Consider the following 56,458-nt stretch of genomic DNA (forward strand, 5'->3'; position numbering starts at 1 on the left):
CTCTTTCGGCTGCGGCGAATATACCAGTTAGATAATTCATCAATAAAATCCATGACTGGTTTCGTAGCATTTGGCAAATCATAAGCCAACATGTTTTCGTCAGCTGTTTTAATAAGTTTATGCAACTTTGATACAATCCATTTATCCAGCAAGCTTATTGTTTGAGGTCTCTCGCCTAAATTTTGAGGAGACCATTTATCTACATTGGCGTACATGACGAAAAAACCATAACTGTTCCACAAGGTGCCCAATTTTCTTTGAATATCAGAAACATCCTTATCAATTAAGGCAAAATCGTCACCATTGAGCAGTGGTGAACTTATCAAGAGGTATCTCAAGGCATCGGCACTATATTTCTCAAGCAAAACATTCGGATCCGTATAATTACCTAAAGATTTTGACATCTTTTTACCATCCGAACCCGCAATCGTACCAGTTACAATGACATTTTTAAAAGATTCCTTTCCAAAAAGACCCACTGATACGGCATGTAGGTAATAGAACCACGCACGAACTTGACCAACATATTCAGAAATAAAATCTCCCGGAAAATTTTCTTCAAACTTCTCCCTATTCTCAAACGGATAATGAAATTGAGCAAATGGCATTGACCCCGATTCAAACCAGCAGTCCATAACTTTTTCAATTCTTCTCATCCCAATACCATCTATTTCAAAAGTTATTTTGTCGACATAAGGCAAATGGTAATCTCCAAGTTCTACGCCCGAAAGTTCCTTTAATTCTGCATAACTACCCACGACTTTTGTTACTACTGTTCCGTCAGATTGTGTTCCGCGCCAAACCGGAATAGGCGTAGCCCAAAATCGATCACGACTTAAGTTCCAATCGGGAGCAGTTTCCACAGTATTCCTAAACCGCTTTTCCTTAAAATGATCCGGGAACCAGTTGATATTCTCATTTTCTTCCAACATCTCTTTTCTTTGCCCGTCAATATCCATAAACCAGCTTGGATGAGCTCGGTACATCAACTTCGTACCACACCTATGGCAATGTGGGTATTCATGCTGGACATAGTCAATTTTTAATACAACATCATCCACCAAAAAAGTTTTGGCTATTTCTTTATTTACTTCCCAAACATTTTTATCCTTCCATCTTCCATCGACATAGATTCCGTTTTCATCAACCGTATTTACGACTGGCAGTTTCTCTTTTTTAGCAACCACATAGTCATCTTCTCCGAAAGCCGGAGCGATATGCACAATACCTGTTCCATCTTCTGTTGTCACAAAATCCGCACCAATGATTCTGTGCGCTTTATCCCCATGATTTTTAAAAAGAGGCTTATACTTTTTATTGACTAATTCCGCACCACTAATTTCTCCGACTATCTTCGGTGGAGTAGGCGGAACATCCAAGGAATTCAATTCTTTAACGGCAACAAATAAAACTTCCTTCTTATTTTCATAAGTTTCTTTTGCTAAAATAAAAATTTCTTCCTCCCCTTTTTTGTTATTATATCTAACTTTTACATAGTCAATTTTTTCACCTATTGCTAAGGCTACATTGGCCGATAATGTCCAAGGTGTCGTTGTCCAGGCTAATAAATATGTATTTTCTTCGCCTTCAAGTTGAAATTTCACATAAACCGATGGATCAGTTACCACCTTATAGCTATTATCCATAGCTACTTCAGCTTTTGAAATCGGAGTCGCACACCGCGTGCAATACATTAGAACCTTTTCACCTTCATATATTTTTCCTTTTTCATACAATTGCTTAAATGCCCACCAAACACTTTCCATGTATTCTTTATCCATGGTCTTGTATGCATTTTTAAATTCTACCCAGCGGCCGATTCTCTCAATTGTATCTTCCCAAACACTACCACCTTGAACCATTTCTCTATGACAAGTTTGAATATATTTTTCTAATCCAATTTTTGGAATGTCACGTTTATCTTTAATGCCTAGTTTTTTTTCTACCAAATTTTCCGCAGGTAGACCATGACAATCCCAACCCCAACGCCTTTCTACTCGCTTACCTTTCATAGTCCAGTACCGTGGCACTACATCTTTCACGATCGAAGAAAGTAATGTCCCATAATGAGGAATTCCTGTTATGAAAGGAGGTCCGTCATAGAAAACATACGCATCTTTTTTATCTCTCATCTCCACAGACTTTTTAAAAGTATCATTTTCCTTCCAAAACTTAATCATCTCCTGTTCCATTTCTGAATATTTTTTTCTTAATTCTACCTTTTTAAACATAAAATTATCATTTTATAATATTTAACTAACATAAAAATAAAAATCCCTACACAAATAATGTATAAGGACGATTGAAAATCGTGGTACCACCTTAATTCCCCCAATATTTATATGGAGCTTGATTATGGCTATTACGGGCCACCCGGTGGATTCTACTTGCCTAATAGGCTTTCTTTTCACAGCATTGGGATTGATAGTCCCTCAAGCGCTTTATATATATAATACTTCTTTTTAAATATTAGGCAAATTACCAATCTTCTTAACTATTTTATCAAGACTCTCAAATAATGATTTCCTTTGACGGATCTACCGTTAAATCTGGATGTTTTGGAATTTCGTAATGCATATCCTTACCAATTTTTTCACTTCGTATATAAATCCAAAAGAGATTAATCAGTTTTGTAATCATATCCCGTATTGATTAAAAAGGTGCTATAACAGGAACGACCCTATTAAAACCTTGGCTATTAAGAACTTTTGTCAATCGCGCAACTCGCATATTGTGTTCCTTTCTATCTTCATTGCTAAATCCTAGATCTATTTAAATTGATACACGCGATTCATCTCCATCAAGAACTACAGCACTTAGTCGATCCTTTAGCAAATATGCGAGCAAGGTCTTACCTGAATTAACATTCCCAGTTTACTATATAATTCTTTTTTTGCTGTCTCATATCTTGGTTACTGAGATTTCTTCAATTTGCTTTTCCATTCTAATCCTCCTGATTCCCCAGCCAGCATCACGACTATAAAAAACTTCTTTATATCAGGAATAGCTACTAAACATTTTCATCACCCTCATACTCCTTTCTAATCCTCGCCATTCATTCTTCAACCAGATAAAGATAGATAAAATCTTAGAGTATCTCTAGCAGCGATGACGACGCTGCCACATTCATTTAGAACAACATTAATGGGAGCATTATGACCTCTGTGAAACGGTTGCTAACGACCTATACATAATGATTTACTCATGCATTTATGAATACGCTGAATTCATCCTTAATTAATTTAACGGTTTTATCAGTACTTTAAAATCTGATTTATCTTATTCGCTTTAGTTTTTGAGTTTATTTCATCCAAGAAAAGAGTAAATGATTCTCTTCGTGGAAGTAACCCTATCTCTCCCCTTTCTATTCCACGAGAATGACCAGGCAAATCAATATCACCTGTCACATTTTTAAAATCAGCGTAATTCAGGAAAAGATCGCTATAATTGATTCCAATGTGACCACAAATTTTTTTCATTTCTTGAATGGGATTATTACAGAAATTTTCATACTTAAATATCATCACTTCCTTTCCTACTAAGCTTGTTGTTAGCTCATATAAAAAATCAAGATTTTTATCATAAAATGTTCTTGGAGAAGCATTAAGAGAAAGCCAAACATCAATAGCGTTTCTAACAAAAGCAATCGGTATAACCGGAAAAAATTTGAATAGCGCATCAAGCGTAGCCAATGATTTAGATGGTTTAAAATTATTATATCGGGATGGTACGAAACTTCCGAATGTCCAATCGCGAACTACTAGAGTTAAATTTTTAGAAATACAATATTCATATATTTCAGTTATGTTTTCAATAAATCCTTCCGACTTCAATTCCAAACCGTACCATTCTTTAGATTGCTCTTTAATCGTGCTACAAGAACTAGGGCACAAAGCTTCAATACTTACCTCAGATAAAACAAAAGTATTGGGAATACTAGCAATGCATCTATTAAGCAAAGTCCCTCCGGACCGTGCATAAGCCATCATCACCACAATCGGTTTAGAATATTTATTTATCATCGTTTCTTTCGTTAGTTTTTAACTAAAGCTTCATCATATTTCTTTGATATAATTTCAACTTGTTTCTTCAAGTCTGTTATCGTTCCCTTCGCGGGAGATAATGAATAGGATGGCGTGAAAATATAATTATTATTATTGCCACCAACCCAGTATCTTCCATCCAGTAATATTTGTTCAGAAGTATTTGTCAAATTATTTTTAAAAGTTTCGTCTACGGGAGCAATCCTAAAAAAGAAATCTTTATCCAAATCATAAATAATCCCATATCTATTTTTTATTTTTGTCTCATCATAAGCAATTTTATTTAATTTAATCCAATCGGCTAATATTTTTTTGATTAATTCAACACTAACATGAGGAGAATCATCAAGCCTCAATTCTTCTATTAGCTTTAAATTTATCTTATTTTTATAGCAAAAATCAAATAAGCTAGGTAATGACGATATATTTATTTCAGTTACCGGAGTATTGAACTCTATTCTGCCCCCCCTTGATTTGATGAATAATGCTGAATCCAAAGTATTTTTTAGACCATCTTTATCAAATCTCGCTCTTGTCGTTTTTTCATATATGTCCTTATCTAAAGATGGCAAATGTATATGAACATCAGATAATCCATTTTTCAATAAATCATCAGCTAACTCAAGAGTCATTCTGGAACCATTAGTAGTCATCCCAACATCTTTCACATACTGATTCAATATGCTAAATATTTCCACCAGGTCTTTTCTTAACGTTGGTTCACCACCCGTTATCTGGATGTGAAGATTTTTCTCATTAATAATATTTTTTAGTTCACTAACAAATTCCCGGACTTGCTCTAATGGAATAAATCCATATCCTCGCGTATACTTTCCATCTACGAATGGTCCGCAATATATACAATTTTGATTACATGCTCCCGTTACCGATAATCTTATTTCATAAAATGGCATAGAAACATGAAAATCTTTTGTATTCTCTAATAGCATAAATATTTATATTTTTTCCCAAGTTATTACATCTCCGACTCGAATGTTAAGTTCTCTTGCACTATCCGTGCATCTGACTTTTCCTAGTTCAGGTAACCCCATGGAACTTCCGGGATAAAGTACCCAAGTTCCGGTATCATGATCCATCATTCGCGCTGAAGTTATGACCTCAATAGATTCATTTCCATTTACAAATATCCTCACTTTTGTTCCTTCTGGATAATCAGGGAATTGATCTTTTATTTTCATTAACCCAAAATTATCAATATGAACGACGACACCTTTTTTAACAGAAAAGTCGCACAATTCGTCTTTACTTAGTTCCTTTCCATATTCTTCAAATGAAATCCTTGATGCTATTTTGGCAACCATTGGAGAATGAACATACTTGCCTCCGAACGGATAAAATTTACTTTCTTTTATTTCATATAGAGATTTTATACCAAAATCATCAAATAACCAATTCAATGTTCCAGTATCCGCACCTTCAAAATATATACCATTCGCAAGTTCGCCAAAAATTCTTTTTGGTCTCTGTTGGGATGGGTTAAGAATTAACATAAAAATAACGTCCTCCTTATAATGTTCTGCCATCAGTCGTGTAAGAAATGCTCCATTCGTTATGGAAAATTCCTCGGCGGGAATAAGAGGCTCAATCTCTGTATAGCTATTGCCCAACTTTTCACACTCAGATAATATTTGTCTTCTAATTTCACAAAATGCAACATCTTTGCAATCTGTAATGACTACAACATGTTTAACTGGTTTTTTCTTGTTCACACTTAATGTTAAAATTAGGTAATTAAAGCACGCTAAGAATATTAGTATCACGCAATCTGGCTATTATATAACTCATCTAGGGTTATTCCTAGGAAAATGCCCCAATAGTTTTGTGATTTACAGTAACGTATTAACTAAGTTATACCTCTATTGTAATACTTTTCTATAAAAGACAAAAGTGAAAAATCCACAAAAAAGACCGATTTTCTTCAATCGGTCTCAAGAAAATCTAATTTCTCGTCTAGAGTTATTCGCAATATTCATTCATATTGGAATAATCAACTTCACTCCCCCGCAGAGGAAGACGTTTGAAAAGATTTTTATTCTTCAGAGGAGAATTATTTACCTCAAAAAACTTTTGAATATCACCTATTCCCACGAAATCAAAAAAATCTTGATAATAACCTTGAGAAAAAGGATATTCGCTAAAGTTTGTTTTTGCTATTTTGTTCATAATTCGAACATTTTTAGCATAAACCTCTTTGAAAGATCTCATCGAAAGAAAGGGATAGAGCTTCTGCGCATCTTCAAAAGGTAACTCTCGTTCTTGATAAAGCCTCCATTGATACGTACTCGCCACAATCTGAGGATAAAATCCATTATATTTCGTTATATCTTTGGCATACCCCACGGATTTGAGGAGTCTAAATTCAAAATCCCCACAATACAAACCCTGCGTTAGCAAAGAAGCATTTTCCAAGTATGTGAGAATGAGAACAGGATTCACCACAAAACCCAGTTCCGAAGAACTATTTTCTCTCACCGAATAATAAACAATTTCGGCAGGAGTTAAATTATGACTCGCATTTCCTCCTTGCAGTTGAGGTGTTTGTATCGCGCCAGGGCCATCTTGCCAGCTCGGCCTACTCCAAGTATTACAAGGATCCGCGCTTCGTAGTATTCGAGACCAGCATGTTCTCTGTGCATAGCACCAAAGATTAGTATCTTTCATTTCTTGATACAAAGAGATCTCTTCGTTTTCATTTTCCGCTTGTAAGGAAAACGCCATCAAGAAAAGAAATAACGCCAAAACAAGAAGTGTGTATTTTTTCACCAACTTTTCCTCTTTATGATTTGACAAAGTACCACCGATGTTCCAGCTCAAAAGTATCGACTAAATGTATTTCTGTCAATAAAAAATCGTGCACACTTCACTTATTTTTTTAATTTTTGTTATAAAAAAACCGCGCAAAAAGAAATATTATTTTCCTTTCTACACGGTTTTTGAGTAATCAGCTCCAGATAATTTGAGCTATTTCCTCAAATTTTTCTCTTTCACTTCTATCATCTCTATACCATTGGGCAAGTGAAAGATAAGAAGTAATAATGGCATCAAGTTCGTATTCCAAATAAGGAGAAGGTAAGCCCCTCTGAACATACCCAATGTCATAAAAAAACTTCATATTCTTCTTGGTTTCTCTCCAATCAAAAAGTATCTCGGAAGATATCTTGATAGGAGGAAATGTTCTTCGAAACCACAAAGGATCCAGACTATGATGTAATTGAATTTCATGACGAATCTCATGACTGGCAATTTGAATAGCCATTGATTCAAGAGCTTCCAAGCTCCCATCAGTAAATCTGAATTCTTCTACGATTTCTTTTGGGTGAAGAATGTATCCGAACTCGCATGGAAAATCTTTTTGTCTTCCGTTTACGAAAGCACTGGTAACCAAAGAGTTCGGATGGAAGCTACAATAAGCACTATCTTCGTGAGGAAAAAATTTCTTTCTCTCTTGAATCGCCCCATGAAAGAAATAGAAATTCACCTTTCCTTTTTCAGGAATGTTTTCTTCATGAATAGAAACATTACTCAGTTGTATGATCTTTTGAGACCCCGTAACTACCGAATGTAAGATAGAGAAACAATTTCTCATTCCTCTTAAAAGACTTTCACTGCCTATATTTGTCATCGCTGTGTTCCTCCCACTTATTTCTTTTTACAAGGTACGAAAATTTACAATGCTATCTTTTTCCACTTTTGTCAAAATCTGCACTCCTTCACCTGATATATAAACGATTCCAAACGTATTCAATCCTCTAAGAAAACCACATAAAGCAAAACTCAAACGGTATAAAAATAAGAAGGTATTATTTATTTATAAGGTCCGACTTTTTTCACAAAACAACACTCAATAAATGAGTGTTATACCTATTCTGCGCAAAAATTCTCTTCAAAATTTTTTATTAACCTATTTTTTCATTTCTCCTCTTTTTCTATTTTCTTTGATGAATTCGAAATAAGATTGAACAAAGGATAAAAAAACTCCAATTCCAGATATAATGTAAAAAATTGTAACAATAAAAACGATTACAGATCTCTGCGATCTCTAGGATCGATATAAGAAAATAATTGCAAAAGAAGATACCCAAAAAAGGCATACAAAACAAGCGCTACCAGCGTTGCAAAATCGACCAAAAATCCTCCGAGATTAAAATCGGGAAGGATTCTTACAAATGGGCTAACAAGGGACTCCGTCACACCGTAAACCCAAACTACAAATGGTGTACTCGAATTGGCTGCAAAAAAAATAAATACAAAACGAAACATCAGCAAAAATTCAATGATGCCAAAGACTATATTCACCAACGTTCTTATAATTCCTAACATAAACTTACTATGCATTATAAAATCAATATCCACCTTTGATACAAAGGAGAAAGTTTTATATTTCTTTTTGAAATAATCGTCAATTTCCGAACAAGAAAAAACTTTGAAGGTTATTAAGAATTGTGACATTTTTCACCATTCCAACAATAGTTCTCTTTTAAATTATTTCATTATTTTTTTACTAAACATATAAAATCTCCCTGAACAAAATAATTCAGCACGCTATCAGTATCGATCTTAATAGAAAATATAAAAAAGGAAATATAAATGCTTGAATACTGTATCATTAACATCTGCAGATATGTATGACTCAAAAAAATATCATCATAACAGCTAAATTTATAATCGTCATTCATTTGCTGCAAAGCTGTAAAATTTTATAATCCAAAACTGTGCCCCAGTTTTTATACTATGAAGTAAACTGTGGCGTAGAGTGTCAAAGAATATAGAAATGATTGTGAAGGCCGACACATTTTCTTTTTTATTTCTTCTATACACCTTTGATTAGTATAATCGCACTGCTCTCAATTGCACTTTTTTATTTCATTAGGGTAAGTAAAAATCTCTATAAAAAAATTTGTGCATCGTTCATAGAAATGTAAAAAATTATTAGAATCGTATGTCAAAGAAATTAACCGAATCAACAACTCTCAAATTAGCAGTAATGGGTGCAAGTCTTGCTGGAATTGCAGCAACCGCCTATTTCTTCTTTGGACCAAAGGGTAAAGAACATCGCCAGTACGCGAAAGCATGGGCCATTAAAATGAGAGGTGATGTCATCGAGAAACTTGAATTAGCCCACGAAATCACCGAACCCATTTATTTAGCCATTATTGACACTGTAGCCAAAGAATACAAACGAGATAATAAGGCTAGCCAAATCGAGATTGATGAATTGTCAGCTGATCTCAAGAAGCACTGGAAATCCATAAGCGAGCTCGCTATAGATGCCAAGAAGAAACTTTCTGAAAATACTTCTCAGGTGACCAAAGAAGTCAAAAAAGTTCTCAAATAAAATATTATTACACTTAAGACTTCATAAAAAACACCCTAAAGGGTGTTTTTTATCGTCACGAGCTAATATAAACATTAAAACTTTATTTGAGAAAAATAACCAAGATATCCATATTCCAATCTTTTCTACTATGCTGTTGGGTTTTATTAATTTATTTTCGCTCTCATTCCGATTAAATAACTTTTTCCTACTGTTATACCGATAACTGATCCAATAATTGCGCCCGCTACAAATTCGGAAAACCAATGAATACTCGTAACAAAGACTGCAATGCCGATATAGAAAGCATAAATGGGAGCTAAGAATCTAATAATTCTATTTTTAGGAAATAAAACAAAAATAGCAATTCCCATAGCAAAGGCGATGGTTGTATGAGAAGAAGGCCAACCCCAAAAAATTCCGTGTCGAAAAAAGCCAAATAAAAATTGATTACTATTATCTACTAGATTGCCAATATCAATAAGTGAATTATGTATATGTGCAGGTGGTTGAACTCTTCCAGTAAAGACTTTATAAAAACTGGAAATAATACTTCCTAAGATAGCAGCTTGTAAAACCGCCAATCCGACTGTCAATATTTTTACTTTCTTCAGAAAAACGCCCATTAAAATTAAAATGAGTGGAAATAGAAAAGGTGCTATAGTTCCAAGAACTAAAGCAATATAAAAATAACCACGCCAAAAAGTAGTAACTACGTGGGTAAAAATTTTCCAGTCAAAGCCAAAAACGACGAGAATATACGTCAAAATAATCGCCAAAAAATGCCAAGGCAAATTATATCCAGAAAATATATTCCAAACATTTTTAAACATTTGATCAAAGAAATTTCGCATAATATGGTATTAAAATTTTTTCATATTATAAATTATTCCTAAAAAATTGTATTGTCCTCTCCCAGGCAAGAGATGAATTCTGTCCTATGTTATGATCATCACCTTGATATTCTCTATATTCAACTTTTTTTTCTTTTTTTTGAAGTTCATCATGTAAATGCCTAGAAAGTTCAATTGGTACACTCTTATCGCCAGTAGCATGCTGAAGTTGAATAAGTGCAAAAATATCATCCAAATATGTATATGGATCTATTTTGTCCCAAAATTCTGGATTCTGACTTGGTAGATCATACTTCTCGACAAGCGGATTTGATCCACGCATAAAAGAGATTTTATCATTATACGTTTCCAGTTCGTCCACATAACTTCCTACAACCCCAGCCCAAAGAGAGTAAGCCTTAATATCTTTAGAAACGACCGCTACACGCAAACCCGTTTCACCACCATTGGAATGACCCCAATAACCAAGTTTATCTGGATCAACGTCTTTATAGTTTTTTAAATACGCTATAGCGTTAAGTGTATCAATTGTATATTTTTCTGAAAAATGCGCACCGATTGCTTCCCCTTCTGATTGCCCATGACCCCGAAGATCTGGCTTAAACGTAATAAAGCCAGCTTTAGCCAATGTGGCTTGATAACTGGGATAGCTTCCCGTCGTGGAATATTGCGCAGGAGGAATATACCCATGTACAAATACGATGGCTGGAAAACCGTCATTTGGCTTTAATGCTAATGGCACAGTCAAAAGCCCAAAAATTTTCAGCTCCTCAGATTTATAGGAGACTATATATTGCTTGTAATTAGCACCATTTGCAAGTGTTTTTTCAATAAAAAAATCACCACCTAAATATTCTTGTTTTCGCAGCGATTCAATTGCCATTGAGAAATACTCTTCTTTTTTCTCTTCTGGAGTATTAAGCAAGGCCTCTTCAACCTGTACATCCTCAACAGGGTCCTCCATTTTTGAATTATTAAAAATAAGGAGAAATACCACTCCAATGAGAACAATAAATAAAAATAGACCTCCCTTTTTCATTGTAAAAATATTTGAATGTATATTACAATTCTACCACAAAACAAAAATCAACCTAATATTAGTTGATTTTATTTAGCCGAACGGGTGGAGAGAATTTATCGCGTCACTCACTATATATCAAGCTTTTGCACTAATGAAGTTTTTTCGAATCCCCTTACTCTTTTTTCTTTTCAGTCTCGTACAAGCTGTTAGCTGATGTATTTATAATTTTTTACCATCCTTATTATTAATTTTTTTCGAACCGAATATTATATAAAGAACAATCTTGTAATAAATGACCATCACTATAAGAAAGCCAAGGACGATAAAAAATATTTGTTGCAAAACTGAAAGGACGGTTTTTATAATTGACACTTTCCATACAGCCATGTCATCCGCTTCAAGCCCCCATAATAATGCCTTTTTTACATTGCCATAGCGCTCAAATGAATCTAATTCAAGAACTTGAACGCATTGAGCATTGTTTTGCGACAAATATTTTTTAAATTCATTTAATTGGACGATATTAAGGTCGCCCTTGTAATAATTTACTCCTGTTTTGGCTGAAATTTCCTCAACCATGTTGGATATATTTTTTGCGCAATAATATTCCTGTTTAAGTAGCCAGCCACCATTTCCACTATAAAATGATTTTCCGTTATTTGTGCCATATAAATTATACTCATATACAGCGACCTTTTCATCTGGTTTTATCAAATCTCCAATTAAACGAATTTTATCGTCCATGCGTTCCGACAGCATTCCAACACTACTATACTTAGGAAGCTGAGCATCATCGACACTTTTTAAAATACTAACGCCCAGAAGGGCTATAAAACAAATAATGAATACGATAAATAGAAGTCTATGCCACCAACGACCTTTTAAATTCAAATCGGTTCGAAAAAAATTGTTTTTCATAAGAGTAAAAAATTATAATTATTTCACATAACGTTTCCGAATATCTGAAGTTGCGCCCGCATTTATTGGCAAAAACTTTCAATATTCTCTTATCTTGATTATATCACCAAACTTTGCTTTATCATAGCGCAATTTGGGTGGAACAGAAAAGAAAATCACAAATATTTTCCTTATTATAAGCCCTTTTTTGAAATTTTTTTAATCTACTATTGACATATTATCTATTTTCTGCTATGATAGTATGATGCTAAATTTTTGCATACAATAAACCTAAACAAGGGAGGTTCTTTCAATGAAAAATAGTCAACCCGTCGTATTGCTTACAGTCACAAAGGAAATGCAGGCCAAATGCCCATTCCCAGAGGAAATGAATTGTCTGGAGTGCCTCAGTCGAGCATGCAATTCAGACTCAACCGAAGACGGCGACATGAGCTGGATGACCGAAATGGCCAACGAGATAGATGAAGAACGGGACAAGGCTCAGTAAAAAAATTTCAAAAAAGGGCATTCTAATTATCAAATATTTGTGATTTTCTTTAAGGTCGTTGATATTATTCGCGACCTTTTTTCTTTGCCAAAAATCATTTCTACCGCACTAAATTATTTGGGCTATTTCATATAACGTTAGGGATATGAGAAGTCGTGCGTAGCACGATTTGGGTGAAGAAGTCTGCAAGACTTCGTAACCTCATATCCCTTGTTATATTCCCCGAAGGGCTGAAATTTAGTGCAACGTTCCGAAGGAAAATTTCAGAGTATTTTTCTGGGGCGTTAATCATTATTGCTTGGAATTTTCTTAAACACAAAATAAATCCATTTATTATTCTCGATTTGTGTAAATTGAGTTTTCAGTTTTTCATAAGCAGAGCTAAGAATTTGTTCTTGATTTTCTTTTGATACATTTTCAAAAAAAGTTGCAGTTGCTGGAATCTTGAAAAAATTGAAGAAGTCATCTAATTTTCTTGGCCCAATATTTAAGGTTTCAGTCTTTTCAAGAATATATCCTGCGTAAGAAAATAACTCTTCAATTTTTTCTTTACCAATTTTTGGCTTAAGTTTGTTGCTGGGCTTATAACCTCTTTTCTTCATTTCAGAAAAAATCGTATCAATTAAGAGTTTCTGATTTGGTTCCGGTTTTCCAAAATCAAAGAATTGTTGATTTAGATTGAAAATAATCTTTCCGTTATCTTTAAGAATATTGGATATCGCATGAAGAACTTGATTTTGATTTTGGAATTGCCAAAAGGCAGAATTGCAAATAACCACATCCACTTTTTCTGAAATGAATTTATCTAAATCTTGAGCATCAGCAACAATAAAAGCAACTTTTTTTGATTGAACAAATTCTTTAGCGACATTAATCATGTCTTCTGAAAAATCAATTGCATAAATTTTTTCAACATCAGGACAATTTTTCAAAACTTCTTTCGTAGTCAAACCAGTTCCACAAGCAAGATCAACGACTATTTGATTGGGCATAATATCTGCAATTTGAACAAGCTTTTCGTTGGTCTGCTTGTATTGTGGAAAGTTTAAGGCATATTCTTGATATTGCTTTCCACTTTTGTTCCAAAGTTTTGAAAAATTAATCATAAGAATAATAAATGGTGTAAAGTTAATAAATGTAGTGGAAAATTCCAAGCACTATCTTTTCTCTTAGCCCCAGAAAAATATTGAATATAACTCGTTATTATACGAATTGTTTTGCGTAAATTATTTAATATATTGTATATTATACGAAATTTTTATAAATTATTATTATATAAAAACTACATTAATTTTAATATTTTTCAAAAGATTATACAAACTGAACTTAATAAACTCGAGCGAGAACTAAAAATCAAAAACTACAGTTCAAAAACTATAAAAAGTTACCTTTACGGTTTGCGAGAATACTTTTCCTTCAAATTTAATAATTACCCCGAGCTTGACCAAGAAGATATTAAAAATTTTTTGCTCCACTGCGAATATAATAAAATCTCACCTCAAAGCAGAAATTTATTTTTAAATGCAATCAAGTTTTATTATCGAAATATTGCAAAAAATATACAGAAAATTGAAATTCAATCTGCAAAAAAAACCAAAGGGATTACCTATCGTTTTGTCACGAATTGAAATAAAAAAATCATTGTATCTTTGAAAAATCCAAAACATAAATTTCTTCATTCCCCAATAAAAAGATTACTATAACCTACAAAGAAGCGTTTTAGGATCCAACATTCTTCGATCATTGACGATTAAGCCATCGCGTAACTCCACAATACGATGGGTTGACTGAGCATATTCCAATTCATGAGTCACCATAATAATGGTTTGGCCTTTTTTATTTAAATCAATAAAAATATTCATAATTTCGCAGGCACGCTGAGTATCCAAATTAGCCGTTGGTTCATCAGCAAAAATTATCTTAGGATTATGCGCCACCGCTCTGGCAATACTAACACGTTGTTGTTCACCTCCCGAAAGCTGACTAGAAAAATTTTCAGCTTTATTTTCCAAACCCACTTGAATGAGTGATTCTTTGGCTATGGTATAAGCTTTATTTTTTCTCTCTCCACGCATAAGTAATGGCAAAGCAACATTTTCCAAAGCATTCAATTCTGGCAATAAAGCATATTCCTGAAAAACAAATCCGAAGTTATTCAGACGATAATTAACTGCCTTATCACTAGATAATAAAGTTATCTCTTCATTATCAATAAAAACTTTTCCTGAAGGAGTTTCATCTAATAAACTTAAAATATACAAGAGTGTACTCTTTCCCGCGCCTGACCTTCCCATGATGGAAACAAATTCACCACTCTCAACTTTTAAGTTAATCCCCTTTAGTACTTTCTGTTCAATTTCACCAGTGATGAAAGTTTTAATTATATTTTCTGCATTTAACATAAGCTATCTCCCTAAAATAGAATCCAAAGTATTTCTTCTTATAACAATCTGCGCAGGCAAAAATCCCGCTATCAAAGTAGCTATAAAAAGCAATCCTAATCGCCACAAGGTACCAGCAGTCGTAACCGCTAAAATACCATCACTGAATGGAAAATCAATCGGGTTTTTGTCAAAATAGGGCACCAAAAAACCATAAAGTATTACCAAACCAAGAGCTGATCCGATGGTGGCATAAAAAATAGATTGAAAAAGATATGAATAGCGTATAGTTCCCCCACTAACACCGATACCTTTCAAAATTCCTATAAATTTTTTGCGACTAATAGCATTGATAAAGATAACAATAAAGATAGTTATCGAAGCAACCACCAAACCAATAGTTCCAATAACATTTCCCAAAATAGTAAAGGTTGTAGAAAGATCTTTAAAAAATTTTCCTTGAGCTTCTTCCCATGTTTGCACTAAGACACTTTCGTCCATTTTACTATTTTGCAAGCTCTCCTTCACGAAAGATGATTCCACCTTTGGATTAATCGTGATAGCTATTTCACTGGCATCATTTTTATCTAAATTGGTCAGGTTTAGCATATGATTCTTATTCATGAATATGCGCTGACTCACATCGCCCACTTTTATTTTGATTATTCCCTTAACGATAACTTCATGAAAATTATTATCACCAACAGTCATCCTAAGCTTACTACCAATTTTCACATTTTTAATTGTATTTTGACTTAATGCATCAGAATATTGACTCAAAAGACTACTCCCAACCAATATTTTATTCGTGTCATTCTCTGATAAAAAATCACCTTCAACCAAAAAAGAGCTTAACTCAGTAACTTTATCCTCATTGGTGGGCGTGATACCAACCAGAACAGTTGAAGAAATATTTTTTGATTTATTCTCAGAAAGCTGTGTCTTATAGTCATTCTCGAGAGAGACTGGAAAAAGATAACGCGTACTAATATCAAAAACTTCTGGCAATCCCCCAGCCATACTCACAATTTTATTAGTATCTCTTATAACCTTATATTCTGTTTTTGGCTTAACAAAAACATCCCCGGAATAATGGCTTCGGAAATCATTACTAGAACCAGCAATAAGTCCAATTAATATTCCGCTAATAACCACAAGATTAAGAAACGTGACCATCATCACCAATATGATTAAGGATGTAATCCAAAAATTAGACCGTTTGATTTGACGATAGGCCAGAAAAAAACCTACTTTTAACTCGACAATATTCATGTTTTTATTATAGCACGAGTTCTCACTTAGCACTTCCCCATACAAAAATATTCTTATTAAAAAAATCTCTTTCTATTTTGCACGGGATGAGGGATTTTCGTTTCGTCCGTGTCGTCCGAAACGAACTCCTTCTTTGTCTTTACGTAGCATTAAACGCCCCCCTATTTGCGCTTATCAACACTCGAGGAGGATCATCATTCCTACCCCGTTCGATTCCCTTTCCAAAAGCAATATAAAAGAAAAGACGCCACAATGGCGTCTTTTCTTCTATTATCAGCACGGGATGAGGGAATCGAACCCCCAACCGCGGTTTTGGAGACCGCCATTATACCATTTAACTAATCCCGCAAAAAAAGAACTTCTTTACTGTATATGAAAATTCTTTTTTGTTCAAGAAAACACCCTCGACAAGAGGGTGATTTCTTTATTTGAGCTCTTTGTGAAGAATATTCTTGCGACAAAATTTGCAATACTTGGAAAGTTCCAATTTCTCTTTCAATTTCTTCTTGTTCCTTCTGGAATAATGAGTAATGTGCTCACATTCTGAGCAACGAAATTTTACTATTCGTTCTTTCAATTTAACGGCCATATGTTTTCTCTACATCAATAATTAATTGTGAGCCGTTGACCGGATTCGAACCGGTGACCTTCTCCTTACCATGGAGATGCTCTACCGACTGAGCTACAACGGCAAATGCTCGGTCAAAAACTCTTTTTTATTCAAAAATTCAAACTCTCTCTATCTTTTTCAGATAATAATGTACAAACTACTACATATTTCATTTTGAAATATGCTTTGTGGGCAGGGAGGGATTTTCGTGTCGTCCGGAAACGGACTCCTTTGTCCTCACGTAGCGTTAAACGCTCACACATTCGCGTTCATCGACATTCGAGGACTCACTCCTCCCCGTTCGAATCCTTTTTCTCCCTTCTTATTTCTCTCTAATGTACAAACTACTACATATTTCAAAATGAAATATGCTTTGTGGGCAGGGAGGGATTCGAACCCCCGTAGACCGAAGTCGACAGATTTACAGTCTGCTGCGATTGACCACTCCGCCACCTACCCAAGTCTTTTCTCTCTATAAAAACAAAAAACTCCCCTTTCTTCTATCATTTTTGAGCCACCTGTCGGACTCGGACCGACGACCCACGGTTTACAAAACCGTTGCTCTACCAACTGAGCTAAGGTGGCGGGAACATATTTTCCAAAACATTCCCTACCATATCAGAAACTTTTCTTTTTTGCAAAGAAATCTTACTTTTACCTTAATGTAAAAATTGATCATGCGCAAGGACTCTTTCTAATCTTCGTATCCGCACCTTAGTACCCCGATGCTGAGGATCTAATTTTATCACTTGTCTATAGCATTCCAAGGCATCTTCAAAATTTCTCTGATCAATATAAAAGTCTCCGAGAGATTCATAGGCGGATATATCACGAGGATTCAGCGCTATCCTTCCAATTAAAGCCTCTTCATAATCATTTTTCGAAAGTACACGTTTTTTGGAACTTGAAGGTTTCGTCATATCACTCACCATAGGACGAGAAACGATATCCTCTTCAGATTTTACAACGTCCATTGCTTCATCTTTCTTGCGATCAAGAAACATTTCCTTTTCTGACATCCCTTCTTTTACTTCCCTATTCAAATCTTTTGATTCTCCATAAAGTTCTTTCCGAGAAAAGACTTTTTTCATGCTATTGTCCGTCGTTTTCTGTTTCTTGAAAAATATATTCAAAAATACTTTAAAAACAAACTTCACACCTCGAAAAAGAATTGAAAAAAATGAAGTAATTTTTTTTTCAAATAAATCCAAAAATCCTCCACTCTTCCCAACTAATTGAGGTCCTAAACGACTCAATTTTTGAGAAACTGAACTAAAATTTCCAAAGGGTGCCCTACCTTGCAAAACCGTTTCCCTCTCAGTTTTTTTCTTTCTAAAAATTTTTATAAGAAAAAAAAGAGAAAGAAAGAAAATAATGGGCGGAATGATAAAATTCCAATAGGACATACGTTTTTGAAAAACCTCCTGTTATAACTCGTAACGAATAAAATCTCCAACTTGAATATTTTCTCCCATTCGAGAGATTTTTTCAGTTATTATTTGTTCGACCGTCATTTCGGGGTTTTTGATAAAAAATTGAGAAAGTAAAGCTCGCTCATTTCGAAACTTCTTTTCTTTTCCAAGAAGAATATTTTGAATAATCTCTTCTTTCTTTCCTTCATTCTTAAGTTGCTCTGTCCAAATCTCTCTTTCCTTAAGAACTTTTTCATTGGAAACATCTTCACTTCTAAGACACTCTGGATCCATTGCGGCAATATGCATAGCAATATCTCGAGAAAGACTTACGAACTCCTCATTTCTTGCAACAAAATCAGTCTCACACAAAAGCTTTACCAAGACACCAATTTTTCCATTAGAATGAACATATTGTCCGATAATTCCTTCAGAAGCATCTCTGTCGGCCTTTTTTATAGCTTTATCATGTCCCCGTTTTTTGAGAATTTCAAGCGCCTTAGCATCATCTCCATTCGCTTCATCTAAAGCCTTCTTTACATCTACTACACCGGCTCCAGTTCGTCCTCGCAAAGATTTAATTTGCTCCATCGTAATTGCCATATAATTTTTTTCTTATTTTTTATTGGTATTTTGAATATTCTTTGAAGATTCAGGGGATTTCGTACGACGAGCTTTTCCAGCTTTGATAGCCTTAACGACCTGATTCAAAATAAATCGAACAGAAGAAATGGCATCGTTATTTGCAGGAACAATACAAGAAACTCCCGCAGGATCGTCATTCGTATCAACAATAGCAACAACAGGAATTCGAGCTATTTTTGCTTCTTTTATAGCAAGACTGTCTTCTTTTACATCCGTAACAAATAAAACTCCTGGAGTTTCCGTCATAGTGCGAAGTCCTCCGAGTTTTTCATTCATTTTTTCCACTTCTTCTTGCTTTTTCAAACGTTCTAATTTTGTATAGCTAGCAAAATCATTTCGTGCAAGCTTCTCTTCCAAATCAATTAAATATCGTACTCGAGATCGAATAGCATCAAAGTTTGTAAAAGTTCCTCCTAACCAACGAGCGTTCACAAAAGGCATTTCAACTTCCGAAGCCTTCTCTTTTACTAAAGATTGAATATGTTTTTTGGTTCCTGAAAATAAAATCATTTTTCCAGAAGAAGCTGTTTCTTCGATAAAACGTAATGCGTCTTGTAGTTGATGCAATGTTTTTTTCAAATCAATAATAGCTACCCCTTCTCGATACATAAATACAAATTCATCCATCTTTGGATTTCTTCGAGATTTTTTATGTCCAAAATAAGCACCTGCCTTGAACAAGCTCTCCATAGAAAGCTCTTCTATTTTTTCCACTTCTTTACCCTTCTCATCACTTTTGGTGACAACGATATCTTTCTCTTCTTTCGTACTCATATGCTTTTTTCCTTTGGGCACCTTCTTCATTTCTTGTTATCACCGATAATCCGATTTTTCGGACAGGAAACGGTGTCGAAACAAAGAATGTACTATATAATTATATAAACCTCTCACACAAATTAATACACACTCTCTTTGAATAGAAAACAAGAGTGTCTGCAATCAACAAAGCCACTCTGTGTTTCAATATAAAGAATACATCTGCTCTTGTCAAACCAAAAAAGACATGTTATCCTCTTTCGGTAGTCCTATTAAATGAAAGTATGAAAGATAATATCCACCCAAATTATTTTACTAAGATTGAAGCAACTTGCTCTTGTGGCGCTGCTCTTTCTGTTGGTGCCACTCAAGAGAAAATTCAAACAGAAATATGTTCCAGTTGTCATCCGGTTTATACTGGAAAGAAGAAAACTCTTGATACCACAGGACGAGTAGATCGATTCAAAAGAATGGCTCAAAAGGCTCAAGAAAAGCAAGAAGAAGACATTCGACTTAAAGAAGAAAAGAAGAAACGCGAAGAAATTCGAAGCACAAAGATTGAAGAAGAGGCCAAAAAGCCATCTAAAAAAGTATCAAAGAAGAAGAGTCCCGCAACAAAGAAATAACTTCTTACAGAAATCAAAAAATCGGTCTTTTCGACCGTTTTTTTGTTGCTCTTTTTCTATTTGAGTCGTAAACTAAAAAATACATTTATTACTTTCTTAATTTTTACTTTTTACATTCTTTGCTTTTTACTCTAAATTTTTATTTCTTTTTTTATGAATTCAACCATCCAAAAACTTCGAGAAGAATACGAAAGTATCATAAAGCATCTTTCTTCTGGAGAATCTAGTCCTTCAGATCTAGCTAAATTTGGACGAAGACAATCTCGTTTGGAAGAAATACTTTCTCTCGCGGATGCACTTGAAAAACTTCGTCATCAAATGCGCGGAAATGCCGATATCATTAACTCTGGAGAAGATGCTGAACTTTCTAGCATGGCTATGGAAGAAAATGTTCTTCTTTCAGCAGAGATTGAAACATTAGAAACAAATCTCAACAAAGCACTTCTTCCCCCTGATCCCAATGACGAGAAGGACGTTATTATTGAAATACGTGCTGGTGCTGGCGGTGATGAATCTTCCCTTTTTTCTGCGGATCTTTTTCGCATGTACACACGTTATGGTGAGCGATTAGGATGGAAAACGTCTATAATCCATTCCAATGGAACAGAGCTAGGTGGTTTCAAAGAAATTGTTTTTGAAATCCACGGATCAAAGGAATCTCCTGTTTATGAAAAATTACGCTATGAATCTGGAGTTCATCGCGTACAAAGAATTCCTCAAACAGAAAAAGCTGGAAGAATACATACTTCTACAGCAACCGTTGCCGTTCTCCCTGAGGCAGAAGAAGTGGATATTGTTATAGAGGCCAAAGATCTTCGTATTGATACGTATTGTTCGTCTGGACCAGGAGGGCAAAGTGTCAACACCACATACAGTGCCGTGCGTATTACCCATATACCCACCAACACCGTCGTTACCTGTCAAGATGAAAAATCTCAAATTAAAAATAAAGAAAAAGCTATGCGAGTTTTGCGATCTCGTCTTCTTAGTCTAGAGGAAGAACGTCTCGCCAAAGAAAGAACGGATGAGCGTCGATCTCAAATAGGAACTGGTGATCGAAGTGAGAAAATACGAACATATAATTTTCCACAAGATCGCATCACTGATCATCGAATCAAAAAAAGTTGGAGTAATATTGAAATTATTCTTTCAGGATTTGTAGATGATATTTTTGATTCGCTTCGCGAAGAAGATACAAAAAGAAAGTGGGAAATACAAAACAAAAAGGACCGTCTCTAATTGTATGAAATCCCTTCGTCTTCAAGATATTCTTCTTCTCAACCCCCCTGTCAAAAGACACGAAAAAGAAATTCTCCTTGCTTTTATTTTGGGAGTTTCACGAGAGCATATAGTAGCGCACCCCGAAGAAATTCTTCCTCAACAATATTTTCAAAGAATTAAAACTCTTTTTTCAAAACGACAATCAGGCATTCCTTTAGCCTATCTTACAAAAATAAAAGAGTTTTTTAATTTAAATTTTTTTGTAAACAAGGATGTTCTCATACCGCGTCCAGAAACAGAACTTCTCGTAGAAGAATCTCTCAAAATTTTGAAAAAAAAGAAATTTGAAACAAACATTCTTATCGACATAGGAACCGGGAGTGGTTGTATTCCGATTGCAATATTACATCACATTTCTCCTTCTTTAAGACCAAAGACGTTTGCTCTTGATATATCAGAAAAGTCTCTCATTGTAGCCAAAAAAAATGCAAGAATTCATTCTTTTTCAAACTCAATTATTTTTAAAAAAAGTAATCTTTTAGAAGATTTCTTAGAAAAAATACCCTCCTTAGAAAAAAATTCACTTCTTATTCTTACTGCCAATCTTCCTTATATTCCAGATCATTTCTACAACAAAGCATCTTCCCACAAAGAAAGTATAGGTATTTTATTTGAGCCCAAAGAAGCTCTTATTTCAGGAAAAGACGGCCTTAAACACTATCGCCGACTCTTTCGGCAACTCTCGAAAAATAGAGAAAAACTTCCAGATCAAATTATACTTCTTTGCGAATTCTTCGGGGACACCACCCAAAAAGATTTTTTTGAATCCCAAACTCAAACATATTTTCCCAAAAGCACCATTTCCATACAAAATGATCTTTCCAGTCGTCCGCGAATGGCCACAATAAAGATTCAAAACACAAGAAAAATTCCTCTTGACGCTCTACGCAGTTAACAGTATTGCCCCCTAAGCATACCAAGTATTACCCGTTACTACTAACTCTACAACCGCTTTTCAAAAAACTAAAAAGAGAGTAACCTATAATTACTAAGTACTTTCATAAAAATGTAAGGAGGGTAAAAGCATGTCTCAAAATACTCATGTTTTCTCTTCCATCCTTTTCCTTATCGGAACTGTTCTTTACTTCTTGGCAATCTCCCTCATTCAAACAATACTCAAAAAAAGAAAAGAATCCAAAAGGATCGCGCTACGAAAAAGTAAAGAACCCCCTCCACGGAAATTGGGTGAAAGAATATCTCCCGAAATATAAGCTTCTTTGCGACGACTCATTCTTTCCTTTTTCGATTCGTCGCATTTTTTTCTCTTATTAACCCCCTATTTAAATTCTCAATTTTTCACGTGATATGTCCCCTTTCGAAACAATCAAAGAACAATTTCCGGTTTTCTCTCACCATCCGAATCTGTGCTATTTAGACAGTCCTGCATCCACACTTGTTCCCAAGAAAGTGATAGATAAACTTTGTGAATATTACGAGAACTATCCCGTTAACGTAGCCCGTGGACTTTACCCACTTTCTGAGCGAGCTACAAAAGAAATGGAATTGGTACGAGAAAAATCAGCTCGTTTTTTTAACGCACACTCTTTAGATGAAATTATATTCACGAGAAATACCACCGAATCCATAAATTTACTCGCTAGAGTCCTCCTTCCTAAACTCAAAAAAGGAGATGGCATAGCCATAACAGCAATGGAACATCATGCAAATTTTGTCCCATGGCAACAGCTTTGTAAAATGTATGGCCTTGAACTCCGTATTATTAATTTTGATTCGAATGGAACAATTTCCCCTGATTCTATTCGAGAAAATATTGATACAAATATAAAAATATTTTCCTTTGTTCATGTGTCGAATGTTTTTGGAACTATACTCGATGCAAAAAAATTCATTCAAATAGCCAAAGAAAAAAATCCAGATATTATAACCATTCTCGACACCGCACAGTCAGCTGGAAATAGCCTCATAGATGTCCAATCTTTGGATTGTGATTTTCTTGCGTGTTCCGGACACAAAATGTTTGGCCCCAAAGGAGTTGGTATTCTTTATGGAAAGAAAAAATATCTCGACACACTTGATCCTTTTCTTTATGGAGGAGAAATGGTTACTTCGGTAACAGACGATGAAAGCACTTTTCAAAAACCTCCCCATCGATTTGAAGCCGGAACGCCCTCCATAGCAGATATTATTGCTTTTGGATCAGCATTGGATTTTATTGATTTTCAAGAAAGAAATACCATAGCCCTTTATGAGAAACAATTAAGTGCTTTTGCTTGGAATGAGCTTGAAAAACATTTTGGCCAAGATATTATTCTTTATGGACCCGAACCTTCCAGTGGAATACATTCTGGAATTCTTTCTTTTACTCTTTCTGGAATTCATCCTCACGACACTGCTCAACTTTTAGGACAAGAAGGGATTTGTGTTCGCGCAGGATCTCATTGTGCCATGCCTCTTCACCAAAGGATGCACACCGAACACAAAGCGACTATTCGTATCGGACTTTCTATCTACAACAACGAAAGTGATATCGAACGACTTATCGATGGACTTGAAAAAATAAAAAAGTTTTTTCCTTCTCATTAAATAATTATGGATATTTACAAAGAAATTATTCTTGATCATTATCGAAATCCAAAAAATTTTGGTTCTTTTGAAAATGCCACTTCCACAGAAACTATTGAAAACTTATCTTGTGGCGATATCCTTACTATGTCTGTCAAAATTGAAAATGACGTAATCGAGGATATTCGATTTTCTGGAAAGGGTTGCGCTATCTCCGTAGCAGGAGCATCTCTCCTTACAGAGTATGTAAAAAAGAAACCTATTCAAGAAATTCAGAGACTCACAAAAGAAGATATGATCAAAATTTTAGGAACAGATGTTGGTATAGTACGAATCAAATGTGCTCTTCTTCCTTTGGAGACCCTTCACAAAGTCATAAAAAAAGTAGTATAAAGAATCTGTAATCAAATAAGAAAAAATCTTTATGAGCAATCTCAAAGACAGTGGAAAACCATTTGGTCCCGTAGAAAAGGATGATTGGACTGTATCCGTAGATAAAGAAAAATGTATTGGTGCTGGTATTTGTACAGCAATTGCAGCTCAATCCTTTGAGCTCGACGCAGAAGGAAAGGCTCTTATTTTAAATGGTATTGATCAAGAAAATAAAGAGGCTTTGCTTGATTCTGCAAAAGCATGCCCCGTTGCAGCTATTATTATCAAAAATAAAGACGGGAGTACTGTTTATCCTGAATAAATTTTTCCGAAGAAACGAATAAAGATTCAAAAAAATAAGGAGAATTTCATACTCAAAAAAAGATGATTTCCACACCAAGTGAGAATCATCTTTTTTGATTGAATTTTTTTCATAGGACTATTACCAATCTCCTTTCGTATATGAAATTTTCAAATTTTTATCGAATTTGTAGCGAAAATTTGAAGATTGTAAGAGAAAATATACTTTTATTTATAAATCAATTTCCATATCATTTTTGATTCTCCTTTAGATATTTGTCTCAATAAAAATAATAAACCTAGAAAGAGAACAGCCAACGCAATGAAAAAATTTATTGGACTTTCTGTCATTAATACGGAGATATTAAAAATACCATGCATGCTTATAGCAATAAAAAGACCTTTTATGATATTTTTCTGAGAATGTTCGGGGCTGAATTTTTTTCTTGCCAAATATAAACCACAAATACCCGTAGCCACTATATGAAGCAGAAGAGGCATAAAAGAACGTAAGAATGAAATACCTATCAAATCCCTCATGGTATATTCACCAAATAAAACATCAAAAAAATATCCAGTATTTTCAATAAAAGAAAAACCCAAAGCCAAACAAATTCCATAAAGAGCTCCATCGATAATCTGCGTAAAATGCTCTGAATAATATACTACTTTTTTAAGAATAAAAAATTTTACAATTTCTTCTATAGCAACAAATAGAATAAGTACTCCCAATGAGGCTATGGACATTATTTCAGTTCTATTAAGAAGATTAACGTCTGAATTATCTTCTCCATAAAAAATCTCACTCAAAAAAACTTCCAAAAGAAAAGCAATTATTGCAGCCAGGAATCCCCACAAAAACAATTGAAAAAGTAACTTTCTTGGTTCAGGTTCAGCTCTATCTCGTCGACCAAAAAACCAAAACCAAAAAAATACAGGAAGAATAACAAAAAATCCATATAAGAAAACAATGGGTATTGATTGCATAGCCTAAATCGATTTAAAAAATTGCAGAAATTGATCCACTTAAAAGTCCCTTTTCTTGAAGATTCGCTATTACAACTCCAAAAATAAAACCAGTAATCATGCCTATGACAGAAAGTATCATACCAATCAATCCTAATGTTTTTTTGTTTCTTTTTCTAGCCAAGGAACCAAGAAAAATCCCAATCGGACCTAAAAGAATAGGAAAGGAAAGCAAAGACAAAGCAGCGCAAATAAGAGAAAATATTCCATAGATATTTCCACTCTCTCTAGTGGGAATTTCCGCCGGTATTCCCTGTGCCACAAAAAATGGTTTTTTTCCTTCTTGTGACTCCTGCGTAGCATTCCCGTCTGAAAAAGAAAAATTCTCTACAGTCTGTCCTTGATTCTCATTTTGACTTTCCATTTTTTTACACTTAGAGATTACTTTTTTTAGAATATCACACTGAACAATAATTTTCTATTAAAATTTTCTTTTCGTCCTTTCAAAAAAACATTTCTCTATTATTTTCTATTGCTTTTTTAGCTTTTTTTTGATAAAGTTTAGATGTCTATTTTTTATTTTTCTATTCATTGTTTGTATGAAACTTATCATCAATATTCCAGCATTTAATGAAGAAATGGTTATAGCTAAAACCATTAAAGGACTTCCAAGGAAACTCCAGGGTTTAAGTGAAATCCTTATTCAAGTTATTGATGATGGAAGTCAAGATAATACAGCAGAAATTGCAAAAAAGGCCGGAGCAGACATTGTATATTCCCATTCAACCAACAGAGGAATTGGAAAAACATTCAAAACAGCTATAGAGATTGCATTAGAAAATGGAGCTGATTACTTTGTTAATATAGATGCTGACGGTCAGTTTGATGCTAAAGACATTCCCTTGCTTCTTGATCCCGTTCTGAAAGGAAAGGCTGACATGGTAGTAGCTGATCGATTTGGAGGAAAAGAAGCAAAAAATATTCCTTGGATAAAAGACGCTCTTAATCGCTTAGCAGCTCGCATCGTCGGTGGCTTTCTTCGAACAAAAATTAACGATCTCACTTGTGGATTTCGGGCTTTAAATCGTGAAACTATGCTCCGCCTCAATCTCCCAGGAGATTTTACCTACACACAAGAAACAATAATCGATGCTATTGGAAAAAATCTCAAAGTTGAATGGGTTCCTGTTCACGTTACCTATTTCGTCGATCGAAAATCTCGCGTCGTTCGAACGATTCGACAATTCGTTTCCAATAGTTTTAGTATTATTATAAAGGCTATTCGAGATGTTCGTCCTCTCAAGTTCTTTGGTATTCCTGGATTTATTATGATGCTTATAGCGGTAAGTATTTTCCTTGTTTTTCTCTTTTTCTATTTTCAAGAATTCAAAATAACTCCCTATAGAAATTGGCTTCTTTTTTCTTTTGCACTTTTTGTCGTAGGTCTTCAATTTACAGTTTTTGCCTTTATAGCAGACATGATCCGAAGCTCAAGACGGCTCACGGAAGATCTTCTCTATCGCATAAAAAAAGAACACTATAAAAAATAAAGAGAAAAAGAAATAAAAAAATTTACCATTCTATGCGAATACTCTTTCTTTCTAAATCATATCCTCCTACTATTGGCGGAATAGAAAATCAAAATTTTGAGCTTGCTGAGGCTCTCAAAAAACATGTTTCTGTAACTGTCATTGCCAATACCCGAGGGAAAAAATTTCTTCCATTTTTTTTGCCTTATGCATTTATTAAGTCTCTCTTTCTTCTTAGAAAACATGACGTTATTCTTTTAGGAGATGGCGTTTTAGCACCCCTTGGATTAGCACTTAGCGTTTTTTCTCCATCCAAAACATACGCCTCCGTTATTCACGGACTTGATATAACATTTGCCAAAAAAAAATCCATTTTGGGAATTCTTTATCGCTTTATCAATATTCCGTCACTTTCCCTTCTCGATCATATTCTTGCTGTGGGAAATGAAACTATCCAAGAAGCAGTAAGCGCTGGTATTCCACGGAAAATATGCACTTTTATACCCAATGGAATTAATCCTTCTACCGTCATTGCAAAAAGAACAAGAAAAGATTTAGAAAAACTTCTTGAAAGGAAACTTGAAAACACCTTTGTTATTCTTCGTGTTGGGCGATTTGTCGAGCATAAGGGCGTAGAATGGTTTATTCGAAATATTCTTCCTTATCTCCCTGAGGATGTTATTTTTATCGCGGCTGGAGGCTTAGTAAAAAGCAAAAATGCTGGTGATGCTAATTTTTTTCCGGAGTGTAAAAAAACTGTCCAAGAGCTCAAACTTCAAACTAAAGTTCATTTTTTTACAAATATTCCTTGGAAAGATATGCAAACGCTTTACAACACTGCTGATATTGTCGTATCTCCCAATATTCGAATACCAGGATCTATGGAGGGTTTTGGTATTAATGCTATCGAAGCAGGCGCTTGCTCTCGAGCTGTTATTGCTAGTGATTTAGATGGCCTTAAAGACGCTGTTCATAATGAAAAAAATGGAATTCTCTTAGAACCCGCCAATAAAGAACTTTGGATAAAAACTTTGAGAGAACTTCTTGATAATAAAGAAAGAAGAGAACTTCTTGGAAAAAATGCGCATGATTATGTTCTCAAAAACTTCACACGAGAAATAATGGCTGAAAAATATCTGAAAATACTCCGAACGAAAAGAAAGAAATAATAAAGAAGCTTAAAGATACTTGTATTTATTCGAGCCATTCTTTTACTTAAAAAATAGAATACTATTTCTACTATTTGAATAGCGTTAATTCTTGTAATACTAAAAACTTGTAAAAAATAGAAGATTTTGATTTATAAAACAAGCTCATTAATGTTCTTAAAAAATTCTATTTTCTTTTTTAATTCTTATGAACTTTGAATGATCTTGGAAATATGCTCTTCGTCCTTACATCCGAAATCTTTACTTGCACTATAATACCTTTCTTTTTCGCCATAACATCCCCCATTATTCTCTGGTAAGGCTGTCATTACTGGCAATAAAAAACCAATTTTTTGTTCTCTAAACTTATCATAAAGCGATTGTAATGTCTTAGCGCGATCTTTGCTATCCATACGAGCGAACGTGCTCATGTCATCTCCATGTTTCCCACTCCAATCAAGATGTACCAACACATTATGTGCATTCGTTACATATTGCTCATGCCAAAGAAGAGCCCAACACCAATCGCCCTCTTTTTTCCACCATCTTGAAAAGCAAGGTTTATTTTCAACTTTTCCATTAGCATATAAACCGACACCCCCCTCAATATAATCAAACATCTTTAAATATTCAGGGTCTGTAATATCATTCGTTTGGGCACCGATAACAATCTCTATATTTCGAGATTTTGCAGCATCTCGCATAAAGGTAATAATTTGGGGTATTCGAGTTTTCTTTGTGTCATCCTGAAGGAAAACTTGTCCAAACATAAAATTCTGGATTCCGATATCCATGGCTCGAGCGGTTATTTGCTCAAGATATAATCGATATTCTTTCTTTTCTAAAGAAGGAACGCATGTATGTTCTCCCCATTTATTTTTTGTATCTGGTGCGCACATATCATAAAAAGAAAAATTTCGATTTTCTTTTTCATAAAGATAATCAGATTTGAGATGTATAGCCTCAGCAAGAAACATTCCCCACACAACGTCAGTCTTTCCTATCTTTTCGATAAAAGACTGTGCTTGATCGAAATCTGGAGGCTCCAACCATGTTTCAAGAGCTCTGTGCATAGAGTAACATGGGAGACGTTTCGCCATTTCAATATTTGATTCATCATCTCCATAACCCGAGAGCAATCCATCTACGATACATCCTTCTTTTTTCATTCGATCTATCGATGGCGGTGGAATTTTTATAGTTTCCTTTTTTTCTTCTTTAGTATTTGCTTTTTCAATAGTAGTATCCGTTTGTGCCAACTGTATAGAAACTGTTTCTTGTGAAACTGAAAATGTTTCGTAAGCACCATATCCCATCCCCATTACCATTGCTAAAAGACAAAGAAAAAATCCATATAAAAATGTACGAAATTTTTTTATAAACATAAATCCTCTACAACATTATCTATCCCTTTTAAGATCCTTACATGAAATACAAAAAAGAACAAAAAAAATTCCTTTTATCGAAAATATATATCCATCAGACTCCTTATGCTATATCTCAGATCTTATTCTTTACTACTTGTAGATCTTCTTGGGAAAGCACTTTGAAATACAATAAAATTCCTACATATAAACTAAATATGATAGGTGAAATAACAAAAAGATAAAGAATAGAAATTGGAAATAAACAAGCTATACCATATATAACAACACCAGCAAAAACAGAAATTCCTATTTCACGAAATAAAAGATGTGCTCCAAAAACTCGATATATAAAAAAGAGTACAGCGAAAAAGACGAGAATAGCCACAAACAATTTTACTCCCACAAAACCCAAAGTACCATATTTTTCTGCACCCAAGAAAAGAAGGGCGCCATTAAGAACTAGAGCACTCGTAGCGATTCCTGCGGGAATATATCCCTTCCCCGCACCTATGAAAGCAAATCCACACACATACAAAACGGTTAAAAATCCCATAGCCGAACTTAAAATCATAAGAAAAGAAGAAGCTCCGCTAAATTGTGACCCGAACAATAAACGAATGACTGGCTCTGCATACACTGAAAGAATTACTACGAATGGAATGGTAAGGAAAAGCATAAAACGAAGAGCTAAAGTAATAAGCATTTTCGCTTTTTTAAAACTTTTAAAAACACGTGCTTCCGAAATTGTAGGAAGAAGAATAATAGTAAGGGCATAAAAAAGAAATGTTGGGATTCTAGCAATTGTAAGAGCGGAACTGTATTCTCCCACAAGAACATCGTCTCCTGTTGTATATTTCAAAACATACATATCAAAGGAAATAAGTATTTCAAAAATTACCAAAAATATCGTTGTAGCACCCGCAAGAGAAAGTACATCATGAAAAGAAAATGTTGCTATTTCTTTAGAATCTTTCTTTTCAAACTTCCTCTCTTTATCTAATTGCCATGCTAAAAGAAAAATAAAAAAAGGAACAATTAAATATCCTGCAATAATTCCTGCCAAATGAAACCAGTATGCCAAGCCGATAATTACAGTCATACGAAGAAGTGCTCGCACAAATTTGAGTATGGATTGAATATGAAAATATTTAAGTCCAGAATAATAATGAAAATAATAAAGATCTGCTCCATAAAGAGGAATAATAAAAGAAGCTATCCAAAAAAGTTCTGTAAGAGAAGAATCTCCCAAAAATGAAGCCAAAAGTGGTGCGCTTAAGAAAAAAATTCCTCCTGCCAAAAACATAAAAATAGATTGCCAAAGAGCGATCCGTCTTTTAATAAGAAAAACCATTTCTTGATCTCCTTTGGCATAAGATGCACTCAAAAATTTTCCCATAGCAATAGGCAGTCCCGCTCCGACAAGATTGGCTATTATAAGTGTTATCGTTATGACTAGGGAATATTTTCCATAATCCTCCACACCCAAAATTCTCCCCGCTCCCATATGGACAACATAGCCGGAAAGATAAAAAAGAAATTCTGCTCCAAAGAGCCAAAAAAAGGATTTTCCAAGAGTTGCCATAGAGTAATTTTAAAGGCTGATCTTTTTAATTTATACGATCATCCACCGAACGATAAATACTTCTTTTTTCTCCTGAACTATTTTTAACCTCCACAGTGCGGAGATCTGAATCACATTCAGAAAAATTTTTCTCTTCCTCTATATTTACAAATATTTTTTTATCAAAATCAACAGCTATTTCTCCTTGAAAAACAACTTTTCTTCCACAAAAAATTTCATATGTAAATGTTTGTTTTTTTCCTCGTTGATATACACTAAAATCCAAAGATTCTAATTTTTCTGGCTCAACAAAAGAAATTTCCCACATATTCGAACTTTTTTCTTGAGAAACGCTTCTTCCTCCAAAAACTATCAAGAAAAATCCAATAAAAAGCACGCCCCCCACACTTGAAAGCATTTGGAGTGGTGTCATCTTTTGAAGTGGATCTGGTATATTCATATGTTCTCTATTTACTTTCCAAAATATTCGTATACAGAAAAATTCTCTCCAGAATATACCCGAGAAAATTCTTCATTTTCGCGAAATTTTTTTCCATCAAGGGATTCATTGATGGCGATCGCTTTAATATTAAGATCCTGATAACATTTTCTAGCTTCTTTCGTTTCTGGATAACTTATTGCATCCAGAGTACAGCGTTCAGACTTATCAGATGATCGATCATATCGAAAAAGATGTGCTCGATAGAAAGGATAATTATAATCACGCATAAAATATGATTTTATCCACGATCCCCCATTAATATTAATATGATCATACATTATCGTTTCTTCAGAGTGAGAATATTTTTCTCCTAAAAAAGAAGCGAGTCGATGAAGTTCCCCTGCTTTTATGGGTGAATTTCCAGAATTTAAAAAACCTATATTATCTGCCCATCCAGAAAAAGCAAATCCAAGAAAAAACATAAAGACAAAACCTTGAAGAAAAATAGGAGGGAGCATTTTTTCTCTTTGAATCAAAGAAAATACTTCAATAACAAATAATGAAGTTAATAAAACAAAAGGAATAATAGTATAATTCGCTGTTCTTACAGTAGGAATGTCTATACCCACAAGCGATGGAAAAAACACAAGAGCCAAAAGTGGTACCGACCAACCCATAAGAATAGCCGGAGCAAACAAAGAAAAATCGTTTTTATTTTGAGAAGGATTTCGAAATCTTCGTATCACAAGAATGGAAAGAAAAATAATTCCAAAAACACCAAAATAAGCACGGTCTTCTCCTATAGTCAGTGCGTATTGCTCAAACGATATACCCATGTGTTCTTCTTTTTCTACAGGAGAACCTACTACAGTTTGAACAGCTTTATTCGTAATATACGATGGTGTCCATACGAAAAAAAATAAGAATAAGCCCATAACCAAGACAATCCAAATTGAAGGCCTCAAAAGAAGTGGCACAATATTCTGTATGCAATATTTTCTTCCAAAAATAAAAAGGAATGTTACAATACCCACAAGAGAAAGAGCAAAAAGAAGTGTTGAAAGATGATGTGTATAGGCCAAAACGAATAAGAAAAATATTCCCAAAGATAGAAAAATAGAATTTTTTTTCATTATTCCTACGAGAAAAACAAGGATACTCATTACAATAAATAAATTACCCAAAGTATTTCCCACTACTCCACCCACAATATATTTCATTTGAGGCGAATCTAATCCAAATAAAATCCCCACACCAAACAAAGAAAAAACAGCTAACGTTTCAGAATGGAAAGTTCCAGCAAATAAACGTCTTGCCAAAATATAAACACCCAGCAATGTCATAATATGTACAAAGAACAAAGTAAATATGGGGTATATAGAAATTAAACTTGTTCCAGTTAAAATCGCTATCACGGAAAAAATGACATGTTCTCCCACAATAACATCTGATATAGGTTCAGGTTCGGAAACGGAATGTTTTTCATTCTCAGAGTCCGCCATAAGAATTTCACGTTCTTGGTATTTTGGTAATTCACCAGAGAGAATAATTGATTGTGACCAGTACATATGATGTCCCAAGTCTGTCGAGATAGGAATTGGATTTTGAGAAAGAAATAAAGATTTAAGAAGAACTAAAAGTGTAAAAATAATAAGAAAACCAAAAGAAAAAGATTTTTTGTTATGGTTCTTTAAAAACTCTTTTGCGTTTCTACTCGAATTTCGAACAAATAAAACAAATAAAATAATCCACGTAATATACAAAATACTCAAAGAAACAGCATCGATCCGAATATTCAAAACATCCATCAAAATAGCAGAAAAAAGAGCAAGAGAAAGACTCAAAACAAAAGATATAACCAATGTTTCAACTGGATCAAAAAGATGTTTTTTATCGATATACCGCATTAAAACAACGCCGGGAAAAAACATTACTACGATAAAAACACCAAGGAAAAGAAGATTTTCAGCAACGAATTCGATCATGTCTTTATTATCATCGAAAAACTAATGAAAAGCAATTCTTATTTCAGAATTTTTAACCTTCACCGAAAATTTTCAAACGTAAAGATTCTTTTCCTTTTCCTGTTTTGGCACTCATCCAAAGAATGGAATCTTCAACGCCTTTCTCTCTAAATTTCTTTAATGCCTTATATTTCTCTTTTTGAGTAAGTTTGTCTGATTTATTCGCAATAATAACAAAAGGAGTTTTTCTTTCAAGAAAAGCTTGTAAAATTTCTTCGTCAAAAGATTTAAGTCCTACCTGAGCATCTACAATCAAAACAACGAGTTCCAATTCCACACCCGATTCAAAGAGAAACCACAAAAGATGTTTTCTTAATTTCTCTCTTGATTTTTCTGAAATTCTAGCATAACCATAACCAGGAAGATCTACAAAATATCGTTTTTTTCCTAATGAAAAGAAATTTATTTCTCGAGTTTTTCCAGGTTCAGAACTAGATCTCGCTATTTTTTTCCCCACGAGGAGATTAATAAGACTTGACTTTCCAACATTAGAACGCCCAACAAAAACAATCTTCTTTTTTTCATCAGTTACGATGGGATCGGTACCAATAATTCCTTTAATAAATTCAACGTCTATTATCATAATCAAAATGTAAGTATTTTTTCCAATGAATATATAAATCTCTCGTCGCTTCGATATCTCTAACATTATAACGAGCAATATCTTTATATTGCTTTTGTGCGAATAATCGGGAGACATCATTACCTGAAACCCCTTGAATTTTCGGACTTTCTATACCAAATGCTCGGCACCAGAGATGAAGTGATCCTTTTCGACGAAGGGCTCCATAAAAACTTAATTCTTCTTGAAGATCTACATGCTTAGCTTCAGATCGTTGCAAACTCATATAACGATTGGAAAGAAAGTTTTTCGTTGGTCTAATGCTATGCACAGCACTTCTTACCATAAGAAAAGGGACATCAAAACTTCTTCCATTAAAGGTAACCAGTGTTGAGTACTTTTGAACTCCTTTCCAAAAATGAAAAAGCATCTTCGCTTCATCCATCTGTTTGAACAGTACACCATTCTCTTGAAATTCGCCAAATACTTCTCCGGGAGCTTGAAAATAAACAACTGATTTATTCTTCTCTACATCCAAAAGTCCTAAAGCAATAATTTCTCCTGTAAGTGGAGAAAATCCCATACCCTCCTTTACATACGTGAGTAATTCTTCATGTTCCTTAGGGTCATTTGTCTCTCGATCAATCCAGCGAGTTAATGCTTCCCTGGTAGGTTCGTCCATTTCATCGTAGGACTCTCCTTTCGTCTCAATATCTAATACGAGAGTAGACATATTATTTACTATTCAAAGGAACATTATGATCCTTCTTTGAATCCTTAAGTAACGTATTAAAAATTAGACTTCCCAAAGAAAGTATCATTGCACCAAGAATAGCATACCCAAAACCTTCTACTTCAAATCCTTTAATAAAGGTTGAGAGAAACCAGAAAAGAAAACCATTTATCACAAAAAGGAATAATCCCAAAGTAACAATATTCAAAGGTAGGGTAAAAAATATCAATAACGGCTTCAAAAGAACATTTACCACTCCCCAAAAAAATGCCAAGATTAAAGCCGTAGAAAAACTCTGCACTTCTATACCAGGAATATAACGAGAAATAATAAGAAATAAACCAGCAGTGAATAACCAACGAAAAAGAATCATACGAATAGTATCTAAAAAATTAAGAATTTTTTCGTCTCGTTGCAAGAACTTTTATAGTTCTTAAACAAAGAAGAATATCAAGGGAAAGCGACCAATTTTCAATATAAAAAAGGTCTAATCTAAACTCGTCCTCAAAATCCAAATCACTTCTTCCTGAAACCTGTGCCATCCCCGTTATACCAGGTTTTATAGTAAGGAGTCTTCTGTGGTATTCTCGATACTTTTCAACTTCCCTATTTTGGTGAGGTCTGGGACCTACTAAACTCATACTTCCCAACCATACATTAAAAAATTGAGGGAGCTCATCAAGAGAAAGACGCTCGATAATTTTTCCTATACGTGTCTTTCTGGGATCATCTTTAATTTTATAAATAGGACCCTTTCTTGTATTTCTCTTTTTAATAAGTTCCTTTTCATAAGCAAGTGCTTCTTCATAATGAGGATTTTCCACTGATGTGCTATACCTCCATTTCATATAACGAAATTTAAAAAGTCGAAATATTTTTCCATCTGCACCGACTCTATCATTTTTAAAAACAATAGGTCCATCAGGATCTTCTAATTTGATAAGAATCGCGATAATCATCATGATAGGGAAAGAAAGTAAAATCAATAAAGAAGATGCCACGATATCAAAAATGCGTTTGAGAATTTTTCCCCAACCATCTAAAGGTGTATGTGTGACTTCAAAAACTGGTTCACCTTCAAATGTTCGTAGTCGTATTTTCGACGCTTGTATACTTGTGGGAACATATAAATAACCAATATTGTGAATAGAACAATAATCAATAAGTTTTTCCTGAAGATCATCAGGAACACTAGGATCACAAAGAATAATTTCATCTATACCCATTTTTTTTCGAACATCTTTAATTTGACGAAGATTAATACCCTCGACAATATCTACGACACGATATCCAAGTTTGGGAATACTTCCTAAAACACGAGAAAAAAATTTCGTTTTCTCACTTCCGTTTATAAGAAGAACTCTATGAACACCAATGCCTCTTCGCAAAAGAAGTTGTCTCTGTATAAAAAGAAGAATAAAACGAAAAATAACAACATAGAAAGTTGCTAAAATCCATGTAGCTAAAATAATAAAACGAGAAGCAAACCATTCATTCTGAAGAAATATCATTACAATCACAATAACCAATCCTATACTAAGAGCGCGAAAAACTCTTCCTATTTCAGAAATAAAAGATCTCGTAATTCGTATGCTATACAGCCCTTCAAATGCAAAAATTCCTAAAAGAAAAGGAATGATCAAAAGAACGACATTTATATAATCGCCATAAGAAAACTCATAAAGACGATTATTAAAAATAATAACCTCTGGAATATTTCGAATCCAGTATGCCGTAGTGGCAGCAAGGGCAATAGCTAAAAAGTCGATCGGAACCTGAATACCACTAAAAAAAAGTTCGGATCGTTTCATATTGTTATCGAAGTTCACGAATAATCGAAACAACGGATCAAAACAGGTATATAAGCCGGATTCTGTCGAGGACGACCATTTCTCTAGACGTATCGTTACCGATACGCTCTTCTCCGATTAAGGAGAAAGCGACTCTTCTCTCAATAAAGAGAGACACGGTCTTGCATTCGGGTAAGGATTTAACCGTTTCACTTCTATAGTTTCCTATAGAACTCATCCTATTCGAAAATAGGATGTTTTCTTTTTCGCAAAAGAAAACGTCTCTGTTCGCACCTCGCGCTTCACAGCGTGCGGGAGTTACCCGCTACCCAGTTCCTTTAAAAAAATAAAGGGAATGTCCGGACTTTCCTCTTTCTCTCTTTATAAAATAAAAAGAAAAAGCGATCGTCATACCTGTTCTGATTCGTTGTTACGCTTAAAAAGAAACCCCTCTAAAATAGCACATTTTATATTTTTTGTCAATAACATTCCCCTTTCTTTCTTTTTGTCTAAGCGTTTCTTAGGAAATCTCCTTCTCTTTACAAATCAGTACTTCGAGTATAGACGTTTTTTTGAAAAAATACCAATCTAAAAAAACTCTACTTTAAAAATAATTATTTTTCACAAACCTACCCTGGCAAGTATTTCTTTATTTCTATGCATTCCAAGAATAAGAATATTTCAATTAACTCTAAAGGGAAAAACTTCTGTAAGCTCTCCAGAATAATAAAACTCATAAGCCAATGATCCAAAAGTATATTGTATATTATTAACTTCAATAGAGCTTCCTCCCACCTTCGGATCAGGTTTTGGTTTTGATTGAGGAAATCCTACATTAAAAAGAGTACCTACAATTTCTGGACGATATTGCAAGTCATAACCTGCGTTTTTCCATTGAGACATTATCTGTTTCAAATAAATGGCACCATAAAGATAAGAATAATAATGTGTATCATCGGTTAATCGAGCATATCTACCACCCTCTTTATTTTCAAAGTCTAAAACATTTTGAAAGTCAACTCCCAAATAATAAGGAGAATTTGCATCTTTCAAATGTTTTTCTGTTTCAATAGCTGTATTTTCTTTAATTCCCATAATGCCAAGCGAAATCTTGTTAGCATTACCAAGAATTTTCAACGGTTCAAAAATTTTTTTGAAAAGCTCGCGATCGCTATTAAACAATCTCACTTGTTCCACAATTGCGCACGCCACAAGCAAACGCGATTCAATCCCCGCGATAGCTGCCGCCTTATCAATAACATCCTTATCTTTAACAATGGCTTCTTTAATAGCACGCCATTCTTCATTATCCATCCAAGGAAAAATCGCCGCGCCCTTAGCACCTACATATTTTTCATCAATCGCTTTATCATCTATTTCTATATTTTCAGCATCACAATACATAAATATTTCTTTTCCATTCTTTTCTTCGATTCTAATTTTTGCCGCCAAGATCATTTTTAGAATTAAAATATCAGCATCTGTTTGTTGATACGTTTCAATTATTTTCGACGCTGTTTCAGGAAAATACTGTCCGATTACATCAATCTCGCAATAATTTTTCATTTTTATACGTCTTTTTTCAGAAATTTTTTCCATTTTAGAATCTAGTGTGTATAGAGAGCCTATTTTTGCAGAAACTTCCCCACCTTCAATTCCCAAGTTTTTTCCCTCAGATAAAAAGTCTTTTCCCTGTGAAAATTGAGAGAAAAGCTCATTATTCAAATCAACTGCTCCTTGCACATCCGTCCAATGCCAACGTATAGCGAAAAATCCAAATACTAATATAAAGCCAATGATAGCAAAAATATAAAGAATAACTTTATAAGTATAATGAAAAAATGTCCGTATACGTTTATCCATATTACTGTAAACCACACAATCAAATCATCAACAAAAACACAATAGCAATTGAAATATTTTTAAATTTTCCTTGAAACTATTTTATATCAACAAATTCTTTCATTTGGATATTCTAATATTTTTTTCCTTTATTAACAAATACACTTAAAAATTTCACTTACCCAAATAAAAAAATAAACTCGCGAACTATCATTACAGCCTCTATAGACGTAGTGTATGTATCATCAAGAAAAAATAATCACGGAAGTATTACTTCTTCTTTTTTTAAAGAACATTTCCTATACACTCTAAAAATAAAAAATACAAAAATACTCAAACATACCACTAGGGTAACAATAATATTCAAATATTGTCCGCCAAAACCATCAGCTGAAAGATGTTTAAGAAATTAATCCGAGTTGCTTTCTAATTTCTTTGATTTTTTCTTCATCCTCTCTTTTTTGTAATTCTTCTCTTGATGGAGCTAATTTGTGCAAAGTTATTCCATGCCGACCAGCAGCTTTCTGCAAAATAATTTCATATGTTCCTGTCGCATTTATTTCTTTTATACTAGTTACCAGAGCCTCTTTACGAAAAATTCGATCTCCTTCTTCCCCGTTTCCACCCACTTCAAGGGGCCATATTCTTGCTGTTCCACCTTCAGTGAGAAGAGCGTCAATGTTTTGAATAAGTTGCTGGATTTCCCTTGGGTCTTCTAGGTATGCAGGAACTGAATATTCCGCCCAAATCTCATCAGCACCCACAATACCCTCCTCATTCATTCTATCAATAAAATTTTCATCTGAAGCACTCAATGCCACAACTCTGTCCGCTCCTTCTTCGACATTCTCAACAAATGGATCCACATTAATAATTTCGCGAGGAGTAATATCATTTTCGGTTAACTCTTCTTTTAATTGACTACGCCCTCCGCCTAGAAGAACTATTGTTTTATCATCAAGTATTTCTTTAGCAAATGATCGAGTCGCTTTTGTGTCATAAGGAAAAAATAAAGTATTCCAATACGTTTCTCTCTTAGCTGCTCCCTTACCAGGCTGAATCTCAAAAAACTTTCTATTGCGCTGAGTTGTATCAAAAGAATCACTATCCGTAAGTTTACCTCGATTATGATATTCGACATTTTCCGCTATATCACGTATCACCCCTTCATTTTTAAAAGAACTTGTAGAATTTTCTTTCGCTTTAAGCGCTTCAAGAGAGATATCTTCAATCAAGGTTATAATGTTTTGGGGTAAATCTTCTTCCTTCGAACGTCCTGGGTCAAAAAGCATTCCAAATTTTTCCTTTAATTTTTTTGTAACTGTCGTTCCTGCTCGCTGAAGATAAAAGGCTTGAGACTCCCCCGATTGCCTTTCTATGTTTTCATATTCTCGTAAAGATTGCTCTCTATCAAAACTGGATTTTTCTTTTTCTTTACTTTCATCAGGAGTATTTTGTGGCGTATATTCTTCTAATTTCATAATTTTTGAGATTAAAAATAAAAATTTTCACGATTAATTCGATGAGTAGGGCGAGAAGGATTTTCTATTATTTCTTTTTATATTCTGATTTTAATTTTGAAAAAACTAATGTATTACGAAAATTGTTAAAATGCTCACTAAAAGAATCTTCTCTATATTTACCCTCATATACATAACCACATTTTTTAGCTACTCCGGAAGAAGCTTCATTTTTTTCATCACACCTTATTTGAATTCTGTTTAATTCCATTTTTTCAAAAACTTCTTTTTCAAGTATCTTTACTGCTTCTGTCATATAACCATTTCTTGTATGAGAAGAAGATAACCAATAGCCAATTTCACCGGATTTTTCTTTTTCATTCATATCAAAAATAGAAATGTTTCCTATATGCTCATTATTTACAAAAAGACCATATTCAACTTTTTTTCCTTTTTTTGTTTCCTCCTCTTTATCAAATAAATATTTCAGACTATCCTCTACTTTCAAAGTTAGTGCGGTCCAAGAGAACCAAGGTTCTAAATGTTTACGATTTTCGTCTACTACTTTAAATATAGTTTCAGCCATTTCTAAAGTTGGCCTTGTTCTTTTTAAAAGTAATCTATCACCTCTAAGTTGATTTTTGAATTTTATTACCATACTTTTATTGTTATACTCATCAGAATATTTAAAGATTTACATGCAGATCTGGAAAAGTTATTTCATCTAACATCTAGACGTCGTCTGAAATTGCATAACAAGTTTAAGTATAACGTAATGAAACCAGACATGCCACATTACTATATTGCATGATGTAAATTTATAAAATATGGTCGGATTGAAACATTGAACGTAAATCAGATATATTTTTATCAAAATTTTTAGAACTAAATTTTTTATCACGGTTTTTACCCATTAACATAAAAGGACTTCGTTCTTCATTTTTAAATCGAGCGAATATATGGAAATGACAGTGTTTTATTTCTTGACCTGCTTTTTCACCATTGTTTGTAGAAAAATTATAACCGCAACAATTTTCTTTACTTTGTAGTTTCTTAAATATTGAATTTTGAATATGTGTAAGGTCTTTTGATTCATTATTGTTAAGCTCAAAGGAATATTGCAAATGCCTAATCGGGATAATAAGAAAATGTCTTGGAATTATTGGATTACGTGGATACAAAACTCTAAAAAATTTAGTTCTAAAAATTTCTTGTTTTGCAATTACATCTTGTGAACAAAAGTCGCAGACCATATTTTATAAAGTTATTTCATACAACGTCAGGGATATACGAAGTTTTTCTGGAACGAAGTGGAAGAAAAATTTGGGTGAGGGGCGAGCCGAGCCCCGAACCGTATATCCCTTGTTATACGACCCGACGACTGAAAGGAGGAGAGCGCAGCGTGGCTTGAGTTCAAAAAATATTTTTCGTTCTCATTCATTATGATAGGCTTTCCTTATTTATTATAAATTTGATTTTCCTATGAATCAAATGCAATTGCTTGTTTGATATAATATCTCAATATTTCATCTTTATAATCCTTAGCTTTACTTAACCTAAGATTCAGACTTTTGTTGCCTTCTCCTTCAAGTAGCGAATATTTATCTTCAAATTTTTTACCATCGGAAAAAGAAAAAGTGATGCCTCTTTTTGTTGGGCTAAGTGTTATAACTATTCGTTTATTTCTATAAACAGGAACACCATAATATTTCTCGGTTCCTCCACGCATTTCTTCTTTAAGATCAGAAAATTCTTTTTTTATGAGCGCCCTGAATTTAACAACAATGGATTGATATTCAGGTAAAACTTTTGATTCAATGAATAATTCAATAGGTGGTTTCATATTATTTCCCTCCTTATAATCTTTGAACCATTTTTTTGCACTCTCTCTGCGATGAGGACAACCAGGCCAGCAACAAGGTCTTTTCTTTCCCTCCATAATTTCGGCTGATAAGCGGTCAATATGTCCTTTGCGTGTTTCTGTGGTTTTTACAATAGTAACCCAGCAAATCCACTCATTACGAGCAAGAGGGGTGAGCTTGTTCCACTTAGAAAGCAAATCTAAATTGGAAACCAGACCTTTTTCCATATCTTCTGGTACTTCATGAACAACTCCTGTGGCAATTTCTATTTTTTTCATATTTTCAGCGTTCACAGATTTCTTTGAAATACTCAAGAGCTTTTGGCCAGGCAGTATCAAACATTTCTTGAAATGCTTCATCAACTTCCATGACTACTTCAAGTGTTGTTTTTTCATCTCCTTCATTTTTGAAGAAGTAATCTTCTCTTGAACCAATCCACTTTTTCATCATCTCATCAGTGAGTTCCACCTCTATATTCTGTGGATTGACCATAGCAATATGCTTGCATTTTATAGAATTGTTTGGATTTAATTCTTCGATCATAACCTTGGTTCCACCTTGGGTTTTGTCAAAGAAAGAGATGTGTCCGCCTTGCTTCCATTCTCCTTCATACGTCATGCCTTCTCCCCAGGCTTTGGCCCACTCTGGATAAACTGACTTGTCCATGATTTTGTTGAACACAAAATCGCATGGTTTATTGATTGTTATTGAATAGGTTAGTTTTTTCATATTATTCTCTACTAAATTTTATTACTCCATCGAGTGAAGACCGAACATGTTTCCTTCAGAGTCCAAGCAAAGTGAAATAAAACCGTATTCACCGATACTCATTTTAGGTTTGACAATTTTCCCACCAGCAGAGATTACTCTCGATTCTTCTGTTATGCAGTCTTCAGAGTGAAAGTATATGAGGGTGCTATTGCCACCTGCGTTAAACCCTTCCATTTTTACCAGTGCTCCCGCTGCACCATAAGTTTCCATGTCTCCAGGAAAGCTCATCATTATTGTGTTTTGGTCAGATGGATCTCCCAGTGGTTCTAGTTTGGTGTCAAACACCGCCTCATAGAACTTTGTGGCTTTGTCCATGTCATCTACATATATTTCAAACCAAGCTGCTTTTCTTATTTTCATATTGTTCTCCATTAAAAAGTAAAGTTATTAAGATTTTATAATCTAATATTTCCACCAGTGTTACACTGGTGGTTTAATTTAAGGGAAATATTAGGGTCTGAGAAAAACGACCGAACCGAAGGTGAGCATGCCACTGGTGTTTCACCAGTGGTGTCGTTTTTCTCTTGACATATTCTCTTTAAAATCAAATTTGTCCATCTTTGAAAGCCTATCATTCCTTATTTTCCGTTAGAAAAATATTTTTTGAATTGCGTATAACGTATCCAAATATCTGAAGTTTGCTGGAGTGAAACGAAAGCAAATTTGGGTCGAAAAAGTTTTGCGCTCCTTAATTTAAAATCTAATAAGGCAAAACTTTTGAGCCAGATATTTAGTGTTGTACGATGTTTAGTTTTTAAAAAGCCCCCACTCTGAAGCTTGGTATTTATCTTGCTTTGCTATTATATCAATTTGTTTTTGTATCTCCAAAATATCCTCCTTATTTAATGGCTCAAATTTATCGTAGAATCCAGATTCACGAGCTGGCAAATACACGGACTCCGGAAAAACCTGATCCTTAGCATCAAATGTGCGACCGAACACATGCACATGCAAAAAGGGCTTTTCGCCAGTTTTAAACGCCCAGTTGCCCATATCTTGATAATTTATTTTTACAACTTTAATTCCGCGATTATTCAAGCTCTTTTCCATTGCTTCACCGACAATCATTGTCAATCTCATTAATTCTATGGCAACAGCAGGCACAAGGTGTGTTCGGTCGGGAATCGACGCATCTTTAATACGAATACGAATATGCCCTCCATCGGTGCGACTGACGAAAGGTTTTTCATGTGATTCAACGATAAAATTTTCAGTTAGATAAATTTTAGCCATATTTTTAATAAAAGATATTTTGCCTTTTAGGGCTTTTTAAAAACTAAATTTCGTATAACGTATCCGAATAAACGAAGTTTTTCTGAAGCGTAGCGAAGAAAAATTTGCGAAAAGTCCGAGCTGAGGACTTTTCCGTTTATTCGGTGTTGTCCGAGGGTTCTTTTGCCCCTCATTAATGTAATTATATCAGATAAAAGGGCAAAAGAAAGCGCAGCGCCTCCTTGAGTTTCAAAAAATAAACTTTACCTTATTAAAAGAGTCCTTTTGGAATTTTTTTGGTCGTCCTATGGACAAGGATTGATAAATATGCTTATATAAAATATATTCAGCTAATAAAGGCTGAAAACTAACCAAAGGAGGGAATTATGTACTTTAATCTGCATGGTGTTCCGTGGCATATTGACAAAAAAGAAGTAGCAAGTCAGTCAGCCAACACTCCTGTGCCTCGGTCGTATTGGGTGGCCGGAATAATCATCGGCTTAGCTCCTTATGTCATCGTTGGGCTGGGAATATTATTTTCACGGTAGACGCTGCCTCGTGCCAGAAAGTTTTTCGGAACAATTTGGCACGGGGCTCTTTTTTTAAAAAAATTCCAAAAGGGCTCAAATATAAAAATAAAAAGTTTGTTTTTTTGAAATTTCGGACAACGTTTGCGTGTATCAGAAGTTTTTTCGAAATGAAATGAGAAAAAATTTGGGTGGAGAAAATTTGCTTTCCATATTATTTTATTTGAGCAAATTTTCGCAACCTGATACACGCTGTTAGGTGATGTATTTTTTAAAATTTTATAAACTCGTCGATTACAGATACCAATAATTAATAATACCCATCGCTGTTATAACGGTAAAAATTATTGTCGTAATCAAGATCCCAATTTGCCCAGCTTGTTTATAGGATTTCCATGACGAATACAACCAGAACGGTTGGGCAAGAAGATTGATAATAAGTCCAAACTGCGGATATTTTAACGAAGTCGCTATTTGAGCACCAATAGTTAAACCTGGCAGGGCAAATTGGGTTACCGAATTGAATAATTTTTCTTTGTTCATGGCAATGTTTATAAAATTTTTAAAAATATTTCATCTAACGTTAAGAATATCTGAAGTTCATTGTAGCATAGCGGAAATGAATTTGGGCCGAAAAAGTTTTGCTTTCCTTTATTCAAGTATCTAATAGGCAAAACTTTTGAGCCAGATATTCTTTGTTAAGTGATGTAATAAAAATTTTTCTTCCTTTTTGCATTTTAAACAGGACAATTTTATGATTCCAATTTCAGAGGGTTGAAGTTAGTTTCATAATCGTAATAATCTTCATTTTCAGCTTTCTTCAATTTCTCCACAACTTTGTAAGTAACGGGAGTCATAATAACTTCAACTACAACTTTCAGAAGCCAGCCAGACAATATCGAAGCCACAAGCAGGTTGGTCGGAATCACAGCATAAAGCGCAATCACATAAAATAAAATTGTGTTCACTCCTTCTCCGACAACAGTTGAGCCAATAGTCCTAGTCCATAAATATTTTCCTTTCGTCCATATTTTCATTTTTGCCAAAACATAGTCATTTAAAATTCCACCAGCCCAGACCGCGATCCAGCCACCAAACAAAATTCGAGGCACTTGTCCCAAAACACGAACATACGCACTGTTTGCATCAAATCCAGCGGCGGGCGGAAGTAAAACCACAATAGAATAAATCACACCAGCCAATACAGAGGCAAGCAAAACCATCCACACAACACTTCTTGCTTTGGCATAACCATAAACTTCCGTTAGCACGTCAGCAAAAATGTAAGTGAAAGGAAAATATAAAACTGTTGCGGATACTGTAAAAATTCCAAGTTGAACAATTTTGCCAGCCGTAATATCAGAAACAAGCTGAAAAGTAATATACAATGCTGTAATTAGCCCAAGGTATTTGTATTGCTTCATAAAATTGTCCTGTTTAAAATTCTTAATTAAAAAATTTTTATTATTTCACTTAACGTTTCGGCATCATCTGAAGTGCGAAGCATTTGGGTGCAGCGTAGCGAAACCAGATATGCCGTGTTGTGCGATGTTGCAAGACAACCACTCAATCTTATTCCGCGCTTTCTAGAAATATCCCATGCTTGAAACCTCCACGGTCTTCCATTTTTTTCTGGCGAACATCCTCCAGCGTTTTTAAATCCTCACCTTTCAGAGCGCAAATTGCATGCAAAACTTCTAAAATATCCGCAGCTTCTTCTACGCATGGATTTTCCAAAAACTCACTAACTTCTTCATGCAATTTTCGCGTCAAAGCCTCCTCGTACTCTTTACCTTCCACAATGCGAGTGACTGGCTCTTTACCATCTTTTTTAATAATGTCAGGAATATTGTCTCTCACTAGTTTTTCAAATTTCATAAGAAAAAAATGGAATTAAATTAATCTGGTTGTCTTGCAATTTCGCAGAACGTTTGCGTGTATCAGAAGTTTTTTCGAAATGAAATGAGAAAAAATTTGGGTGGAGAAAATCTGCTTTCCTTATTATTTCATTTGAGCAGATTTTCGCAACCTGATACACGCTGTTAGGCGATGTTTTATTCAGAAACAGAAACACGATTTTCAGCGAGCCAATTGTTGAATGCCTTATAGAATTCCCCGTTTATTTTCAGATCACTCAATATATCGTCATCGTTCTCGCCATTCATAATGTCTGCGCTTTTTTGTGGAGTGAATATATCAAGAGGCTTTACAGCCGTTTCCGTATTTGATTTGCCGTCCCATTCATTCACGTGAAGTATGTTTCGAACACTAATATCCCATGTCGCATCCACAATAATCCAATTGTCGTCAATTAACACCTCTAGCCAGACATGAGAACTTAAATCATCATGAGGAACATTCGAAATATCACTAGGCAAATCAAGCGAACTCCACAAAAAAGAGCAGACACGATATCTAACAGTAAGACCTTGCTCAACGAACAAATCTTTGAGTATTTTATGTTTACCACTACAGCAGACATCCTTTTCACCCAAGACGAGGGGAATTCTATAAGGCATATCTCGGACGCTTTTAAATGCTTCAATTATTGTCATAAAAGTTTCTGTTTCTGAATAAAATTTTGCCTAACGTTTGCGTGTATCAGAAGTTTTTTCGAAATGAAATGAGAAAAAATTTGGGTGGAGAAAATTTGCTTTCCATATTATTTTATTTGAGCAAATTTTCGCAACCTGATACACGCTGTTAGGTGATGTATTTTTTAAAATTTTATAAACTCGTCGATTACAGATACCAATAATTAATAATACCCATCGCTGTTATAACGGTAAAAATTATTGTCGTAATCAAGATCCCAATTTGCCCAGCTTGTTTATAGGATTTCCATGACGAATACAACCAGAACGGTTGGGCAAGAAGATTGATAATAAGTCCAAACTGCGGATATTTTAACGAAGTCGCTATTTGAGCACCAATAGTTAAACCTGGCAGGGCAAATTGGGTTACCGAATTGAATAATTTTTCTTTGTTCATGGCAATGTTTATAAAATTTTTAAAAATATTTCATCTAACGTTTGCGTGTATCAGAAGTTTTTTCGAAATGAAATGAGAAAAAATTTGGGTGGAGAAAATTTGCTTTCCATATTATTTTATTTGAGCAAATTTTCGCAACCTGATACACGCTGTTAGGTGATGTATTTTTTAAAATTTTATAAACTCGTCGATTACAGATACCAATAATTAATAATACCCATCGCTGTTATAACGGTAAAAATTATTGTCGTAATCAAGATCCCAATTTGCCCAGCTTGTTTATAGGATTTCCATGACGAATACAACCAGAACGGTTGGGCAAGAAGATTGATAATAAGTCCAAACTGCGGATATTTTAACGAAGTCGCTATTTGAGCACCAATAGTTAAACCTGGCAGGGCAAATTGGGTTACCGAATTGAATAATTTTTCTTTGTTCATGGCAATGTTTATAAAATTTTTAAAAATATTTCATCTAACGTTTGCGTGTATCAGAAGTTTTTTCGAAATGAAATGAGAAAAAATTTGGGTGGAGAAAATTTGCTTTCCATATTATTTTATTTGAGCAAATTTTCGCAACCTGATACACGCTGTTAGGTGATGTATTTTTTAAAATTTTATAAACTCGTCGATTACAGATACCAATAATTAATAATACCCATCGCTGTTATAACGGTAAAAATTATTGTCGTAATCAAGATCCCAATTTGCCCAGCTTGTTTATAGGATTTCCATGACGAATACAACCAGAACGGTTGGGCAAGAAGATTGATAATAAGTCCAAACTGCGGATATTTTAACGAAGTCGCTATTTGAGCACCAATAGTTAAACCTGGCAGGGCAAATTGGGTTACCGAATTGAATAATTTTTCTTTGTTCATGGCAATGTTTATAAAATTTTTAAAAATATTTCATCTAACTCGTTATTATACGAACCTTTATGTATAAACAATACACTATATTGCGTATTATGCGAAATAATGATAGTATAACAACATATTAAATATAACATTTTCAAAGAATTATGCAAACAGAGCTTCAAAAAACAGAGCGAGAATTAAAAATCAAGAATTATAGCCCCAAAACTATAAAAAGCTACCTTTATGGCTTGCGAGAATACTTTTCTTTTAAGGGTAGCGATTTTACAAAGATTGATCAGGAAGATGTTCGAAACTTTTTGCTCCAATGTGAGAGAAAGCACATTTCGCCTCAAAGCAGAAATCTATATTTGAATGCTATCAAGTTTTACTACCGTAATGTGCTGAAAGATAACAAAAAAATCGAAATTCCATCTGCTAAAAAACCAAAGAGCTTACCTACTGTTTTATCGAGAAACGAAGTAAGCAGGATTTTAGAATCAACTAAAAATGCAAAGTATAAACTTTTGTTGTCACTCGCCTATGGAGCAGGGTTACGGGTAAGTGAAGTTGTATCTCTAAAAGTACAAGATTTAGATTTTGAAGAACTAACTGTACATACTAAACAGGCAAAAGGACAAAAAGACCGGATAAGTGTAGTGCCGGAAAGTTTGGTTGATAGTTTGAAAAATATGGTTGCAGGAAAGGCAAGAAATGATTTTGTCTTTGCGAGTGAGCGAGGTGGAAAGCTAACTACAAGAACAGCACAGAAAGTTTTTGAAAATTCGCTCGCGGATTCGGGCGTAAAAAAAGACGCCACTTTTCATTCACTTAGACATTCCTTCGCCACGCATTTGCTGGAAAACGGAACTGATGTGCGTTATGTGCAAGAGCTTCTTGGACATCAAAATATCAGAACAACCCAAAGATATACGCAGGTTACTAATCCAATGCTAAAAAATATTAAAAGTCCACTATGATAAAAATGAGGGAAGCCCGCTTTTGGCCCAAAATGAAGTTCGAGCCGATATTTTTTCAGGTTCTTTGGTAGTTTCTCAATCCGAAAGGGGTCGCTTCTGCGGGCGGGCGGAAGGGGGGTCTGGGGAGAATTCCGCCACGCCCGAGCGAATACAAAAAGCGGACAGCCCCGCCGTCCTGCTCGTTCAGAGTAGAGCCCCGCACAAAAGTTTTCTTTTCCTTTTAAAAGAAAAAAATCGGCGTGCGCAAATCAAAAAATGTGAAGAAAACTTTTTTGCGGAGAGAGTGGGATTTTCGCCCTCCCTCGAAGACTCGGTCAGTTGTCCTGGGTAGCGACGAATGCTCATTTATTCGCATCCGTCGACACTCGAGGACTCGCTCCTACCCGTTCGAATCCCTTACTTACTTTTCACAAATTTCCCTAAAAATAGAGAGTAGCTCTATTTTTAGGGAAAAAATAGCGGAGAGGGTGGGACGAAGTGAGAACTTATTGTTTATCCACAATATAATTTCCCTCCCCATCCCCAATTCCTTTTTTTGCAATCCTGTAAGCCCATTTAGGTATTTGTGGACAAGCTTGATTCAGCTTATCTTTCTGCTCAGAAAAATACTTTAGTTTTTCTGTTAAAAGCTGCTCAGACTCATCGTGCCAACAGTCTATAGACCAAAACATCCGCACTTTATTCATTAGTGAATCATAGTTATTACCAGCATTCAAATGAGCACCCACTTTTTCATTTGGATTTAAGAAAGTCATTACCCCAGAAAGCATAACGACAAGAATTGATAGTGATCCTGAAAGAATATGGTTCGGGTCAAATTGAGAAAGTCCAGAGGCGCCCGCAATCGCCGACATGAGCACCATAGGGATACCTATCCAGAAATGAAAATTACCCCAAAAGTGTGATGCGGAAAAATGCCCCTTTGAAGAATACAAAAGTACTTCCTCAATGCGTTTAGCTTCCTTAATGATTTCTTCCTTGGTTTTTGATACCACCTTTTCGCCAGTTGTTGGTTGTTGGTTATCCATATGTAGGAAAGTAATCGCCAAAAATTTTAATCCACATATCAACGGCATCCTTCACATAGCCACGTGCTTCATAATCTTCAGCTTTAATCGCTCTATCATAAGCTAGTTGAAATTTAGTAACAGCTTCTTGAATCTTTTCATATGTATTTATGTAACTACCAACATCGCCACCATATCCAGCAGGATCAAGATTTTTTTGTGCAACAAGTGTTCGCCCTTTGTCAAAAAAATATCTTACTCCTGAAGGAAAATCAGAAATTCTAATACCCTCTAGAACCTCTAGGGCAATAACTTCGAGATGGAATGAACTAAAATATTTTCCATTATTTTTATTCCACGCTTTAATCATTTTTATTAGCGGGACAAAGTCGTTATTATGGGCTTTATTGGCAATAGACATTATCTCAACATGCTTTTTGGGGTCAGTTGAAATCCAGCTTTGATTTATAGAATTCGGTATAAGAAAACCACCACCTTTTCGCTTAAAACCTGGAACAACATCAACAACAAAATCATCAAATCTGATTGTGACAGCTTGTCCGTTCCTACTTATGTCCGGTGTTTTTGTGTACGTTTTTTTAAGTGTTCGTCTGACGTAATCAAGTAACCCCGCCTGATTTCCGTTTTGACCATTGAAATGATGATAGTGTTCAGAGTTTAGAACAAAAAATATATCAATATCAGCTTCTTTCAGTGGGGTAATAAGTGTTTGACGAGAGTATGAACCAGTTAAAAATGAAAATGGGTCAATTAAGTCTATTCCCACCTCCATAACTCTACGAACCCCTTTTTGACGAGCTGAAATTGTAGCCACCTGTGGACTAGTAATCTCAAGATTCTTTTTAAGTTCCAAAAATGACTGTGAAATTGTAGTCGCCATGGTAATTTACTTCAAAAAATATTCCACACTCTTTTTATATAACCCTGCAAAACGTTTCACTTCCAAAATATCAAGACGATATTCCCCCGATTCGACACGGGAAATATAGGATTGTGGACGTTTTAGCTTCTTGGCTACGTCAATCTGTCGAAGTCCCGCTTCTTTACGGGCTTTTTTGAGTTGTTCGATAAATCGGGCGTATTCTTTGGTGTGTATTGTTCTTCCCATATATATACTATCAGCGTATATGCGGAAAATCAATATCTAAACTTTGGATATTATGATATAGTGAAAAAGTAATCCTTAAGAAGTATTTTATGTCGGAATCTCTTTGGATTCTTCTTACTATGGGTATCATCGCTCTTGCTTTGCGCTTGGCGATATTTTTTTTCCAAAAGAAAAAAAAACAAGAAGGAATCTTGCCTTACAAGAAACGGGAATCATTACTCACTCCTACAGAGAAAGAGTTTTTTGTGGTTCTACTTGAAGTAGTCTCTGATACGTATTTTATTTTCCCCAAAGTCCGCATGTCCGATATTGTTTCTATTCCAAAGATGAGAAACAAAGAGTATTATCATTTCTTCAATAAGATCCAATCGAAACACGTCGATTTTTTGATTTGTGATAAAGAAACTATAGAGCCGATTCTTGCGATTGAGTTGGACGATTCTTCTCATCAAAAGCCCAGCCGTCAATCACGGGATTCGTTGGTAAATGCTATTTTCGAAAGTGCCAGTCTTCCAATTCTCCATATTCCTACGACACACTTGTATGAAAAAAATGTGCTTTCCGCCGAAATAGGGCGTGCGCTTTCTCCAAAGGAAACTCTTGAAAGTGCGTAAAAAGCGAAGAAAATTCTTATTTTCTTCGTAAGTGTCCGAAAGTATATTGTCGCCCGCAGTCAAGAGAGTCCGCGACCTTGACGGCGACAGGGCGACGATATACTAAAACCACACCTCTTTAATAAGACAATCTTCTACAATACGTCCATTTCTTGTGCAATCCATATATAATTTCTCACCCATCTCTTTTAATGGAAGTATTAAATCGTACGTATTTCCATTAGAACAAGAATAATCAAAACGTCTGTCAGCAACTACAATTGAAGTTCCTGTAATCATTCTACAAGTAGACCCATCATGCATTACTACATACCAAGGAACTTGATTTTTAAAATTCTCTCCATTCTGATTTCTATATTCCACATCTTTAACAGCTAAAATGATAGGGTTTTTATCTTCGGGATGGTTTGGGCAAGTGACTGTTGTAAAATTAGATGCATCTTCAAAGCAAGGATCATAAATATATTTATTAGAAAAACATCGCAAACTGTCCCCGCGAAGGCTTGCAATACTTCCCAAACATTCTACTTCCTCAAGAGATTCAAATTTGGCATTATCAATAAGTTCGGGAACGTAGAAGAAAGATTCTGACGTCTTTTTAAATTGAATACTTTGAATCGTTACAATTACAGAAGGAATTGCTATTAGGATGGCAATAATCCATTTATATTCTTTTGATATATACTTTTTCAAAGAAATAAAAAATTGAAATATTTTTTGAAACAATTTTCTCATAAAGTATTGACTTCTCTATTTTTTAGAATTACGCTTATCTGAAATATTGTCTATATGAATAGAATAGCATCCCTTCCTCAAAGAATATACCGCCACCTCCTACTTTTGCAAGCTCATGATGAATTTATGAGTGATGTTATAAAATTACGAGAAAAAGGAGGGAAATTGATAAAAATAATCGAAGAAGAAGAAGATGGGGACTTCCCCCTTTATTATGAAGAAACTCAAGATTTTGATAAAGAAGTTAGGGAATTACGAAATGTATACGGACTTTCAGAAGTCTATCATTTTCTTTTTAAGTCTTTTGTTAAGTGGGGACGGGTTCATGAAATTCTTACCAAAGAAAGTATTGTACGAGTAGAAACAATACCAAGTGACGAAGAAATGCGCGAATATATTCCCTTTGATCAGAAAATTGCCATTGAAATTTTTCCTGAAACAATGCTCAAAGATATCGTTAATAATTGGAAAAAAATTTCTCAAGAAAGAGATAGGCTTTATAAAATAAAAAAGAGAAAAATGGAACGATTCTCACAAAGAGATAATCTAGAACGAGATTTGGCAATTCTCCAATTTAGAAAAGAAGGAAAATCAGCAAAAGAGATTGTTCGACTTATTGCAAAAAATACTTCTTTTAAAAATCGAATTATAGGATACGAAGAAGTTCCAAAAATTATAAAGCGCCTTAAACAAAGAGCAAAAGATAGTCTTCCAAGTAAGGAAACCTAATTCACCTTATACACCACTTATATAAAGTCATACTCTCGCGGTATGACTTTTTTATTTTCTCTACAACTCAGAAATCGACTTATCGACTATTTTTTGCGAAAGCATAAGGTCGAGATTTCACATTCTCAAGCCGAAGAATTTCTCCATTCGATGGCGTGTTTATATTCGCAGTTTAAGACAAAGAATGCAAAAGTGTCGCCTTCGCCCGTCATTGGGCGAAAAGACGCGTTGCATTCTTTCTTGACTTGATTATATGCACACATCTACGGGAAAGTATACGGAATATATTACGAAACGAGTTTTCATTTCTGGGAATGAAATAGAATATTATCACTACAAAGAAAAGGGACTTCTTCGAAATTATAAACGAAAAAAGCGAAACGAAAAGAAAGCTCAAAAAGAAAAAGAAAGTCAAAAGCAAAAAGCACAATCCACTATTCAACGTACAAGAAAAGAAATTCGACGAAGGGTAAATGCTAATTCACAGCTTATAAAATTTCTCACACTTACTTTCAAAGAGAATGAAACGGATATTGAAAAAAGTAATAGAGTTTTCAACCTCTTTACTCAAAGAATGAAAGATCGCTTTCCCGAGTTTCAGTATCTAGCGGTTCTTGAATTTCAAAAGCGTGGAGCAATACATTATCATCTTCTTTGTAATCTTCGTTACATAAAAAAGAAAGAATTGGAAAAGATATGGGGACAGGGATTTATTGATATTAAGCGTATAAAGCACGTTTCCAATCTTGGAAGATATATTTGTAAATATCTTCAAAAAGATATGTTTGATGAAAGAATGTTTGGCAAAAAGAAATTTTTTTGTTCACAAAATCTCAAAAAGCCTATAGAACTTACAAATGAATTTGCACAAGCATTTCTTTCTGATTCCTCGCTTTGTTTAGAAAAAGAATGGGAGACACAATTTGAAAATGAATATATGGGTAAAGTTGATTATATTATTTATCGTTTATTTAAAGCTTGATTCTTTAATTTTTTTAGAGTACATTCTAAATATCTAAAAAATAGATATGGACTACATTCTTTACGCAAGGAAATCAACAGAAGATAAAGGACGACAAATTCTTTCTCTTGAATCGCAAATTGAAACCATGCAACGACTTGCTAAGGATTTGAATGTGTCGATTGTAAGAGTTATCACTGAATCAAAATCAGCAAAAATGCCCAATAATCGACCACAATTTGAAGAAATGCTTTCTCTTATAGAAAGAGGTGAAATAAAAGGGGTGTTTTGCTGGAAGCTTGATCGTCTTTCTCGCAATCCCATAGATAGCGGAAGGATTCAGTGGCTTTTGCAACAAGGGATTCTTCAAGAAATTCAAACGGCAGAAAGAAAATACCTTCCTGACGATAACGCTCTCATTTTTAATGTAGAAAGTGGAATGGCAAATCAATATATCCGTGATTTGAGTAAAAATATTCATCGGGGCATACGAACAAAACTTGAAAAAGGTGGGTATCCAAATTATGCCAAAATTGGATATGTTAATGATACAATTCAAAAAGCTGTCATTCCTGATAAGGATCGTTCTCAATATGTCAAACGAGCTTTTCAGCTTTATGCCAAAGGAAGTTATAGCATAAAAGAAATTTCCGATATTCTCTATGAAGAAGGTTTTCGCTCTCGTGGTGGATATAAATATAACAAAAGTAAGATTCACAGAATTCTTCGGGATCCATTTTACTACGGGACAATGTACGTTCATGGAAAATATTATATAGGGAATCACATTCCACTTATTAGCAAAAAACTTTTTGATGATGTGCAAGAAATCTTTTCGGGTAAAAATAGAAGTCGTTACAAAAAGCATTTCTTCCCACTTCGTGGATTTATGACGTGTAATGTTTGTGGTTGCCTTCTTACTGCTATTGAAAAGAAAGGTTTTACTTATTATTATTGCACGAATGGAAAAAAGAACTGCCAAGAACATAAAAAATATCTTCGAAGTGAACATGCTGAAAAACTTCTTGCTTCTACTCTGAGCACAATCCAATTTGATGAAGAATTTATTGATATTTGTTATCAAGCCGATAAAGAGAAGAATCAACAAGAGAAATGCTCTTTCGAGAATATTCGTGTAAATCTTCAAAAACGGCTTGAAAATATCGCCCTACAAGAAAGTCGCCTTCTTGATATACAATTAAGCGGAAACTATACCGAAAACGTTGTAAACGCGAAATTAAAGGCTATAAACAAAGAATCTATAGACATTCAAACCAAACTTAAAACACTTGAAAAAGAAACTTTCAAATCTTCCTTTCGGACTTTAGAACAGACAAAAAAAGTCTTTCTCACCGCTTGTTTAGCCCATAAAGAGTTTTTAGAAGCAGATGATCACAAAAAACATACTATCCTTCAAGAAGTACTTTTGAACGCTTCTATTCAAAATAAAAAAATTGCTTCGTATAAACTAAAACAGCCCTATCAGATACTTGCGAATGTATCCGATAAGACTGATTTTGCACAGATGCGGAGAGAGTGGGATTCGAACCCACGGACCGATTTTACTCAGTCAACACATTAGCAGTGTGCCCCTTTCGGCCACTCAGGCATCTCTCCTTGTTCTTTATTTCAAAGAGTATCATATATCTACCTACAAAATCAACTCTTTAGAAAATTGACAATTAAAAAGTAAAAAAGTTATAATTCTCCCTGCTAAAATGAGCAAGAATCAAAGGAGATACCTCCCATGCAAGAGAAAAACTTTCACGAAGAAAAAAATGTACATGAAGAACCTTTCAATCAATTTCTTGATCTTCTGGAAGA

General features: G+C 34.5%; 63 protein-coding genes, 5 tRNA genes, 1 other RNA gene and 1 pseudogene (2 of these 70 running past the window's edge). 17 read left to right on the plus strand and 53 right to left on the minus strand.

Features of this window, described 5'->3' with window-relative positions:
• The 8 genes from IPN70_00845 to IPN70_00880 all read right to left on the minus strand — a co-directional run.
• Positions 1-2,231 carry the 5' portion of an isoleucine--tRNA ligase gene (locus IPN70_00845; GenBank protein QQS61470.1) on the minus strand. Its footprint begins 676 nt before the window's first position, so 2,231 of the gene's 2,907 nt are visible here — the first part of the coding sequence; the start codon lies at positions 2,229-2,231; its stop codon lies beyond the left edge, outside the window.
• 421 nt (positions 2,232-2,652) lie between these two features.
• Positions 2,653-2,772 (minus strand): adenylyl-sulfate kinase, encoded by a 120-nt coding sequence (locus tag IPN70_00850; protein ID QQS61837.1) that lies wholly within the window; start codon positions 2,770-2,772, stop codon positions 2,653-2,655.
• Between the two features lie 482 nt (positions 2,773-3,254).
• Positions 3,255-4,022, minus strand: coding sequence for a hypothetical protein (locus IPN70_00855; GenBank protein ID QQS61471.1), 768 nt, complete (start codon positions 4,020-4,022; stop codon positions 3,255-3,257).
• Between the two features lie 11 nt (positions 4,023-4,033).
• Entirely contained in the window at positions 4,034-4,993 is a 960-nt protein-coding gene (locus IPN70_00860; protein ID QQS61472.1) for a radical SAM protein, read from the minus strand.
• A 6-nt stretch (positions 4,994-4,999) separates the two neighbouring features.
• Positions 5,000-5,773, minus strand: a complete 774-nt coding sequence (locus IPN70_00865; protein QQS61473.1) for an SAM-dependent chlorinase/fluorinase — start codon at positions 5,771-5,773, stop codon at positions 5,000-5,002.
• 247 nt (positions 5,774-6,020) lie between these two features.
• Positions 6,021-6,878: a hypothetical protein gene (locus IPN70_00870; protein QQS61474.1), complete on the minus strand. Its 858-nt coding sequence runs from the start codon at positions 6,876-6,878 to the stop codon at positions 6,021-6,023.
• 127 nt (positions 6,879-7,005) lie between these two features.
• Positions 7,006-7,686 (minus strand): hypothetical protein, encoded by a 681-nt coding sequence (locus tag IPN70_00875; protein QQS61475.1) that lies wholly within the window; start codon positions 7,684-7,686, stop codon positions 7,006-7,008.
• A 398-nt stretch (positions 7,687-8,084) separates the two neighbouring features.
• Positions 8,085-8,513 (minus strand): YggT family protein, encoded by a 429-nt coding sequence (locus IPN70_00880; protein ID QQS61476.1) that lies wholly within the window; start codon positions 8,511-8,513, stop codon positions 8,085-8,087.
• A gap of 490 nt (positions 8,514-9,003) precedes the next feature.
• Between IPN70_00880 and IPN70_00885 the strand changes: the two genes are divergently transcribed.
• Positions 9,004-9,399 carry a hypothetical protein gene (locus IPN70_00885; protein ID QQS61477.1) on the plus strand — a complete coding sequence of 132 codons (396 nt, stop codon included), beginning with the start codon at positions 9,004-9,006 and terminating at the stop codon, positions 9,397-9,399.
• A gap of 146 nt (positions 9,400-9,545) precedes the next feature.
• On the opposite strand, the gene IPN70_00890 is transcribed toward IPN70_00885, so the two are convergent.
• The 3 genes from IPN70_00890 to IPN70_00900 form a co-directional block, all read right to left on the minus strand.
• On the minus strand, positions 9,546-10,232 hold the full coding sequence (locus IPN70_00890) for a phosphatase PAP2 family protein (GenBank protein ID QQS61478.1): 687 nt from the start codon (positions 10,230-10,232) through the stop codon (positions 9,546-9,548).
• Positions 10,233-10,257: 25 nt separating this feature from the next.
• Positions 10,258-11,271 (minus strand): alpha/beta fold hydrolase, encoded by a 1,014-nt coding sequence (locus IPN70_00895; GenBank protein ID QQS61479.1) that lies wholly within the window; start codon positions 11,269-11,271, stop codon positions 10,258-10,260.
• Between the two features lie 201 nt (positions 11,272-11,472).
• Positions 11,473-12,171: a hypothetical protein gene (locus tag IPN70_00900; GenBank protein ID QQS61480.1), complete on the minus strand. Its 699-nt coding sequence runs from the start codon at positions 12,169-12,171 to the stop codon at positions 11,473-11,475.
• A gap of 292 nt (positions 12,172-12,463) precedes the next feature.
• On the opposite strand from IPN70_00900, the gene IPN70_00905 reads away from it, so the two are divergent.
• Positions 12,464-12,658, plus strand: a complete 195-nt coding sequence (locus IPN70_00905) for a hypothetical protein (protein QQS61481.1) — start codon at positions 12,464-12,466, stop codon at positions 12,656-12,658.
• Between the two features lie 284 nt (positions 12,659-12,942).
• On the opposite strand, the gene IPN70_00910 is transcribed toward IPN70_00905, so the two are convergent.
• Complete coding sequence (locus IPN70_00910) at positions 12,943-13,764, minus strand: class I SAM-dependent methyltransferase (GenBank protein QQS61482.1); 822 nt, start codon at positions 13,762-13,764, stop codon at positions 12,943-12,945.
• A 111-nt stretch (positions 13,765-13,875) separates the two neighbouring features.
• Between IPN70_00910 and IPN70_00915 the strand changes: the two genes are divergently transcribed.
• Complete coding sequence (locus tag IPN70_00915) at positions 13,876-14,286, plus strand: phage integrase N-terminal SAM-like domain-containing protein (GenBank protein QQS61483.1); 411 nt, start codon at positions 13,876-13,878, stop codon at positions 14,284-14,286.
• Between the two features lie 69 nt (positions 14,287-14,355).
• On the opposite strand, the gene IPN70_00920 is transcribed toward IPN70_00915, so the two are convergent.
• The 10 genes from IPN70_00920 to rpsB form a co-directional block, all read right to left on the minus strand.
• Positions 14,356-15,060: an ABC transporter ATP-binding protein gene (locus tag IPN70_00920; protein ID QQS61484.1), complete on the minus strand. Its 705-nt coding sequence runs from the start codon at positions 15,058-15,060 to the stop codon at positions 14,356-14,358.
• A 3-nt stretch (positions 15,061-15,063) separates the two neighbouring features.
• The gene (locus tag IPN70_00925) at positions 15,064-16,311 is read right to left on the minus strand and encodes a hypothetical protein (protein QQS61485.1); all 1,248 of its coding nucleotides are present in this window, start codon (positions 16,309-16,311) and stop codon (positions 15,064-15,066) included.
• A 277-nt stretch (positions 16,312-16,588) separates the two neighbouring features.
• Positions 16,589-16,659: transfer RNA gene (locus IPN70_00930), tRNA-Trp, on the minus strand.
• Between the two features lie 76 nt (positions 16,660-16,735).
• Positions 16,736-16,900 (minus strand): 50S ribosomal protein L33, encoded by a 165-nt coding sequence (gene rpmG, locus IPN70_00935; protein ID QQS61486.1) that lies wholly within the window; start codon positions 16,898-16,900, stop codon positions 16,736-16,738.
• A 30-nt stretch (positions 16,901-16,930) separates the two neighbouring features.
• Positions 16,931-17,003, minus strand: a tRNA-Thr gene (locus IPN70_00940).
• 294 nt (positions 17,004-17,297) lie between these two features.
• Positions 17,298-17,380, minus strand: a tRNA-Tyr gene (locus tag IPN70_00945).
• A 53-nt stretch (positions 17,381-17,433) separates the two neighbouring features.
• Positions 17,434-17,506: transfer RNA gene (locus IPN70_00950), tRNA-Thr, on the minus strand.
• Positions 17,507-17,580: 74 nt separating this feature from the next.
• Complete coding sequence (locus tag IPN70_00955; protein QQS61487.1) at positions 17,581-18,327, minus strand: tetratricopeptide repeat protein; 747 nt, start codon at positions 18,325-18,327, stop codon at positions 17,581-17,583.
• Positions 18,328-18,348: 21 nt separating this feature from the next.
• Positions 18,349-18,936 carry an elongation factor Ts gene (locus IPN70_00960; GenBank protein QQS61488.1) on the minus strand — a complete coding sequence of 196 codons (588 nt, stop codon included), beginning with the start codon at positions 18,934-18,936 and terminating at the stop codon, positions 18,349-18,351.
• A gap of 12 nt (positions 18,937-18,948) precedes the next feature.
• On the minus strand, positions 18,949-19,752 hold the full coding sequence (gene rpsB / locus IPN70_00965) for a 30S ribosomal protein S2 (GenBank protein ID QQS61489.1): 804 nt from the start codon (positions 19,750-19,752) through the stop codon (positions 18,949-18,951).
• A gap of 266 nt (positions 19,753-20,018) precedes the next feature.
• On the opposite strand from rpsB, the gene rpmE reads away from it, so the two are divergent.
• The 6 genes from rpmE (at position 20,019) to IPN70_00995 (ending at position 24,858) form a co-directional block, all read left to right on the plus strand.
• Complete coding sequence (gene rpmE / locus IPN70_00970) at positions 20,019-20,360, plus strand: 50S ribosomal protein L31 (protein ID QQS61490.1); 342 nt, start codon at positions 20,019-20,021, stop codon at positions 20,358-20,360.
• 153 nt (positions 20,361-20,513) lie between these two features.
• Positions 20,514-21,599, plus strand: a complete 1,086-nt coding sequence (gene prfA / locus IPN70_00975) for a peptide chain release factor 1 (GenBank protein QQS61491.1) — start codon at positions 20,514-20,516, stop codon at positions 21,597-21,599.
• 4 nt (positions 21,600-21,603) lie between these two features.
• Positions 21,604-22,536, plus strand: coding sequence for a peptide chain release factor N(5)-glutamine methyltransferase (locus IPN70_00980; protein QQS61492.1), 933 nt, complete (start codon positions 21,604-21,606; stop codon positions 22,534-22,536).
• Between the two features lie 410 nt (positions 22,537-22,946).
• Entirely contained in the window at positions 22,947-24,185 is a 1,239-nt protein-coding gene (locus IPN70_00985) for an aminotransferase class V-fold PLP-dependent enzyme (protein QQS61493.1), read from the plus strand.
• Between the two features lie 6 nt (positions 24,186-24,191).
• Positions 24,192-24,557: an SUF system NifU family Fe-S cluster assembly protein gene (locus IPN70_00990; protein QQS61494.1), complete on the plus strand. Its 366-nt coding sequence runs from the start codon at positions 24,192-24,194 to the stop codon at positions 24,555-24,557.
• Positions 24,558-24,588: 31 nt separating this feature from the next.
• Entirely contained in the window at positions 24,589-24,858 is a 270-nt protein-coding gene (locus IPN70_00995; protein QQS61495.1) for a ferredoxin, read from the plus strand.
• Between the two features lie 206 nt (positions 24,859-25,064).
• On the opposite strand, the gene IPN70_01000 is transcribed toward IPN70_00995, so the two are convergent.
• Together IPN70_01000 and IPN70_01005 are read right to left on the minus strand one after the other, a co-directional pair.
• Positions 25,065-25,823, minus strand: a complete 759-nt coding sequence (locus tag IPN70_01000; protein ID QQS61496.1) for a PrsW family intramembrane metalloprotease — start codon at positions 25,821-25,823, stop codon at positions 25,065-25,067.
• 13 nt (positions 25,824-25,836) lie between these two features.
• Positions 25,837-26,226, minus strand: a complete 390-nt coding sequence (locus tag IPN70_01005) for a hypothetical protein (protein QQS61497.1) — start codon at positions 26,224-26,226, stop codon at positions 25,837-25,839.
• A gap of 175 nt (positions 26,227-26,401) precedes the next feature.
• Between IPN70_01005 and IPN70_01010 the strand changes: the two genes are divergently transcribed.
• Positions 26,402-27,352, plus strand: a complete 951-nt coding sequence (locus IPN70_01010) for a glycosyltransferase family 2 protein (protein QQS61498.1) — start codon at positions 26,402-26,404, stop codon at positions 27,350-27,352.
• Positions 27,353-27,384: 32 nt separating this feature from the next.
• Positions 27,385-28,500 carry a glycosyltransferase family 4 protein gene (locus tag IPN70_01015; GenBank protein QQS61499.1) on the plus strand — a complete coding sequence of 372 codons (1,116 nt, stop codon included), beginning with the start codon at positions 27,385-27,387 and terminating at the stop codon, positions 28,498-28,500.
• Positions 28,501-28,685: 185 nt separating this feature from the next.
• On the opposite strand, the gene IPN70_01020 is transcribed toward IPN70_01015, so the two are convergent.
• From IPN70_01020 to IPN70_01135, 24 genes are all read right to left on the minus strand, one after another.
• On the minus strand, positions 28,686-29,864 hold the full coding sequence (locus IPN70_01020; GenBank protein QQS61500.1) for a hypothetical protein: 1,179 nt from the start codon (positions 29,862-29,864) through the stop codon (positions 28,686-28,688).
• 115 nt (positions 29,865-29,979) lie between these two features.
• The gene (locus IPN70_01025; protein QQS61501.1) at positions 29,980-31,428 is read right to left on the minus strand and encodes an oligosaccharide flippase family protein; all 1,449 of its coding nucleotides are present in this window, start codon (positions 31,426-31,428) and stop codon (positions 29,980-29,982) included.
• 25 nt (positions 31,429-31,453) lie between these two features.
• Positions 31,454-31,867: a hypothetical protein gene (locus IPN70_01030; protein QQS61502.1), complete on the minus strand. Its 414-nt coding sequence runs from the start codon at positions 31,865-31,867 to the stop codon at positions 31,454-31,456.
• Between the two features lie 11 nt (positions 31,868-31,878).
• Positions 31,879-33,834, minus strand: a complete 1,956-nt coding sequence (locus IPN70_01035) for a hypothetical protein (GenBank protein ID QQS61503.1) — start codon at positions 33,832-33,834, stop codon at positions 31,879-31,881.
• Between the two features lie 52 nt (positions 33,835-33,886).
• Complete coding sequence (locus IPN70_01040) at positions 33,887-34,456, minus strand: YihA family ribosome biogenesis GTP-binding protein (protein ID QQS61504.1); 570 nt, start codon at positions 34,454-34,456, stop codon at positions 33,887-33,889.
• Positions 34,440-35,168, minus strand: coding sequence for a ribonuclease H-like domain-containing protein (locus IPN70_01045; GenBank protein QQS61505.1), 729 nt, complete (start codon positions 35,166-35,168; stop codon positions 34,440-34,442). The genes IPN70_01040 and IPN70_01045 overlap by 17 nt, the downstream gene beginning before the upstream one ends.
• Before the next feature lies 1 nt (position 35,169).
• The gene (locus tag IPN70_01050; protein QQS61506.1) at positions 35,170-35,541 is read right to left on the minus strand and encodes a phage holin family protein; all 372 of its coding nucleotides are present in this window, start codon (positions 35,539-35,541) and stop codon (positions 35,170-35,172) included.
• Between the two features lie 19 nt (positions 35,542-35,560).
• The gene (locus IPN70_01055; protein ID QQS61507.1) at positions 35,561-36,979 is read right to left on the minus strand and encodes a sugar transferase; all 1,419 of its coding nucleotides are present in this window, start codon (positions 36,977-36,979) and stop codon (positions 35,561-35,563) included.
• Between the two features lie 35 nt (positions 36,980-37,014).
• Positions 37,015-37,379, minus strand: an RNA gene (gene rnpB / locus IPN70_01060) — RNase P RNA component class A.
• A gap of 260 nt (positions 37,380-37,639) precedes the next feature.
• On the minus strand, positions 37,640-38,821 hold the full coding sequence (locus IPN70_01065; protein QQS61508.1) for a hypothetical protein: 1,182 nt from the start codon (positions 38,819-38,821) through the stop codon (positions 37,640-37,642).
• 380 nt (positions 38,822-39,201) lie between these two features.
• Positions 39,202-40,281 (minus strand): hypothetical protein, encoded by a 1,080-nt coding sequence (locus IPN70_01070; protein ID QQS61509.1) that lies wholly within the window; start codon positions 40,279-40,281, stop codon positions 39,202-39,204.
• Positions 40,282-40,348: 67 nt separating this feature from the next.
• Positions 40,349-40,918, minus strand: coding sequence for a GNAT family N-acetyltransferase (locus IPN70_01075; protein QQS61510.1), 570 nt, complete (start codon positions 40,916-40,918; stop codon positions 40,349-40,351).
• Between the two features lie 160 nt (positions 40,919-41,078).
• The gene (locus tag IPN70_01080; protein ID QQS61511.1) at positions 41,079-41,513 is read right to left on the minus strand and encodes an HIT family protein; all 435 of its coding nucleotides are present in this window, start codon (positions 41,511-41,513) and stop codon (positions 41,079-41,081) included.
• 227 nt (positions 41,514-41,740) lie between these two features.
• Positions 41,741-42,400, minus strand: a complete 660-nt coding sequence (locus IPN70_01085; GenBank protein QQS61512.1) for a YdeI/OmpD-associated family protein — start codon at positions 42,398-42,400, stop codon at positions 41,741-41,743.
• A 4-nt stretch (positions 42,401-42,404) separates the two neighbouring features.
• Positions 42,405-42,851 (minus strand): hypothetical protein, encoded by a 447-nt coding sequence (locus IPN70_01090; protein QQS61513.1) that lies wholly within the window; start codon positions 42,849-42,851, stop codon positions 42,405-42,407.
• 21 nt (positions 42,852-42,872) lie between these two features.
• Entirely contained in the window at positions 42,873-43,253 is a 381-nt protein-coding gene (locus IPN70_01095; protein ID QQS61514.1) for a VOC family protein, read from the minus strand.
• A 387-nt stretch (positions 43,254-43,640) separates the two neighbouring features.
• Complete coding sequence (locus IPN70_01100; protein QQS61515.1) at positions 43,641-44,126, minus strand: hypothetical protein; 486 nt, start codon at positions 44,124-44,126, stop codon at positions 43,641-43,643.
• 800 nt (positions 44,127-44,926) lie between these two features.
• A complete protein-coding gene (locus IPN70_01105; protein ID QQS61516.1) occupies positions 44,927-45,175 on the minus strand; it encodes a hypothetical protein in 249 nt (82 codons plus the stop codon).
• A 209-nt stretch (positions 45,176-45,384) separates the two neighbouring features.
• Positions 45,385-46,056 carry a queuosine precursor transporter gene (locus IPN70_01110; GenBank protein QQS61517.1) on the minus strand — a complete coding sequence of 224 codons (672 nt, stop codon included), beginning with the start codon at positions 46,054-46,056 and terminating at the stop codon, positions 45,385-45,387.
• Positions 46,057-46,204: 148 nt separating this feature from the next.
• Positions 46,205-46,510 carry a nucleoside triphosphate pyrophosphohydrolase gene (locus IPN70_01115; protein QQS61518.1) on the minus strand — a complete coding sequence of 102 codons (306 nt, stop codon included), beginning with the start codon at positions 46,508-46,510 and terminating at the stop codon, positions 46,205-46,207.
• A gap of 176 nt (positions 46,511-46,686) precedes the next feature.
• Positions 46,687-47,187, minus strand: a complete 501-nt coding sequence (locus IPN70_01120; GenBank protein QQS61519.1) for a hypothetical protein — start codon at positions 47,185-47,187, stop codon at positions 46,687-46,689.
• A 187-nt stretch (positions 47,188-47,374) separates the two neighbouring features.
• Entirely contained in the window at positions 47,375-47,623 is a 249-nt protein-coding gene (locus IPN70_01125; GenBank protein ID QQS61520.1) for a hypothetical protein, read from the minus strand.
• 191 nt (positions 47,624-47,814) lie between these two features.
• The gene (locus IPN70_01130; protein QQS61521.1) at positions 47,815-48,063 is read right to left on the minus strand and encodes a hypothetical protein; all 249 of its coding nucleotides are present in this window, start codon (positions 48,061-48,063) and stop codon (positions 47,815-47,817) included.
• A 191-nt stretch (positions 48,064-48,254) separates the two neighbouring features.
• Entirely contained in the window at positions 48,255-48,503 is a 249-nt protein-coding gene (locus IPN70_01135) for a hypothetical protein (GenBank protein ID QQS61522.1), read from the minus strand.
• 143 nt (positions 48,504-48,646) lie between these two features.
• Here IPN70_01135 and IPN70_01140 point away from each other — a divergent pair, with 143 nt between their 5' ends.
• On the plus strand, positions 48,647-49,459 hold the full coding sequence (locus IPN70_01140) for a tyrosine-type recombinase/integrase (protein QQS61523.1): 813 nt from the start codon (positions 48,647-48,649) through the stop codon (positions 49,457-49,459).
• A 485-nt stretch (positions 49,460-49,944) separates the two neighbouring features.
• Here the strand turns inward: IPN70_01140 and IPN70_01145 are convergent, their stop codons facing one another.
• From IPN70_01145 to IPN70_01155, 3 genes are read right to left on the minus strand one after another with little or no spacing between them, the layout of a single operon-like run.
• Positions 49,945-50,487 carry an SLATT domain-containing protein gene (locus IPN70_01145; protein QQS61524.1) on the minus strand — a complete coding sequence of 181 codons (543 nt, stop codon included), beginning with the start codon at positions 50,485-50,487 and terminating at the stop codon, positions 49,945-49,947.
• Positions 50,480-51,367, minus strand: a complete 888-nt coding sequence (locus tag IPN70_01150) for a nucleotidyltransferase (protein ID QQS61525.1) — start codon at positions 51,365-51,367, stop codon at positions 50,480-50,482. The genes IPN70_01145 and IPN70_01150 overlap by 8 nt, the downstream gene beginning before the upstream one ends.
• 6 nt (positions 51,368-51,373) lie before the next feature.
• Positions 51,374-51,595, minus strand: a complete 222-nt coding sequence (locus tag IPN70_01155) for a helix-turn-helix transcriptional regulator (protein ID QQS61526.1) — start codon at positions 51,593-51,595, stop codon at positions 51,374-51,376.
• 89 nt (positions 51,596-51,684) lie between these two features.
• Between IPN70_01155 and IPN70_01160 the strand changes: the two genes are divergently transcribed.
• Positions 51,685-52,209: a DUF2726 domain-containing protein gene (locus tag IPN70_01160; protein ID QQS61527.1), complete on the plus strand. Its 525-nt coding sequence runs from the start codon at positions 51,685-51,687 to the stop codon at positions 52,207-52,209.
• A 102-nt stretch (positions 52,210-52,311) separates the two neighbouring features.
• On the opposite strand, the gene IPN70_01165 is transcribed toward IPN70_01160, so the two are convergent.
• Entirely contained in the window at positions 52,312-52,944 is a 633-nt protein-coding gene (locus IPN70_01165; protein QQS61528.1) for a hypothetical protein, read from the minus strand.
• Positions 52,945-52,998: 54 nt separating this feature from the next.
• Between IPN70_01165 and IPN70_01170 the strand changes: the two genes are divergently transcribed.
• The 3 genes and pseudogenes from IPN70_01170 to IPN70_01180 all read left to right on the plus strand — a co-directional run bounded on the left by IPN70_01170 (position 52,999) and on the right by IPN70_01180 (position 55,148).
• Positions 52,999-53,673 (plus strand): hypothetical protein, encoded by a 675-nt coding sequence (locus IPN70_01170; GenBank protein ID QQS61529.1) that lies wholly within the window; start codon positions 52,999-53,001, stop codon positions 53,671-53,673.
• Between the two features lie 253 nt (positions 53,674-53,926).
• The gene (locus IPN70_01175; protein ID QQS61530.1) at positions 53,927-54,655 is read left to right on the plus strand and encodes a protein Rep; all 729 of its coding nucleotides are present in this window, start codon (positions 53,927-53,929) and stop codon (positions 54,653-54,655) included.
• 46 nt (positions 54,656-54,701) lie between these two features.
• Positions 54,702-55,148, plus strand: a pseudogene (locus tag IPN70_01180) (recombinase family protein).
• A gap of 1,014 nt (positions 55,149-56,162) precedes the next feature.
• Here the strand turns inward: IPN70_01180 and IPN70_01185 are convergent.
• Positions 56,163-56,251, minus strand: a tRNA-Ser gene (locus IPN70_01185).
• Positions 56,252-56,381: 130 nt separating this feature from the next.
• On the opposite strand from IPN70_01185, the gene IPN70_01190 reads away from it, so the two are divergent.
• Positions 56,382-56,458, plus strand: the 5' portion of a protein-coding gene (locus tag IPN70_01190) for a hypothetical protein (protein QQS61531.1). Its footprint extends 61 nt past the window's final position; the window shows 77 of its 138 coding nt (coding positions 1-77); its start codon is at positions 56,382-56,384; its stop codon lies beyond the right edge, outside the window.

It is taken from the genome of Candidatus Moraniibacteriota bacterium (assembly GCA_016699795.1).
Taxonomy (GTDB): Bacteria; Patescibacteriota; Minisyncoccia; order Moranbacterales.

What these genes read in the sequence shown, in the direction of transcription:
- IPN70_00855 (QQS61471.1), bottom strand. Translation starts at nt 4,022, where the DNA reads ATGATAAATAAATATTCTAAACCGATTGTGGTGATGATGGCTTATGCA.
- IPN70_00860 (QQS61472.1), bottom strand. Translation starts at nt 4,993, where the DNA reads ATGCTATTAGAGAATACAAAAGATTTTCATGTTTCTATGCCATTTTAT.
- IPN70_00875 (QQS61475.1), bottom strand. Translation starts at nt 7,686, where the DNA reads ATGACAAATATAGGCAGTGAAAGTCTTTTAAGAGGAATGAGAAATTGT.
- IPN70_00880 (QQS61476.1), bottom strand. Translation starts at nt 8,513, where the DNA reads ATGTCACAATTCTTAATAACCTTCAAAGTTTTTTCTTGTTCGGAAATT.
- IPN70_00885 (QQS61477.1), top strand. Translation starts at nt 9,004, where the DNA reads ATGTCAAAGAAATTAACCGAATCAACAACTCTCAAATTAGCAGTAATG.
- IPN70_00890 (QQS61478.1), bottom strand. Translation starts at nt 10,232, where the DNA reads ATGCGAAATTTCTTTGATCAAATGTTTAAAAATGTTTGGAATATATTT.
- IPN70_00895 (QQS61479.1), bottom strand. Translation starts at nt 11,271, where the DNA reads ATGAAAAAGGGAGGTCTATTTTTATTTATTGTTCTCATTGGAGTGGTA.
- IPN70_00900 (QQS61480.1), bottom strand. Translation starts at nt 12,171, where the DNA reads ATGAAAAACAATTTTTTTCGAACCGATTTGAATTTAAAAGGTCGTTGG.
- IPN70_00905 (QQS61481.1), top strand. Translation starts at nt 12,464, where the DNA reads ATGAAAAATAGTCAACCCGTCGTATTGCTTACAGTCACAAAGGAAATG.
- IPN70_00910 (QQS61482.1), bottom strand. Translation starts at nt 13,764, where the DNA reads ATGATTAATTTTTCAAAACTTTGGAACAAAAGTGGAAAGCAATATCAA.
- IPN70_00920 (QQS61484.1), bottom strand. Translation starts at nt 15,060, where the DNA reads ATGTTAAATGCAGAAAATATAATTAAAACTTTCATCACTGGTGAAATT.
- IPN70_00925 (QQS61485.1), bottom strand. Translation starts at nt 16,311, where the DNA reads ATGAATATTGTCGAGTTAAAAGTAGGTTTTTTTCTGGCCTATCGTCAA.
- rpmG (QQS61486.1), bottom strand. Translation starts at nt 16,900, where the DNA reads ATGGCCGTTAAATTGAAAGAACGAATAGTAAAATTTCGTTGCTCAGAA.
- IPN70_00955 (QQS61487.1), bottom strand. Translation starts at nt 18,327, where the DNA reads ATGTCCTATTGGAATTTTATCATTCCGCCCATTATTTTCTTTCTTTCT.
- IPN70_00960 (QQS61488.1), bottom strand. Translation starts at nt 18,936, where the DNA reads ATGGCAATTACGATGGAGCAAATTAAATCTTTGCGAGGACGAACTGGA.
- rpsB (QQS61489.1), bottom strand. Translation starts at nt 19,752, where the DNA reads ATGAGTACGAAAGAAGAGAAAGATATCGTTGTCACCAAAAGTGATGAG.
- rpmE (QQS61490.1), top strand. Translation starts at nt 20,019, where the DNA reads ATGAAAGATAATATCCACCCAAATTATTTTACTAAGATTGAAGCAACT.
- prfA (QQS61491.1), top strand. Translation starts at nt 20,514, where the DNA reads ATGAATTCAACCATCCAAAAACTTCGAGAAGAATACGAAAGTATCATA.
- IPN70_00980 (QQS61492.1), top strand. Translation starts at nt 21,604, where the DNA reads ATGAAATCCCTTCGTCTTCAAGATATTCTTCTTCTCAACCCCCCTGTC.
- IPN70_00985 (QQS61493.1), top strand. Translation starts at nt 22,947, where the DNA reads ATGTCCCCTTTCGAAACAATCAAAGAACAATTTCCGGTTTTCTCTCAC.
- IPN70_00990 (QQS61494.1), top strand. Translation starts at nt 24,192, where the DNA reads ATGGATATTTACAAAGAAATTATTCTTGATCATTATCGAAATCCAAAA.
- IPN70_00995 (QQS61495.1), top strand. Translation starts at nt 24,589, where the DNA reads ATGAGCAATCTCAAAGACAGTGGAAAACCATTTGGTCCCGTAGAAAAG.
- IPN70_01000 (QQS61496.1), bottom strand. Translation starts at nt 25,823, where the DNA reads ATGCAATCAATACCCATTGTTTTCTTATATGGATTTTTTGTTATTCTT.
- IPN70_01005 (QQS61497.1), bottom strand. Translation starts at nt 26,226, where the DNA reads ATGGAAAGTCAAAATGAGAATCAAGGACAGACTGTAGAGAATTTTTCT.
- IPN70_01010 (QQS61498.1), top strand. Translation starts at nt 26,402, where the DNA reads ATGAAACTTATCATCAATATTCCAGCATTTAATGAAGAAATGGTTATA.
- IPN70_01015 (QQS61499.1), top strand. Translation starts at nt 27,385, where the DNA reads ATGCGAATACTCTTTCTTTCTAAATCATATCCTCCTACTATTGGCGGA.
- IPN70_01020 (QQS61500.1), bottom strand. Translation starts at nt 29,864, where the DNA reads ATGTTTATAAAAAAATTTCGTACATTTTTATATGGATTTTTTCTTTGT.
- IPN70_01025 (QQS61501.1), bottom strand. Translation starts at nt 31,428, where the DNA reads ATGGCAACTCTTGGAAAATCCTTTTTTTGGCTCTTTGGAGCAGAATTT.
- IPN70_01030 (QQS61502.1), bottom strand. Translation starts at nt 31,867, where the DNA reads ATGAATATACCAGATCCACTTCAAAAGATGACACCACTCCAAATGCTT.
- IPN70_01035 (QQS61503.1), bottom strand. Translation starts at nt 33,834, where the DNA reads ATGATCGAATTCGTTGCTGAAAATCTTCTTTTCCTTGGTGTTTTTATC.
- IPN70_01040 (QQS61504.1), bottom strand. Translation starts at nt 34,456, where the DNA reads ATGATAATAGACGTTGAATTTATTAAAGGAATTATTGGTACCGATCCC.
- IPN70_01045 (QQS61505.1), bottom strand. Translation starts at nt 35,168, where the DNA reads ATGTCTACTCTCGTATTAGATATTGAGACGAAAGGAGAGTCCTACGAT.
- IPN70_01050 (QQS61506.1), bottom strand. Translation starts at nt 35,541, where the DNA reads ATGATTCTTTTTCGTTGGTTATTCACTGCTGGTTTATTTCTTATTATT.
- IPN70_01055 (QQS61507.1), bottom strand. Translation starts at nt 36,979, where the DNA reads ATGAAACGATCCGAACTTTTTTTTAGTGGTATTCAGGTTCCGATCGAC.
- IPN70_01065 (QQS61508.1), bottom strand. Translation starts at nt 38,821, where the DNA reads ATGGATAAACGTATACGGACATTTTTTCATTATACTTATAAAGTTATT.
- IPN70_01070 (QQS61509.1), bottom strand. Translation starts at nt 40,281, where the DNA reads ATGAAATTAGAAGAATATACGCCACAAAATACTCCTGATGAAAGTAAA.
- IPN70_01075 (QQS61510.1), bottom strand. Translation starts at nt 40,918, where the DNA reads ATGGTAATAAAATTCAAAAATCAACTTAGAGGTGATAGATTACTTTTA.
- IPN70_01080 (QQS61511.1), bottom strand. Translation starts at nt 41,513, where the DNA reads ATGGTCTGCGACTTTTGTTCACAAGATGTAATTGCAAAACAAGAAATT.
- IPN70_01085 (QQS61512.1), bottom strand. Translation starts at nt 42,400, where the DNA reads ATGAAAAAAATAGAAATTGCCACAGGAGTTGTTCATGAAGTACCAGAA.
- IPN70_01090 (QQS61513.1), bottom strand. Translation starts at nt 42,851, where the DNA reads ATGAAAAAACTAACCTATTCAATAACAATCAATAAACCATGCGATTTT.
- IPN70_01095 (QQS61514.1), bottom strand. Translation starts at nt 43,253, where the DNA reads ATGAAAATAAGAAAAGCAGCTTGGTTTGAAATATATGTAGATGACATG.
- IPN70_01100 (QQS61515.1), bottom strand. Translation starts at nt 44,126, where the DNA reads ATGGCTAAAATTTATCTAACTGAAAATTTTATCGTTGAATCACATGAA.
- IPN70_01105 (QQS61516.1), bottom strand. Translation starts at nt 45,175, where the DNA reads ATGAACAAAGAAAAATTATTCAATTCGGTAACCCAATTTGCCCTGCCA.
- IPN70_01110 (QQS61517.1), bottom strand. Translation starts at nt 46,056, where the DNA reads ATGAAGCAATACAAATACCTTGGGCTAATTACAGCATTGTATATTACT.
- IPN70_01115 (QQS61518.1), bottom strand. Translation starts at nt 46,510, where the DNA reads ATGAAATTTGAAAAACTAGTGAGAGACAATATTCCTGACATTATTAAA.
- IPN70_01120 (QQS61519.1), bottom strand. Translation starts at nt 47,187, where the DNA reads ATGACAATAATTGAAGCATTTAAAAGCGTCCGAGATATGCCTTATAGA.
- IPN70_01125 (QQS61520.1), bottom strand. Translation starts at nt 47,623, where the DNA reads ATGAACAAAGAAAAATTATTCAATTCGGTAACCCAATTTGCCCTGCCA.
- IPN70_01130 (QQS61521.1), bottom strand. Translation starts at nt 48,063, where the DNA reads ATGAACAAAGAAAAATTATTCAATTCGGTAACCCAATTTGCCCTGCCA.
- IPN70_01135 (QQS61522.1), bottom strand. Translation starts at nt 48,503, where the DNA reads ATGAACAAAGAAAAATTATTCAATTCGGTAACCCAATTTGCCCTGCCA.
- IPN70_01140 (QQS61523.1), top strand. Translation starts at nt 48,647, where the DNA reads ATGCAAACAGAGCTTCAAAAAACAGAGCGAGAATTAAAAATCAAGAAT.
- IPN70_01145 (QQS61524.1), bottom strand. Translation starts at nt 50,487, where the DNA reads ATGGATAACCAACAACCAACAACTGGCGAAAAGGTGGTATCAAAAACC.
- IPN70_01150 (QQS61525.1), bottom strand. Translation starts at nt 51,367, where the DNA reads ATGGCGACTACAATTTCACAGTCATTTTTGGAACTTAAAAAGAATCTT.
- IPN70_01155 (QQS61526.1), bottom strand. Translation starts at nt 51,595, where the DNA reads ATGGGAAGAACAATACACACCAAAGAATACGCCCGATTTATCGAACAA.
- IPN70_01160 (QQS61527.1), top strand. Translation starts at nt 51,685, where the DNA reads ATGTCGGAATCTCTTTGGATTCTTCTTACTATGGGTATCATCGCTCTT.
- IPN70_01165 (QQS61528.1), bottom strand. Translation starts at nt 52,944, where the DNA reads ATGAGAAAATTGTTTCAAAAAATATTTCAATTTTTTATTTCTTTGAAA.
- IPN70_01170 (QQS61529.1), top strand. Translation starts at nt 52,999, where the DNA reads ATGAATAGAATAGCATCCCTTCCTCAAAGAATATACCGCCACCTCCTA.
- IPN70_01175 (QQS61530.1), top strand. Translation starts at nt 53,927, where the DNA reads ATGCACACATCTACGGGAAAGTATACGGAATATATTACGAAACGAGTT.